Here is a 57671-nt window from a genome sequence, read left to right on the forward strand (position 1 = left end):
GTACAGCGCTCGACAATGTGCGGCTGCCGCTTGAAATCGGCAATGCAGGCGCACAGGCCAATCGGCGCGATCCCATGGAGTTGCTTGAGCTCGTGGGACTCGCCGACCGGCGCGATGCCTTGCCAGGGCAGCTTTCAGGCGGCATGCGCCAAAGGGTTTCCATCGCAAGGGCGCTCGTGAACCAGCCGAAACTGCTCCTCATGGACGAGCCTTTCGGCGCGCTCGACGAGATCACGCGCGACCACCTCAACGAGGCCCTCTTGCGTGTCTGGGAGACGACGGGCGTGACGATCATGTTCGTGACGCATTCCATCTACGAGGCAGCCTTTCTCAGCCAGAAAGTGCTGTTGCTGCAGGCCCGCCCCGGTCGGACGAAAGAGACCATCGACATACCGCTTCCGCGGCCGCGCACTTCAGCAACCAAGGACCTGCCGGAATTCGTGGAAACCTCGATCCGCCTGCGCAAAGTTCTGGAGACTTGCTGATGCTCTCTTCCCAAGCCGGCGCCGTCGCACCAGCCAACATGACCCAATCACCCCTGACCAAGCCGGGCTTTCTGGACCGCAACAAGGGGATCGTCCTGCCGCTTCTGGTCTTTGCGGGCGCGCTGCTTCTTTGGGAGTGGGCGGTGCGCTTCTTCGAGGTGAAAGCGTTCATTGCACCTGCGCCTTCGACGGTCATGAGCACGCTCGTTTCGGAATTTCCGATGCTGACGCAGAACCTCGGCGTGACGGCCTTCGAGTCCATCGCGGGTTTTGTCATAGGCAACGTCTTTGCCTGTCTGATTGCTGTCGCATTTGTCTACCGCCGCTGGATCGACCAGGCCTTCTTTCCGCTGATCGTGGTCATCAACACCATCCCGCTGGTCGCCAAGGCACCGATCCTGGTGCTTCTGCTCGGCAACGGCTTTGTGCCGAAGATCATCATCGTCGCGACGATCTGCTTCTTCCCGACACTGGTGAACATGACGCGCGGCCTGCGCGACGTGTCAGAGCAGCATCTCGAACTGATGAAAATCCTTTCTGCCTCCGAGCGCGAGGTCTTCGTAAAGCTGCGTTTCTACGGGGCGCTGCCCTATCTGTTCTCGGCGCTCAAGATCACTGCCTCGAGCGCTGTGGTGGGCGCGATCATCGGTGAGTGGATCGGGGCGACAACCGGCATCGGTGCGCTCATCATCCAGGCAACCTATCAGTACGACTCGGCGATGCTTTACGCGACTATCATCGCGGCGTCTGCCTTCTCGGCGATCTTCTTCGGACTGGTCGCTTGGCTTGAGAAACACATGCTGAAGTGGCGTTTCGACGGCGTCAACTAGCTGATCTTACACACGAAAATCTGAATATGGAGGAATATGCAATGTCCATTGCACGGGATCATATTGTCGAAAATCAGGGCTGTGTCCCCGTCGTCGCACATGCCGACGTCGTGGTGGTCGGCGGCGGGCCTGCCGGCATCAGTGCGGCGGTGGCCGCGTCGCGAAACGGCGCCAAGGTCATCCTGCTCGAACGTTACCCCTATCTGGGCGGCCTGGCCTCGGGCGGCATGGTGCTTGTCCTCGACGACATGTCTGACGGCAAGAACCAGACGGTTCGGGGTATCTGCTCTGAGGTCATCGAGCGCATGGAGAGGATGGGTCTGTGCGTTGTTCCGCCGGTGGCCGAACATGGCTCCAGCCCCGAGCTCTATCGCAAATGGGGCCGCTGGGGCGTCTATCACCTGCATTCCAAGAAAAAGCCGCCGGAGATCTGCCCGGCCGCGGCCTTCGACCCCGATGCCTTCAAGCGCGCCTCCAACGACATCGTCACGGACGCCGGCGTGCACCTGCGCACCCACTCCTGGTTTTCGAAGACCATCGTTGAGGACGGCCGGGCGGTTGGCGTCATCTGCGAAACCAAGGAAGGCCGCCAGGCCATCATGGGCTCGATCATCGTCGATGCCTCCGGCGATCTCGACGTCGCAGCCTCCGCGGGCAGTGCCTTCACCTCCGGAGCTTTCATCCTGACGACCGTGTTCCGCTTGGGCGGTATCGACACGGACGAGGCAGAACGCTTCGAACATGAATCGCTCGACGAATTCCAGAAGATCGATCGGGAGGTGAAGCGTATCCTCGGCGGCAGCTGGGAGAAGTGGTGGCTGAAGACGCCGTTGCCCGGCGTCATCTGGTGCAATTGTCCGCATATGGCAGGCTTCGACGGCCTGAAGGTCGAAGACCTGACCAGGGCCGACATCGAAGGCCGGCGCCGCATGCACGCCGCGATGGACTATGCCAAGGCCCACCTGCCCGGGTTCGCCAATGCCTACTTCATCGACGTGGCACCACAGCTCGGCGTGCGCCAGACGCGCCTGTTACAGGGCCAATACGTAGTCACCAAGCAGGACGTGCTCGAGCGCCGGTATTTCCACGACACGGTCGCCCGCGGACGCGACTACTACTATCCCTATCGCTCGTTCCTGCCGAAGGACGTCAACAACCTGCTTGTCGCCGGGCGCCATTATTCGTCCTCGTCCGACGCGCAGAAGATTTCCCGCGAAATCCCACCTTGCATGGCCATGGGCGAGGCAGTCGGCGTAGCCGCAGCCGTCGCCTTGAACGCCGGTGTCGATGTGGCCGACGTCGACATCGCCAAGGTTCGCGCCCTGCTGCGCAGTCAGGGCGCCGATCCGGGGGATGCACCGGCAGAAGCCCACACGCCGGAAATGGCACTTTGACCGCAGTTGGAGGCAAGCACATGGACAAACAGAAAATGCCCCAGCCGCTGGAAGGCGTACGCATTGTCGACTTCACCCAGGTCATGTTCGGTCCCTGCGGCACCCTGGTGCTGGCCGACTATGGCGCGGACGTCATCAAGATCGAGAAGCCTGGGTTCGGCGACCTCATCAGGCACTCATTCAAGGAGGATCCAGAAGGCATCGAGAATGCGGTCTACCGGTCGGTCAACCGTAACAAGCGCTCGATGGAGGTCGATGTCCGAAGTGAAGAGGGGCGCCAGATCATCTACGACCTAGTGAAGACCGCCGACATCGTCGTCGACAACTTCAGGGCAGGCGTGATCGAGCGTCTCGGCTTCGGCTACCACGCCCTGTCCGAAATCAACCCTCGCATCATTTGCGCCTCGGGAACCGGTTTCGGCGCGACCGGTCCGCTCGCCTACAAGGGCGGGCAGGACATTCTGCTTCAGGCGCTGTCGGGAGTGATGGCGCGAAAGCCCAATGCCGATGCGCCGCCGGCAATCTTTGCCACTGCCCTTTGCGACTACACGGCAGGCATGCATCTTGCCCAGGCGATCATGCTGGCGCTTCTGCAGCGCGAGAAGACCGGCCTTGGACAGAAGGTCTCCGTGGCCATGTTCGATTCAATGCTGGCGATGCAGATGCAGGAGGTGGCCGTCTGGTTCAAGGACCGTCGCGAGCTCAACTGGGGAGATCGCCCGCTGAGTGGTGTCTTTCCAACGACTGACGGCGCCATCGTCATCGTCGGCGCCTTCAAGGAAAACCCGCTGCAGCTCATCTGCAGGGCGCTTGACGTGGCGGACCTGTCGCAAGAGACGAAGTACGCCGACATCAACGGTCAGATCGCCCACAAGCCGGAACTACAGCACCTCTTCCGTACGACCATCGCTACCAACACGACCGCCTATTGGCTCGGACGCTTCGACGAGCAGGATATCCTCTGCGCGCCGGTCCTGGATCTTGGCGCCGCACTCGATCACCCCCAAACATCGGTCAACGGTAAGCTCGTGGCCACCCAGAATGGCGAACGTTACTTCGGCTCGCCGCTCGGCATGCAGGAGGGCGCATTCCGCCTCCGTCACGACCCTCCGCGCCTCGGCGAGCACACGGCGGAAATCCTGGCCGAGCTGGAAACGCAATCACCGCAGCCCATCGACACGGCTGGAGAGCTTCATACGGCAAAGCGCGCCTGAGGCGCGCCATCGCACAACGCAACAGCGCCCACAGCCCTTTTGGCTCCGGATCCGAAGGTGAAATGACAAAATGACAGTCCTCTACGACGTCAAGGACCATGTGGCGCGCGTCACCATCGACCGCCCCGAGGTGATGAATGCGGTCGACGCCCAAACCCAAGCCGCGCTGACCCATATCTGGAGCCGGATCGAAGCCGACCCCGACGTGCGCTGCGTGGTGCTCACCGGAAGCGGCGAACGTGCCTTCAGCGCCGGCGCCGACATGAAGAGCGGGTCGGAGAAGCGGGGCCTCGACTATTGGGCATCGATGCTCGGCGGTGGTTTCGGCGGCATCTCCTCGCGCACCACGCTCAATGTTCCCGTCATCGCGCGCGTGAACGGTCTGGCGCTCGGCGGCGGTTTCGAGATGGTGCTCGGCTGCGATATCGTGATTGCCTCGAACGGCGCATCCTTCGGGCTGCCCGAACCGCGCTTCGGCCGGCTGGCGCTTGCCGGCGGCATCACCCACCTTTCGCAACGCATACCCAGGGCGATCGCCATGGGCATGTTGCTGACTGGGGCGCGCATCGACGCCGCAGAAGCCCATCGTGTCGGCCTTGTCAACGAGATCGTCGAACCTGGACAGCTTGATGCCGCAGTCGACCGTTGGGTAGCCGGCATTCTTGCCTGCGCACCGCTGTCTCTAAAAGCGGTCAAAGAGATGGTCCGTGCGGTTGAGCAATATGGCACATTCGATGCCAGCGGCATGCGCCTGCCAGCCCTGATGGCGGCCCTCGGCAGCAGCGACCAGCATGAAGGTGTTGCAGCTTTCCGCGAGAAGCGCACGCCTGTCTGGCAGGGCAGGTAGGTGGAAGATGCCTTACGTGGTTACCACGACCTGCATCGACGTCAAGGATGGCGCCTGCCAGGTGAGTTGTCCTGTCGACTGCATCTACGAGGGCGGGGCGATGATGTACATCCAGCCTGAAGAGTGCATCAACTGCGGGCTTTGCGTCTCGGTTTGTCCGGTAAAGGCGATCTTTGCCGAGATCGATCTGCCTGACGAGCTCAAGCCGTTCGAGGAGGTCAACGCCGCCTTCTTCAGCGACCAGGTAACCGGCTGGGGCTCGCCAGGCGGTGTTTCGATGGTGCCCAAGAGCACGGCCGACCACCCATACGTTCTCAATCTGCGCAATCGCCTTTCATAGGGACGACAAACCATGAGCCATTCCGGGCCACAGACGATATACGGTAATTTCATCGACGGCGAATGGTCGACCAGTGGCGAACTGGCCGAAGATATCAATCCTTCCGACACGCGTGACATCGTCGGCCGCAGCGCACGGGCGAGCCGCAGTGAAGCCGATCATGCGATCGCCTCCGCTCGTCAGGCATTTGTTAGGTGGTCTCATTCGGGCCTTCAGCAGCGCCACGATCTGCTCAAGCAGATTGGCGACGAGATCCTTGCGCGCAAGGACGCGATTGGGCGCCTGCTTTCACGCGAGGAGGGCAAGACCCTCGCCGAGGGTATCGGCGAGGCGGCACGGGCTGGGCAGGTGTTCCTGTTCTTCGCGCAAGAAGTGCTGCGCATTGCGGGTGAAAAACTTGGGTCTGTTCGTCCTGGCATCGATATCGAGGTCACGCGGGAACCGGTTGGCGTGATCGGTATCATAACGCCATGGAACTTCCCGATTGCTCTGCCATCCTGGAAAATTGCCGCAGCACTTGCTTACGGCAATACAGTTATCTGGAAGCCGGCCGACCTCGTGCCGGCTACGGCCAATGCGCTTGCGTCGATCATCGAGCGCGCCGGGTGCCCGAAAGGCGTCTTCAATTTGGTCAACGGCCGCGGTTCGGTGGTGGGGGAGGCGATACTTGCCAACCCCGATGTCGCAGCCGTCACCTTTACGGGATCGGTGCAGACCGGCTCGCGCGTCGCAGCGGTTTGTTCGGCTTCGTTCAAGAAGATGCAGCTCGAAATGGGCGGCAAGAACCCGCTTGTCGTGCTCGACGATGCCGATCTCGAGGTCGCAGTTGAATGCGCTGCCAACGGTGCCTTCTTCTCCACAGGCCAGCGCTGCACTGCATCCTCCCGCCTGATCGTGACCGAGGCCATCCACGACCGGTTTGTCACAGCGCTGATCGCACGGATGAGGTCACTGGTGGTGGGCGATGCCCTGGATCCGGCAAGCCACATTGGCCCCGTAGTCGACGACAACCAGCTTCGACAAAACCTTAGATATGTCGACATCGGCAGCGTCGACGGTGCCAGGCTGGCGGAGGGCGGGGAACTCCTCGATGCCGGCAAGCCCGGCCACTACATGCGCCCAGCGCTGTTTACGGAAGCGGACAACTCCATGCGGATCGCCCGCGAAGAGATATTCGGGCCGGTTGCGTGCGTGATCCGGGCGAAAGACTACGAGGAAGCACTCACGATCGCCAATGACACGACGTTCGGGCTGTCGGCCGGCATCTGCACCACAAGTCTCAAGCATGCCAGCCATTTCCAGCGCAATGCCGAGGCGGGCATCGTCATGGTCAACCTGCCCACGGCCGGCATCGACTTCCATGTCCCGTTCGGGGGGCGGAAAGGCTCGAGCTACGGCCCACGCGAACAGGGCCGCTACGCAGCCGAATTCTACACCACCGTGAAGACCGCCTACGTGATGGCCGGCTGAGGGAAGGGGACATGTCAGGTACTTTGAACGAACAGGCCACGGGCGTATTTGCCATCTGCGTCACGCCTTTCACCGAAGGCGAAGCGGTGGATCTCGACAGCACGCGTTCGATGGTCAATTTCTATCTCGATAACGACTGCACCGGCCTGACCTTGCTGGGCATCATGGGCGAGGCGCCCAAGCTGACGGCCGAGGAATCTCGAAGCTTTGTCAGGACGGCGATAGAAGCCACCATGGCGCGCGCGCCGATTGTTGTCGGCGTGTCGAGCAGCGGGCTTGCCTCGCTTGCCGAGCTTGCCAACGACGTCATGTCCCTTGGTGCAGCGGGCGTCATGGTTGCTCCGCCAGGGCATCTGCGCTCCGACGACCAGATCTTCAGCTACTACGAATCCGTCGCCGAGACGCTTGGGCCCTCCATACCATTCGTGCTGCAGGACTATCCGCTTGTGACCGGCGTGCAGATTCCTGTTCACGTCATTGCCCGCATCATCGAGGCCATTCCGACCTGCGTCATGGTCAAGCATGAGGATTGGCCCGGTCTCAACAAGATCAGTGCCCTACGTAAGCGGGAGACAGAGAACGGCCTGCGGCGCGTTTCGGTGTTGGTTGGCAATGGCGGCTTGTTCCTGCCGGACGAGATGACACGTGGCGCCAATGGCGCAATGACAGGCTTTGCCTATCCGGAGATGATGGTGGATGTCGTCTCCGCACATGCCCGCGGCGAGATAGCGCGAGCCCACGACATCTTTGATGCCTATCTGCCGCTAGCCCGCTACGAGCAGCAGCCCGGCATAGGCCTCGCTGTGCGCAAACACATCCTGGCACAACGCGGCGCAATAGCATCTGCCACAATGCGCAAGCCACGACAGCTACTCAACGCGCTCGATATCAAGGACATCGCCTTCCTGATCGAGCGTCAGACACGTTATCTCGAAAGGATTGGCTGACATGGACCTCGAATTGTCCGGTAAAAGTGCGCTGGTGCTTGGGGCGAGCCGTGGCCTCGGTGCAGCCATTGCGAAATCCTTGGCGATGGAAGGCGTGCGTGTGCATGCAGCGGCACGCAATGTGGAACGGATCACCGAATGGACTGGGGCTCTGCCCCGCGATTCTAAAGCCTTGGTCGCACCGGTCCATCTGGACCTAGCGGACCTTGCCTCGGTGGATGCCTTGGCGCGACGGATCAATGCCGCAGGCGGCGTGGACATCCTCGTCAACAACAGCGGGGGCCCCGCGCCTTCAAGCGCTGAGGCGGCGCAGCGTGCCGACTGGATTGTCCAGTTTGAGGCGATGGCTGCCAACGTCATTCATCTCACGCAGGCGTTGCTGCCATCAATGAAGAAGCGAGAGTGGGGACGTGTCATCACGGTAGCATCGTCGGGTGTCGAGCAGCCAATTGCCAATCTGGCGATCTCCAACGGAGTACGGGCAGCGTTAGTCGGGTGGTCGAAAACCCTCGCCGGGGAAGTTGCGAAACACGGCATCACCGTGAACGTAGCTGCGCCAGGGCGGATCGGTACGGAACGGGTTGCCTCCCTCGATGCCAATGCAGCTCAAAAGATCGGCGCAAGTATCGATGAAGTGGCCCGCCAATCCGCGGCCAGCATTCCAGCCGGCAGATACGGGAGGCCAGAAGAATTTGCGGATGTTGTCACATTTCTTGCCAGCGAAAGAGCCTCCTACGTGACAGGTTCGCTCATAAGGATCGACGGCGGAATGATACGATCGATCTGACCAACGGTCAGAGCAGCATGTTCACTGCCAGCATAGGTCGATGGTCGTTAGCGTGCGGAACCGCATACCCGAAAACCGGGGTGCTCGTCGCAGCTGAACAGTAGCTAATTCGCCTGTTCATCATAGAAGCAGACTATCCGTTCATGGCCCCGTTCGGTCGTTACGAGAAATGGCTGGTCTGTCGCATCTTTCACGTTCGCCGGTCGGACGGTCCAACGGATCACAGCCCGAGCCCACGATTTCCCGCATAGAGCTCGACGAATACCAAGTCGGCTACCGCTGCCGACGCTAGCCAATTGCTTAAACTGGGCAAGCAGACGGGGCGATTGGGGTCGATCGTGCGGGTTATGCACGATCGACCTGCATCGATATGCGGCGGCGACCTTATTTTTCAACGGGGGAGGGATAGTTCGGTCCAATAGCGGAGACCGGGCCATCCGCGAAGTCTCCTGTTGATGCGCTTTCCGAAAAATGCACCGGCATCGTGGATTCGCCAGTCTGCTTGAGCGGGCGGTTGCCAGTCAGTCTGCGCATCACGACGTAGAAGACCGGCGTCAGGAAGATGCCGAAGGCGGTCACACCAATCATGCCGGCAAAGACCGCGATGCCCATGGCCGAGCGCATCTCGGCGCCAGCGCCGGTGGAAAGCACCAACGGCACCACGCCCATGATGAAGGCCATCGAGGTCATCAGGATCGGACGCAGTCTCAGCCTGCTTGCCTCTACTGCGGCCTCCCGTGGTGTCATCCCCGCAAATTCGAGTTCACGAGCGAACTCTACGATCAGGATAGCGTTCTTCGCCGACAGGCCGACAAGAACGATGAGGCCGATCTGGGTGAAGATATTGTTGTCGCCTTGCGTCAGCCAGACGCCGGTGAGAGCAGCCAGAATACCCATCGGGACAATCATGATGATCGCGATTGGCAGGGCTAGGCTCTCATAGAGAGCGGCCAGCACCAAAAACACCAGGACCAACGCCAATGGGAAGACGAGCACGGCCGAATTGCCGGCCAATATCTCCTGATAGGTCAGGTCGGTCCACTCGAAGCTGATGCCTTTCGGCAAAGTCTCGGCAGCGATGCGCTCGGCGGCGGCCTGCGCCTGGCCCGACGAGTAGCCGGGGGCAGGTCCACCATTGATATCGGCCGAGAGAAACCCATTGTAGCGGATCGCCCGCTCCGGCCCCGAACTCGGCTTGACGTTCAGCAAGGCCGACAGTGGGATCATCTCGCCCGACTGCGACCTGACCTCCAGCCGCCCGATGTCGTCAGCCCGGCCGCGGAAGGCGGCATCGGCCTGGACACGCACGGAATAGGTGCGGCCGAACTGGTTGAAGTCGTTGACATAGAGCGAACCGAGATAGATTTGCAGCGTATCGAAGACATCCGTCACCGCAACGCCAAGCTGATGCGCCTTGGTCCGGTCGAGGTCGGCATAGAGCTGCGGAACGTTGACCTGGAATCCTGTGAACATTCCAGTCAGCTCCGGTGCAGCGTAGGCCTTTGCCAAGAAGGCCTTGGTCGCCTCGTCCAGCGCCTGGTAGCCGAGGCCGTTACGGTCCTCGATCTGCATCTTGAAGCCTCCAACCACACCAAGACCCTGCACCGGTGGCGGCGGGAATATGGCAATGAAGGCTTCCTGAATGCCGCCGAACTGGCCGTTGAGCGCTTGCGCGATAGCGCCGCCCGAGAGATCTGGCGTCTTGCGTTCCTCGAACGGCTTCAACGACAGAAAGATGATGCCGGCGTTGGAGCTGTTGGTGAAGCCGTTGATCGACAAGCCTGGAAAGGCGATGGCGCTTTCAACGCCCGGCTGCTTCAGGGCGATGTCGCCCATGCGCCGGACCACCTCCTCCGTACGATCGAGCGTTGCGCCATCGGGTAGTTGCGCGAAGCCGATGAGATATTGCTTGTCTTGCGCCGGAACGAAGCCGCCGGGCACCGTCTTGAACATGCCGAAGGTAGCAGCCACCAGCACGATATAGAGGCCCATGATCACAGTCTTGCGCGACAGGAGCCGTCGCACGCCACCACTATAGGCCTTCGAACCACTGCCGAAACCCCGATTGAAGCCGCGGAAGAACCAGCCGAACAGCTTATCCATCGCGCGGGTCAGCCAGTCCTTGGGCGCGTCGTGCCCACGCAACAGGAGTGCTGCAAGGGCTGGTGAAAGCGTTAGCGAGTTGAAGGCCGAAATCACTGTCGAGATCGCAATCGTCAGTGCAAACTGCTTGTAGAATTGCCCGCTCAGCCCGGAAATGAAAGCAAGCGGCACGAAGACCGCGACCAGCACCATGGCAATGGCGACGATAGGGCCGGAAACCTCGCGCATAGCACGATAGGTCGCCTCGCGCGGCGACAGCCCCTCCTCAATGTTGCGCTCGACGTTTTCGACCACCACAATGGCATCGTCGACGACAATGCCAATGGCAAGCACGAGCCCGAACAGGGTGAGTGCATTTATGGAAAAGCCGAAAACATACATCACCGCGAATGTGCCGATAATCGAGACGGGCACTGCAACCAGCGGAATGATTGAGGCACGCCAAGTCTGCAGGAACAAAATGACCACGAGCACCACCAAAACGATGGCTTCAAGCAACGTGTCCACCACCGCCTCGATCGAGGCGCGGACAAACTGTGTCGTATCGTAGACGATTTGGTATTCCACGCCGTCGGGCATGGTCTGCTGAAGTTCTGCCATTACCTTTTGGACATTGTCGGAAATTTCGATGGCATTGGAACCTGGCGCCTGAAACACAGGAATGGCTACCGCCGATTTGTTGTCGAGAAGCGATCGCAGGGCATATTCGGCAGCACCGAGTTCAAGGCGAGCTACATCACGCAATCGCGTGACCTCGCCATTCGCACCGGTCTTGACGATGATGTTGCCGAAATCGTCGACACTTTGAAGCCGTCCCTGCGCGTTTACGGAAAGCTGCAGGTCAAGGCCGGGCAGGCCGGGCGAAGCACCTACGACACCAGCGGCGGCCTGGATATTCTGTTCGCGGATCGCCTGGACGACATCGCTTGCCGAAAGATCACGCTTGGCCACCTTCTGTGGATCGAGCCAGACCCGCATCGAATAGTCGCCGGAGCCAAAGACCTGCACTTGACCGACACCGTCGATGCGTGTGAGCCGGTCCTTGACGTTGATGACGGCGTAGTTGCGCAGATAGGTAATGTCGTAGCGGTCGTTCGGCGACAGAAGGTGCACGACCATCATCAGGTCGGGCGAGCTCTTGACTGTGGTAATGCCCAGTCGCCGTACCTCCTCCGGCAGACGCGGCTCAGCTTGGCTGACACGGTTCTGCACGAGTTGTTGCGCCTTGTCCGGATCAGTACCGAGCTTGAAAGTTACAGTCAGCGTCATCAGGCCATCCGTAGTGCCCTGACTCGACATGTAGAGCATGTCTTCGACGCCGTTGATGGCTTCTTCGATCGGGGTCGCCACCGTTTCGGCGATGACGGTCGGGTTGGCGCCCGGATATTGTGCCCTGACCACGACTGAAGGCGGCACGACGTCGGGGTATTCCGAAATCGGCAGGGCACGGAGGCCAAGCAGACCGGCAATAAGTATGAGGATAGAGAGCACCCCGGCAAAAACCGGTCGGTCAACGAAAAATCTGGAAATACTCATGTCAACTTCCGCCTCTCCGAGCGCAATTGGGCGGATGGCCCCAGACAAAGCCTCTCGGCGTTGGGGCCACCGGCAAATTGTTGCCTGCCGACGGAAACGAGTGGGAAGCGCCCGTTTCCACCGGCCTGTTTAGATCGCCATGCGTCCATTCGAACGCGTAAAGGACGATTTCGTGCTTTGAGTGAGCTTCGGGATATCCCGAAAACCGTTGCCTACTTTCCGATGCTCTAGCGGGTGGCTGCGTCGGCCTGGGCCACTGCCTGCTCGTTCGTCACCATGGCAACCGGCTGCGGATCGACCAGCGCACCAGGACGAACCCGCTGCAATCCATTGACGACAATGCGTTCGCCGGATTGGAGCCCGCTCTTGACGATACGCAGCCCTTCGACCGAAGCGCCAAGCGTCACTTCGCGATAAGCGACCTTGTTGTCCGGCTCGACGACCAGAACGAACTTCTTGTCCTGATCTGTCCCTACTGCCCGTTCGCTGACGGTGAGTTCAGGCGCGGGCTTCGGCTGGCCCATGCGCACCCGCACAAACTGCCCCGGAATCAGGCGGCCATCAGGATTGTCGAACACCGCCCGAACACGCATGGTGCCGCTTGCTGTGTCGACCTCGTTGTCGATCAGCTGGAGCTTGCCCCGGATAGGCGTGCCGTCGTCACTGGCCGTGCCGATTTCCACCGGAATCTGCTCAACCGCCAGCGCCCCGTTTTCCGTTACCGGAAGCTGAGCCGAGGCGCGTGCCAGAAGCTGCTCATCGATGCTGAAGCTGGCATAGATCGGGCTGACCGAAACTAGCTTTGCCAGGACTGGCGAGCCAGAACCAGCCGCGACAAGATTGCCGGCAGTGATTTCAAGCCGACCGAGACGACCCGCAATCGGCGCGCGAACCTCGGTATAGCCGAGTTCGAGCTGTGCCGACTGCAGGGCGGACTGAGCAGCCTGCAGGTTTGCTTGAGCCTCGTGCGATGCACTCAGCCGCTGATCAAGATCGCTCTGCGAAACGGCGCGATTCTCGACGAGCTTGCGACCACGTTCAAATTCGAGCTTGGTCAGTTCCACGCGTGCCTGCGCTGCGGCCACAACGGCTTCGGCCTGGGCAACCGTTGCGGCATAGGGCGCGGGATCGATCGTGGCGAGCAGATCGTCCTTCTTCACCAGTGCACCCTCGCGAAAGTGCACAGACTGGATCGCACCGGCAACGCGCGAGCGGATTTCGACGCGATCGACAGCTTCAAGGCGGCCGGAGAACTCGTCCCAGGTCGTGACTTCGCGTGGCTCAACCACGGCGACCGACACGGGCATTGCCTGCGCGGGTGCTGCTACTTCGGCCTTGGCGCGATCCGGCGAATTGACAAACAGCATCGCGCCGAAAATCGACGCAGCAAGAGGTATGCCGGCACCCCATAGGAGCCGGCCGGCGGTAGTCTTCTTCATGGTATTCTCCTTAACGGCGATCAGGCCGTGCGGGTTGGAAGCGGTCCGTCAGTGGGGCAACGCTCCGGTTTCTTGGAAAAACTCTACAAATTGGCTCCGAACAGTCTCCACCCAACCCTGCTTGGCCGCTGGGCATCTCGCATAGGTGGCTGGCCACCCGGTCTCGGCGGTGAGCACACTCTCGCGGACGCGGACGCCCGCTTCCTTTAGTCGCCTCGCATATTTCAAGCTTTCGTCGCGCATTGGATCATCGTTGGCGGTCAGAATAAGCGCTGGGGCAACTCCTGCGAGGCGAGCGCAATAGGCTGGTGCAGCGTAGGGATGGCAGGCATTGGCGCCAAAGCCGAGATACCGGTTCCAGCCGTCCGACCACTGGCAGCCCGTCGGCTTTGTCTCGGCCTTGCGGAACGATCCCGTCGCCATGAATGGGTCAAGCATCGGCGAAAGCAAAATCTGTCCATGGAGGGCGCCGAAATGCTGGTCTCGGCACATCAGCGCCAGCCCCGCGGCGAGATTGCCGCCAGCCTCCTCGCCGGCAACGAACAGCGTGGATTTCTTGTCCGCCCAATTCGCACGCTGGCCGCATACACGGCCCAGAACTTCATAAGAAAGCTGCAGCGCGCGTGGAAAAGGGTGTTCATTGGCGCAAGAGTAATCCGCCGATACAACGACAGCGCCGGCTTCGGCAAGAAGGGTCGCGATTGTCTGACCAGTTGCAGCTGACCCGCCGAGGAATGAACCGCCGTGCAAGTGCAGGACAAGCGGAGGCACCTTGACCGGCGCGTCGCTGTGATAGAGGCGCACCGGCACACTGCAGGCCCCTCCATCAAGCGTTTCCTCTGTCCACGTCGTGTTCATAATGCCCTGTCGTATCTCACAGCCCCTGACAACATGTTGTCAGGGGGATGCGTGCAGCCCTCGTCAGCTACCCCCAAGGTGGGATTGTTGTCGTTTTGGAAAAAGTATGCCTTTTGTGATTTCACTGTTTCTGATAGTGAATAATGCAGGCTGCTGAGGATATTTCGTGGACCAACTTGCCGCCATGCGGGCCTTCGTGCGTGTCGTCGAAGTCGGCAATTTCAGTCGTGCCTCAGACACCCTCGCCATACCAAAGGCTACGGTCACCAAACTCATTCAAGGGCTTGAAGCACATCTGCGCACGAAGCTCCTCAACCGAACGACGCGCCGGGTCCTCGTGACGCCTGATGGCGCACTTTACTACGAAAGAGCGCTCAGGCTTTTAGCCGACATCGATGAGCTCGACAGCAATATGGCGACCTCACAAGCCCTGCCCAGGGGCAAGTTGCGCGTGGATATGGCGGGAGCATTGGCCAAGCTGATTGTCATTCCGGCCCTGTGCGATTTCTATCAGCGCTACCCTGATATCCAAATAGATCTAGGCGTATCGGACCGGCAGATCGACATCTTGGCCGAAAACGTCGATTGCGCTCTGAGAACGGGCGAGATCACCGATCAGAGCCTTATTGCCAGGCGCATTTCAGAGATGAGCGTGATTACCTGCGCCGCACCTTTTTATCTTGAACGTTTCGGCGAGCCGCAGCATCCACTGGATCTGGAAAAGGATCATCATGTCGTAAGTTTCTTCCTGCCTCCAATGGGCCGCCAGCAACCATTCATCTTCAGCCGTGGCGAAGAGAAGCTGGAAATCCTCGGGCGTTGCTTGATGGCCACCAACGAAGCGATCACCTACGTCGCTGCGGCTGAAGCAGGAATGGGTATCATCCAGGCGCCACGTTTTCTGGTCAAGGAGGCATTCCGCAACGGCACCTTGCTGCCGGTGCTGCGAGAATGGAGCCGCGATCCCTTGCCCCTCTATGTCGTCTATCCGCCGAACCGGCATCTCAGCAACAAGTTGCGGGTTTTCGTCGACTGGGTCGCCAACCTCTTCGCCAATTCGGGTATCGACGAGCCGCAACCATTGTCCTGATGCAAGAAGCTGCGCATATCGTCCAAGGGCCACGAGGTTACGCTGGGCGCGCTTGAGCTGTGGTTCTTCGACCAGCCTTTGTGGGCCGGAAGCACTTCGTCCAGCGTCATCGAGGCAATCGGCTTGAGCAGCATCGTTGCGCCAAGAGGCGTCTTCCATTGCGATTTCCTCTCCAGGCAGGGCCGGTGATGTCAGATGGAACATGCCGCAAACATTGTGCGAGCCGGACGTTATCCTTGTGGGCGCCAAAGCTGACGGTGGCAGTTCGACTCCAACTCTGCTGTCCGGCGGGAACCGAACGAATGCGGTCTCGGCGGCGACGGAAGCGCTGCGAACAGTGAGGTCGCTTGCCGCATGGCAGCTATCCGCCGAATTCAACCTGATAGCGGTCGGTCCGCCACCGGCCCCCAAGCTGCCGGGCAGCAGTGCGCTTCCATTTCGGACGATGAGGCCGGTTTTGTCTTCTTCTGAAAGCGGACTTTGGCGATGACTACGCTTGTGGTCGCTATGCGGACAAAGCCGACCTTGCCGTGAAGGCCGTCAAGACGATGGGTGTCCTTGGGACTGTGGTGCGTCATCGCAGATTTCGTACCAAGTCGGTTTTTCGGAAATGAACTCATGAAACTGGTTCTTGAGGCCAAGGTCCGAGTCCAGTGCGTTCGCCGCAATGGGGAAACTGTCCTCTTCGGATAGAATTTCACCGAGCGACGTCCCACAAATCTTGCAGAAGCATCGACCATATTTGTAAGGGGAATTTGGCTGGTATAGGGTGAAGTGCTCCTTTCCCTGAAGCCACGTCAAGTCCTCACGCTTTACAAAAGCGATGGTGCTGGCACCAACTTTCCGGCACCTGGAGCAATGGCATGTGCCCATCATAGATGGCACCGCCAAAAGCTCAAATTTTACAGCACCGCAACAACAGCTTCCCTCAAGCACGCCTATCGTCCTCTCATATGCGAATCGTCTATCGGAACATAAGGGGAACACGGCATAACTAGCAATGCCTGCTCTGGGCCAATCCGAGACCTTGGCGCCATTGGTTTGAACGCCCGGCATTCGCTTCACAGCGGCCCAAAGCTGCCAGTCTGCTCCCGGCCCAGGAACTGCCAGGGTATCATTTCTAGTCGTGGCGTTAAGCGCAAATGCCGACGGCACCATTGGGGTGGCAAGCTGAAGGGCCGCTTCCAGATTGACAGAAGATAAAGCGGTCCTCCGTGTCACAAAAGTCGGTCGCGCATGTCTGGCTTTTGCGCCTTCTACGACAGAATTCCCCAAAAAACTTGGCCCCACCGATTTGTCGCAAAACCTAGGATTTCCGCGACGGGAACGGCAGCTATGCGGGACGAAGCTGTCATCCGTTCAATATTTCTCCCGCTCATGCTATTTCGATTGCGATTTCCCCGTCCGGTCGCGCACCAGTACGCTCATGGCGATCAGCCCGATTGCCGCGAAGGGCACACATGACGCGAAGACCCATCGGGCAACCTTCGCAGCGTCTGCGGCCGTCTCAATGGACAGCAGACCCGAGGCATTCGCCACGATCCCGACATAGGCCGCGCCGAGAGCGTAGCCGAGCCTCTGTATCGTGGGGATCGCCCCGGAAATTCGCTGGACCTCGTCGGCACCGGCGAGCCCCATCGTTCGCCTGAGAATGAATATCCATGCCATCCCAAAGCCGCCGCCCTCCATGGCCGCGAAGACGGCGATCAGCCAGACAGGGCCGTTGGGAACCGCATGGAGAAAGCCGAGGATGCTGAGGGTCACGACCGTCATGCCGAGGGCGATCATCAGCCGATCGAACCGCTCGGGCAATCCGCTGACCAAAACGGCCATGACCGTCCAGCCGATGGACGAACAGGCAACAATGTAACCGGCAGTCAGCGCGGATACGCCGTGGATGGCTGTTACCAGGAGCGGCCCGAACGCCGTGACGGCGATAGTCGCCATGGACATGGACAGGATCATGAGCAGCGCGGCACCAGCCGGCCGCCATGGATCCAACGGGCGACGCGGAAGAAGCCGGGTGTCGCCCGCGCGCGCGTCCAGCCTCAGAAAGGCGATCAGGCAGACCAGACCGGCGGCAACGGAAGGGAGCGTTCGCAGGATCGAGACCTCGACCCCACCAAAGGCGACCAGAACGACGGCGAGACACAACAAGGACAGACGCTTGACAGGGAACTCAGTAGCGTCGGCCGTGGATCGTGTCACGCCCGCGTCGCTTCGCAAGACGATCCAAAGGGCGAGTGCGAATGCCTGGCAGGCAAAGAAGGCGAAGCCCCAACGCCAGGTCGCATATTCCACGAAGAAGCCGCCGACCAGCGGCCCGGCGAATGCCGAGACGCCCCAAAGGGTCGAAACGGCCGCCATCGCGCGCGCGATATAGCGGCGCGGGAAGATCAGGCCGACCGCGACGAAGCCCATCGCCACCAGACCGCCGCCGCCGAGTCCTTGCAGGGCGCGTCCCGTCAGAAGCAACGGCATGGTCGGGCTGACGGCACTAAGGATGCAGCCGAACCCGAACAGGATGGCGGCCATGCTCATCGGCGTGCGCAGGCCGAAGCGCATTATCAGCAATGCGCTTGCCGCTCCCGCGACGATTGACCCGATTTCGTAGAGCGAGACGGACCAGCCCACCAAAGCGACCCCGCCGATCTCGGCCACGATGGAAGGAAGCATGGTGGCGACGATCAAGCTGTCGGCCGCGTGCAGCCAGACGGCCAGGCAAACCAAGGCCAGAGATGGCGCGTAAGGGCTTCCAAGAAACTCCCTCCATGAAACGAATGTCTCCGTGTCCTTCTCTGCGTCGCTGCGCGTGTCCGCCATACCCGTCTCCTCTTGACGGGTATGTTGCTACGACCTCAACAACGGTTGAGGTCAAGGAGATTGCGAATGGCGAAGACGGAATTGTCTGTCGGCGAACTCTCGCGCCGCAGCGGGTTACCGGTTTCCATGCTCCATTTCTATGAACGCAGGGGACTGATCGCATCCGAATGACTTCGGCCATTCATCGGGTCTATCGGCGTGAACTCCTGAGAGCGTGACGGTAATCAAGATCGCACAAAGCGCAGGCATCCCGCTTGCCGAGATAGCCGAAGCGCTCTCGCCAATTGGTCAGCCAGCTTTGAGCACCGGCTGGCTGACGCTGTTATCTTCGTCGAGATCGCGGCGGGCAGGCAAACCGGCCTTCGTTATGCGGTCATGGTAAAGGGCAACACCATCAGCTGGTTTTATCTCGCCGTCGGCGACGCGACGAAGCACCTCGATGAGGTCGAGCGGGGACTCGGCCTGATTGATCTTGCGCCCAAACAGCGCAAGCCGTGCGCCGTGGCGCTTGGACTGGTGAAGGAGTTCGAGGGTGTCGCGCGTGGTTCCGGCGTTGCCGCCGAGCACACCGACGATCATCTGGTCGTCATAGCCAGCTAGTTCCTCCATTGCCTTGGGGCCGTTGTAAGCAACCTTCAGGAATATGGGTGCAGCTTTCCTGTCTATGCCTGCAAGGCAGCGCACGATGCAATCGTTGACGAACTCGCCAACCTCAGCTCCAGAGAATTGACCGACATTCGGATTGAAGACCTCCAGGAAGTGTCGAAAGCCGAGGGTGTTACAGTTGGCGCGGAAGTCATTGTAGGCGGCCAACGTCCGAAGGTCAGCTTCGACGTTGTTGGTGAACGTCAGGCTGTAAAGGCCCAGATCGGTTCCGGCCACACCTTCCACCAGAGGCGGGCGGCCGCCGTGCATGACACGCAAAAGGTCGGCTGTGCGGAACGGGATTGACGGCGTGGCGCGATATGTGCCGTGGCGCGGCAGCCAGATTTCGCTTGTATCGTTGACGCGCGCGGCGCGCGCCATGCTGCTGCCGCTAAACAGCTCTTCATCGATCGCCAGCTGGTGCAGGTTGTAAGGTGACAACAACATCAGATCAACGATGTCCTGCCGCACAATGGCACGCACGGTTTCGAGGAAACCGCTGCGATCCTGCGGCCTGTCCAGGCCATCCGAACCGCGCACCAGTCCAAGGGCGTTGATGCCACGCGCCATGTCCGGATCCTTGGCGTCGCAGATCAGGAATTCGTTACTGCCTGACGGATCGCGCCGGATCGAAGCAATCTTTGCATCAAGGCGGGTGTCACGCGTCATGGCCGGGCGGCGTAAGGCGGCGTGGTCATGCATCGGTCGTCATCCAGTCGAGGTTGAGTTCGGGAGCGAAGCGAACGAGGTCGCCAAGGCCAGGAAGTCCGGCGCGACCGCCCGGGCGCGTGCACTTGAGTGCGGCCACTGCATTGGAAAAGGCTATTGCCTCCGCAATGGGACGCCCATGCGCCAGCGCCAGTGCGAAGGCGCCGTGGAATGCATCTCCTGCACCTGTCGTGTCGACCGCATCGACGCGAGGCGGCGGGGCGTTGCTAAGCCCGGCACCATCCAGCCAATAGATGCCGGCCGCGCCATCTGTCACTCCGACGAAGGCGTGACCGGCGCGCCGTGCCGCCGCAAGACCGTTTTTGATCGAGTCCGTGCCCGTGAACTGGGCAAGCCCGGGGCGCGAGAAAATGACATGATCCGCAGCTTCGACGATTGCCGCCACACTATCCCTCGGTTGGCGCGAAATGTCGGCGTCGAGCACTGAAGGTATGCCTGCGGCACGTGCCGAACCCAGGCAGTGAAGGGCGCCGGCGGGCCAGCTCAGGTCGCACAGAACCGCGTCCCCCCAGCTTTGCGGCGTGAGCCAATCCGCACCAGCCGGCATCTGGGGATCGGCATAGGCGACGATTAGCCTTTCGCCATTTGCGTCCACCAAAACGGCCGAGCCGGAGGAGCGCACCTCCGGGAAGGCGCGAACCCAGCTCGCATCCACGCCCCATGTTTCGAATTCGCGACGGATCGCAGCCCCCACATTGTCATTGCCAATCCGGGCGGCGACAAAGGCAAGGCCGCCGAGCCGCGCCACAGTCACGGCGGCGGTTGCCGCGGGCCCGCCGCCGACTTCGCGCCGGTCCCTGGCGTAGACCTTCACGGCCCGATCGGGGATACGGTCCAAAGTGAGGATCGTATCCTGGAGCGCGAGCCCGACGCAGAAGACGGAGCGCTGGCCCGGCCTAGACAAGACGCATCCCCGTTTTGGAGTGAAAAAGATGGATGGCGTCGAGATCAATTGCGAAGTGCTGCGCCTTGTCGCCGGCATGCGCGCTACCTGGGCGGACGCGGGACATCACCTCACGTTCTCCCAGCCTGACCACGGCGATGGAATCGGCTCCGTGATCCTCGACGAGCACTATGTCGGACACGAAAGTGCCAGGTCCTGCCTCGCTTGTGAGTGCGATGTGTTCGGCGCGTAAGCCAACATCGACGCTGTCCACGCCAGCGCGTCGTACGACCTGGGCCCTGTCGGCCGGCAACGGAAGGCGTTGGCCCTCGCCGAAGCTCAGGGTGCTGCCGCCAGCTTCGTCGATGATCGCCGCCGGTACCAGGCTCATGGGAGGCGATCCAATGAAGGTGGCAACGAAACTGTTGACCGGGCGCTGGTAAATCTCATTTGGTGTGCCGATCTGCTGCACCTCGCCCAGGCGAAGCACGACGATCCTGTCAGCCATGGTCATGGCTTCGATCTGGTCATGGGTCACGTAGATGCTGGTGGTGCGCAGCGTCGCCTGCAGTTTTCGTATTTCCATCCGCATTCCCACGCGCAGCTTGGCGTCGAGATTGGAAAGGGGCTCGTCAAATAAGAACACCTTGGGGTCGCGGATCAGTGCGCGCCCAAGCGCCACGCGCTGGCGCTGGCCACCGGAAAGCGCACGAGGCTTGCGCGCGAGATAGGGCTCTAGCTCGAGCATCCGCGCGACCTCTTGCACCTTGGCGTCGATCTCGCTGGCGGGCATGTCGCGCATCTTGAGGGCAAAGCCCAGGTTCTCGGCAACCGTCATGTGCGGGTACAGCGCGTAGTCCTGGAAGACCATCGCCATGTCCCGGTCACGGGGTGCGACAGCGTTCAGGCTGCGGCTGTCGAGCCTGATCTCGCCGCCGCTGATTTCTTCCAACCCCGCGATCATGCGAAGGAGCGTGCTCTTTCCACAGCCTGACGGCCCGACCAGCACGACGAATTCGCCATCGCCGACATCCAGGTCCACCGCTTTCACTGCGTCGACAGTACCGAAGCGCTTTTGCACCCCTCGCAGTGTCAACTCAGCCATTTTCTTCTCGCTCCCTGTTGACAACGGGCGTTTGTAAAGCAGAATAATTACATAGTGTAAATATGTAGGCGAGAGATGTCCGGTCGATTTGTTCCACGCAGCAGAAAGGAGACGCGAGCCAGCGTGCTCGAGAGCCTTCTGCGCTCAGGAGGCGGATTTCGTACCGATATCGCTAAGGACTGCAACCTGTCCGAGGCCAGCGTGTCACGCATTCTCAACGAGCTGCGCAAGGAAAACACAGTCGAGGAAACGCGCCAGCAGACAAGCAATTCCGGCGCGCCGACAGCTCTAGTTACACTAAGTAAGGATATTTCAGTCCTCGGTATCGAACTGTCCAACAGCCGCCTGTCATTCGGCGTCGGTGACCTCGCGGGAACGCTTGACTACGTCGAGCGCGTTCCTGCCTCGCCGCAGCTGTCTCAGCAGGAATTCGAAAAGCTGTTTGCCGACAGCGCGGCAGCCGTCAGTGAATGGACGACGACGCGCGGCATCACATTGCGTCTTGGGGCTATGTCGATCCCGGGCTTTGGGCGGGGAGCCGACAATTCAATCTATCCCTGGGGCATGAGCCGGCTGCAGACATTGCTGGGCAAAACCCTGCCGGGCGTCGCCTTGACGCTCACCAACTCCGTGATCGCCCAGGCAGCGTTCCACCGCTATGCGCGCACCGGCGGCTACAGCTTTTCTGGCGAGCATCTCTTCTTGTTTGTCGGGCACGGCGTGGCTGGCGCAATCGTCAACGACACGGCGCCAGTCGACGCCTTCCAGGCGTTCGAGATAGGCCACATGGTGATCGAACGTGACGGCCTACCCTGTCGCTGCGGCCACAAGGGCTGTGTCGAGGCGTATACCTCGCTGCGCGCGGTGTCAGCGATCATAGGGATGAGCGACGCCGACATCCTGACCAAGGGCGACCATTTCATGGAGGCTCTCGGTGTCGATCCGGCAGCCCGCGAGACGTTGCGCGAACGCCAGTTCCTGCTGGGATTGGCGCTGGGAAACGCGCTCAACCTTCATCCCGTACCCAAGGTGGTCGTCAGTGGCTGGCCATCGCTGATGCCGGAAGCCGATCGCGCAGCGATTGGGGAGGGGGTGAACCAGAGCCTGCTCGGCGGATATTCGCCGGAGCGCCTGGATCTGTCCTTCATCGAGCCCTCGATTGGAAACGATCCCAAGGCCGCACTGCATTATGCAGCTTATTGTTTTGTACGCAGTGGCGGCCTGGACGACAGGTCTGGCCAGCCAGTTGCGCAAGAGGAGATAATCTGAATGCCGACCACAAATACGCCGGAGGCCGCAGCCACCGGCCGCACAGGCATTATGTTCATTGCCTCGCCGCTGTTTTCGGAAGCGGCCGCAAGCGAACTCATCACACGCACCTCGGGGCTGGTGGACAAGGGAGCGCTGGCCGGCAGCTTTGTCGTCGCGCCACTGTTGGCGCGCGACCGTGCGAGCTGCGCAGAGGCCTTTGCCCAGCTCGACCTGGATGGTCTCGATGCTCTGGTGATCCAGCTGTCGACCTTTGCGACGGCGGAGCTTCTGCATGAGGTACTGGCGCATCTGGGTGATCGCCGTGTGCCGATCGCATTGTGGGCCCTGGAAGAAACCGACCGGATCATCACCAACTCGCTGTGCGGCGCGCAATTATGGGCCTCCACCCTTACGCGCTTTGGCCACGGCTTCACTTTGTTGTTGGGTAATCCCGACGGCGAAGGCTTGGCCGCACAGCTTGCAGCCTTCGCCGCGGCATCGCGCGCCCACAGACGGATTCGCGGCGCGCGCATCGCGCTTGTTGGCGCGCACGCGGACTGGTTCACCAACCTGGCGGTTGATCCTTGGATGATCCGCCGGCATCTGGACGTGACGATCGAGCAAACGACCCTCGTCAAGTTCCTCAACGGCTGCACCGCAGATTCCAAGGCAGAGGCCGATGCGGCCCGGCTCTGGGCGGAGGCCAGCTTTGAGGGAGGCGACGACGAAGCCAGCCGCAAGACGCTGGGGCGCACTTGCGCCCGTCTCAGCGCCGGCCTGGACAAGATCAAGGCAGATGCGATCGCTATTAGGGACTGGCCAGAAATCCTCTACGCCGAAAACTTCAAAGGTACCTGGGGCGCACTCGGCGAACTGTCCGATCGCAGCGTGCCCCTAGCCCCCGAAGGCGATGTCATGGGCGCGGTGACAGCGCTCGTGGCGCGTGCGTTTGACGCGACCTCACTGCCTTTCCTGACCGATATCTCCGGTATCGACCGTGCCAACAACCGGCTCGTACTCTGGCACTATGGCGTCAGCCCGCGCCTTGCAGATGGGCCTCGCTCGCTGGATCCAGCATTAAAGCAGGAGACCTTTCCGCTGAAAGCCGGGGCGATGACCCTGATGCGGCTGTCGCTGCGCGCGGACGGAGAGCTGCGCATCTTCGTCAGCGAGGGCGAACTGCTCGCCGCGAAGTCGCAGGCAAACCGGGCAGCGGGCTTCTTCAGGCCGTATGGGGTGGATGCAGAAACCTTGGTGCGTCACTTCATCGACGAGGGCTATGAGCACCACGTGACCGCTGTCTACGGGCGCTGGGCCGACGCGGTGCTGCATCTCGGACGTCAGCTAGGCGTGCAGGTCGACCATGTCTGAGACGCTGGAGCTGGCAATCCTTCCGGCTGGCGCTGCCTATAGCCCGGTCAGCATTGGCTGGCGCGTGCCAGGTGGCTCGTGGACCAGCACGGCATTCCCCGCGAGTAGCGAGCTGTCCATCGAGACCACGCGCGAGGGCAATAACTGGCGCATCGTGGCGTCGCACCCACGGGCCGAAGCCATCGAAATCGCCTTTGCTGTGCCAAGGGCGTTCCAGGCATTTGGCGGCGGCGAGCGCTTCGAGACACTCGACCTTCGTGGCCAGTCGGTACGGTATTACCTCGAGAACTTTGGTCTGGGCAACGGCACCTACCTGCCGTCGCCATGGATCGCCACGTCGCTCGGCTACGGGCTCTATTTGCCGGACGAGGCGGCCGCCGTCTTCCACATCGCAGCCCCCCTCGACCCCAATGTCCTGCGCATCCAGGTCGAGGGAAACAGGATCGAGATCGAGATCCATTTGGGCACCCTCGAGCAGCTTTATGCCGCACTGATCCAACGCATTGGCCCGCCTATCATGCCGGAGGATTCCTTCTTCGGCCTGTGGAAAGCCGGAGACTGGCGTATCGAAAACCAAAAGACCGTCGAGGCCGACACCGACGGCTACCGCAACCTCTCCCTGCCGATGGCTGTCAAGCTGATAGACGCCTATTGGGCAGATGAGGTCCATTCCTTCGAATTCGACACCGCTAAGTATCCAGACGCTTGGGACATGGTCTCGCGCATGGCGGCGGATGGGAGCGACATCTATCTGTGGCTGTGTCCTTGGGTGGTCGTCGGGACAAAGTCCTTCGGCTATGCGAGCGCGCAGGGCTACACGATCAAGGATGCGGATGGTGCGCTCATCACCCGCCGGCCAGGTGCCAATCCCAACATCGTCGCCGCACTCATTGATTTTTCCAACCCTGACGCCAGTGCTTGGTGGTCGCAGAACCTGCGCAACCTGCTACGGCGCGGCATCAAGGGCTTCAAGGCGGATTTCGGTGAACAGCTTCCCGAGCATGCAGTCCTGCATTCCGGCGAAACGGGGGGGAGGGCGCATAATGCCTTCGTCCGCCACTACCTGACGGCAACGATCGCAGCCTTCGAGGGCGAAGTACCGGCGATCATCAGCAGATCCGGTTCGCCATCGGTGCGCGCTCCCATCTGGAGTGGCGACCAGACGTCCGACTTCTGCCCCAAGACCGGCCTGCCCTCGGCGGTCCGCGCCGTGCAGAGTGCCGCCTTTGGCGGCTGGTCCTTCATCGGCAGCGATCTCGGAGGATATTTCGGCACGCCGACCACTCAGGTGTTTGCGCGGTGGTCGCAGTTCGCCTGCTTCACGCCGTTGATGATGCTGCATGGTCTGGGCTGTCGCGAGCCTTGGGACATGGATGCGACATCGGTCGCGGTCTATGAGGACTATGCCCGGCTGCATCTTGCCCTGATGCCGGTCTTCCATCGTTATGGCGGGGACGCTGCCTGCGGCGGCCTGCCGCTGATGCGCATGATGCCCTTGGCCTTCCCCGAGGTCGAGTGGTCGACCATCAACGACTGGGACCAGCAATACATGCTCGGCGACGACGTGCTGGTTGCGCCGGTGGCCTTTTATGGCAACACGCGTGCCGTCTACTTGCCCGCCGGAGAATGGCTGGATGTGCTCTTGGGTGACTTCGTCACCGGACCGGCGTGGCGCATTCACGACGTGCCCCTGGAAAAGATGCCGGTCTTCGTGCGCAAGGGGGCTCGTCTGGTACTCGCGCTGGACACGGCCTCGCGTCGCGCCGTCGAGATCGTTTTTGGCGACGGAGCGAGCGCCTCGCCCGGCCAGGACGGGTGGCGCGTCGAGGCGGTTGGCACTGTCAAGGGTGGCGTCAAGACAACTGGAGAGGAACCGGAGGAGCTGGCTGCCTTCTCGCGCTGGTTCGGGACCGCAATCAATTGGACGAACGAGGTCGAATGATGTGGCCTGGCCAGCTCGCCCCGGCCAATTTATCGCGCCTCAGGCGCATTACGGGAGGAAACAACATGAAGAACTTGCTGAAGAGCAGCGCCATGTCCGCTGCGATCGCCGCCGGCATGGGAACAGCCCCTGCCTGGGCGGACAATCTGGTGCTGTGGGTGAACGCCCCGCTTGCTTCAGGTGCCGATGCGCCGCTTTACGCCGAACTGAAGGCGTTCGAGGCAGAGACGGGACACACGGTGTCTGTCCAGGCCGTTCCGCATATGGAGATGGAGCGCAACCTGTTCGTCGCCCTGTCCGGGGGCGCCGGTCCTGACGTGATGGCACTCGACATCGCCTGGGTCGCAGGCCTTGCCGATGCGGGACTTCTGAAGGACATCAGCGCACAGGCCGAGCCGATCGCTTCGCAGTATCAGTCCGGACCGCTGGCGGCCGGCCGTTACAAAGGCAAGCAATACGCGCTCCCGCTCTACACCAACAACGTGGCCCTGATCGTCAATGACAAGATGTTGGCCGCCGCAGGAATCGACAAGGCCCCGACCACCTGGGAAGAGCTGCGCAAGGCCGCGGTCGCCATGACCGATGCGAGCAATGGGACCTATGGTCTGAGCTTCGGCTCAAACAGGATGGGTGCGTTCCAGCTCTATCCGTTCATCTGGCAGGCAGGGGGTGACATCATCGATGAGAACGGCAAGTCGCATGTCGGCGATCCCGAAGCGATCGCTGCTGTCGACTTCCTCGCCAAGCTCTACACCCAAGACAAGGCGATGCCAGAGTCGGTACTGACAGCAGGCAACTGGGATGAGGTCCACGCACCCTTTGTCCAGGAACGCGCTGGAATGGTGGTAAGCGGCGACTGGGCCATCGCCGCCATCAAGAAGAACGCGCCGAACATCACCTTCTCGATCCATCCACTGCCTAAAGGCAAGCAAGCCGCGACCGTCATCGGTGGCTACAACCTTGCCATCCGCGAGGGGACGGCATCACCCGACGCGGCGGTCAAGCTCGTCGAGTGGCTCACCGGCGAACGCAGCATCGAGCTGATGTCGAAGTACAATCGACTGTCGGCGACGGCGGCGGCAACCACCCCCGAGGCAATCGCCAAGTTGCCCAAGGAGATGCAGCCGTTCATGGCGCAGGCGGCCTCGGGACATCCCCGACCGGTCGTCGCATCGTGGAGCCAGATGCATGGCGACGTGTTCGGCAACATGTGGGATGCCGTGATCCGCGGCGAGCCGGCGGCCGAGGCCATGGCCAAAGCCAATACGCAAATCGAGCAACTGCTGTCCCAGTAAGATGACCAAAAGCACCCGTGACACAATGAGACTGAAGCCGCACTGGTCCTCGATCTTCGAGAACGGCACGGGTGCGCGCCTCTACCCCTACCTGATGGTGATGCCGGCGATCGTCATCGCCATCGGAGTGGTCGTTTATCCGGTTGTATCAGGCATCACCTCCGCCTTCCATGACGTGACGTTGCGCACGCTGAACAGCGGCGACATGCCGTTTGTCGGCATGCGCAACTTCGAAAAGGTTTTCGCCGACCCCAATTTCGTTCTGGCCTCGCTCAACACCTTGATCTGGGTGGTGCTCAATGTTGTCGCGCAGCTCGTCCTCGGATTGGCATTGGCGCTTCTGCTGCACCGTATCGTGCCGGGCATCGGATTCTTCCGGTCCGGCATTCTGGTACCCTGGGTGGTGCCCAGTGTCGTCGCCGTCCTGACATGGCGGTGGATGTACGACCCCAGCGTCGGCATCGTAAACGAAATCCTGGTGCGCCTCGGCATCATCGATACATATCACCCTTGGTTGGGCGACACCGCAACAGCGCTCTTCGCCGTTACGGTCGAAAGCATCTGGAAGGGTACGCCGTTCGTGATGCTGCTTCTGTTAGCTGCACTGCAATTGGTACCGAAATCCATCCTGGAGGCTGCATCGATGGACGGCGCCTCGGGTTGGCGCAAGCTGTGGCATGTGATCCTGCCGCAGATCCGCGTCTCCTTTGCCATCTCGGCTGTGCTGACTTTCATCCTCACCGTGAACAATTTCAACGCGATCTGGCTGATGACCGAGGGGGGGCCGCTCAACTCATCGGAGATCCTGTTCACTCTAGCCTACAAATACGGCTTTCAGCGCTTTGATCTCGGCATGGCCTCAGCGGTCGCGACGATGCTTTTCGTCGGGCTGGTCATCGCCACCACGATCTACCTCAAACTGATCCACGCCAAGGAAGCCGACTGAGATGTCGCCAGTCTCCGCAGAGGCCAAATCGGCCAACACACGTGCCAGCGCACCACTCAAGCGCACACGCATGCCGAAGGCGGTGCGCACGGTCCTGCTCTATACCGGCCTTTGGGCCGCATTCATCTGGTGTGTCTTTCCTTTCTACTGGATGATCGCGACGTCGCTGCGCGCCAAGGACGAGATCTTTGCGCGGCCGCCATCGATCGTGCCGCACTCCATTACGTTCCAGAACTATGTCGACCTGCTGGTGGGGGCGGAGTTCTGGCGATTTGCCCTCAACAGTCTGATCCTGACGATCAGCGTCACGGCCATCAGCGTCGTCCTTTCTGTCACGGCGGGCTACGCGATGGCGCGCCATCGGTTCAAGGGGGCAGTGCTTTTGCCGCTGTTCATGCTTTACGGGCAGATGTTTCCGCCAGTGCTGCTTTTGATCCCGTTCTACATTCAGCTACGCTACCTGGGCTGGCTGGACAGCCTGTACGGACTGATCCCGGTATATCTCAGCTACATGCTGCCGCTTTGCGTCTGGCTCATGCGGGGCTTTTTCGCCCAGGTGCCGCACTCGCTCGAGGATGCCGCGCGGCTGGATGGTTGCACGCGCTGGCAAGCGTTCTGGCGCGTGATCCTGCCTATGGCACGCCCGGGCATCGTTGCGGTGGCGACCTGGGTCATGATCCATACGTGGAACGAGTTTCTCTATGCCTCGACCTTCATTCTGTCGGACAAGAACAGGACGCTGCCGCTCGGGTTGTCCGGGCTGATCGGCCAGTACACGACCGACTGGGGTATGTTGATGGCGGGCGGCGTGATCACGGCGGCGCCCATTTTGCTCATCTTCTTCTTCCTTCAGAAACATCTGGTCGCCGGTGTTGGCGGCGGTGCGGTGAAGGGCTGACCGGAAGGTTTTTCCATGACCAAGATCAAAAGCGTTCGCGCCCACGCCCTGTCATGTCCGACACCCGGTGGCGCTACCTTCGCGGTTGGCCGCTCTGCCAAGCGCGACATGGTGCTGGTGCGGATAGAGACCGAGGACGGCATCGTCGGATATGGCGAGGCCCACCACGCCCAGACGCCGAGCACGATCGCCGCCTTCATCAACGATGCGCTGGGACCTTCCATCCTGGGCATGTGCGCCCATGAGACCGAGGCGATCTGGGACGCGAGCTATCGACGCTTTGTTGCCACCCATGGACCCGGCGCCGCTGCGGTAATCGGGCTCTCGGGCGTAGACCTCGCGCTGTGGGACATCAAGGGCAAGGATCTCGGTCAGCCTGTCTACAAGCTGCTGGGTGGCAAGCGCCGGCCCATCCCGGCCTATGCCGGTGGCATCAGTCTCGGCTTCCAGCCGGTAGACGAGCTCAAGGCTGAAATCGGACGCTACATCGCCAAGGGCTACAATTTCATGAAACTGCGCGTCGGCGATACGCTGGAGCGGGACCTGGAGCGTGTTGCAGGCGTGCGTGCGGCCTTCGGCGACGACATTGTGCTCGCCGCCGACGCTGGCACACGATACCGGACCGCCGATGTGCACCGCATCGCCGAGATCTGCGAGGCGGGCAAACTGGCCTGGCTGGAGGAACCGTTCACGCCGGACAATCTGCCCGGCTACCGCCGTTTGCGCGACGTCACTTCGACGCCGCTTGCCGCCGGCGAGAACCACTTCACCCGCCACGAGTTGCGAACGCTGATCAGCGAGCAGGTGATCCAGTTCGTGCAGGCCGACTGCTGCAAGACCGGCGGCATCACCGAGATCCTCAAGATCGCGGCGCTGGCTGGAGCATGGCACCTGCAATTCGCTCCGCATACCAGTGCATCGGTCTTGAGCACCGCAGCATCAACGCACGTCCTGTCAGTTGCGCCAAACGCGTTCATCTACGAGGCCGACGTGTCGGCGATCAATGCTTTCAGGGACGAACTGGGGACGCCGCCCGAGGTCACCGATGGGACGATCCTGGCGCCCGAAGGTCCTGGCCTCGGCGTGGAGGTCGATGAGGGGTTGATTGGGAAGTATCCATTCATCCCTGGAGCATCTTATCAATGAGCCAGGCTGGCGGCTCCTTGGTTCAAGGCCGGCGCGCCGCCACAGCCTCCACCTCGACGACGAATTCCGGTCTCGAAAAACCGGAAACGATCATCAGGGTGGACGCAGGATACGGCACCGGCATGAGGCGGTTCCGAATGTCCATGTAGGGAGCCATATGTTCGCGAGCAGTCACATAAGCGTTGATGCGTACGATGTCGCCGACGTCCATGCCGGCCGCGCGCAGTACCGCTTCAATGTTGGCAAAACACAGTTCGGCCTGTGCGGCGCAGCCTTTGGGAACCGATCCGTCGGCTGCCACGCCCAGTTGTCCGGAGCAAAACAGGATGTCGGCACCAGCGGGTACGAGCATGCCGTGGCTGTAGTTGGAGAAGGGCGGCGCAATGTCGGTTGCGAGAACGGATTTGCTCAAGTCGAAACCTCCCAGAAGACTGGCATGAACACCTATATCGGGCACCTTTACGTGTGGTTAGCGCAGCCAGGCTTTGCCACCACGACCATGGGCCTAGCCGCCTTGACAGGCGGGATGCCATCCACAAGGCTGCCTTCACCCCATGGCACAGGGTTTTTCGGGAACGGGCCGCAATTCCACTGGTCGCACAGCGATCAGTGGAGAAGCGCGATGCTCAACCAGGCCTTGGCCAATCCATCCTCCATCGACCACCCGATCATCGGCGACCTATCTCGTCTCCTTACCCGAGAGCCAACCGCCAGGGGGCCATTGGCATGACACATCGCGCTTTCCGCTGGGCAGATCTTTCGCGTCCCGATTTCGCCAATCTGGACCGGGCGCGCACCATCCTTGTCCTTCCCATAGGCGCCATCGAACAGCATGGCCCGCATTTGCCTGTGTCCGTCGACCGCGACCTGGCAGAGGCGGTGCTGGAGCGGGCGCTCCCCCATGTCCAAAACGACCTGTCCGTGCTCGCCTTACCTGGGTTCGCCTATGGCAAGAGCAACGAGCACGGTGCGATTCCAGGAACGCTCTCGCTTTCAGCCCAGACGCTTCTGGCGCTCCTTGGTGATCTCGCCGCCAGCCTTTCGGCCACGGGTTTCCGCAGGCTCGTCCTTCTCAACGCCCATGGTGGCAACGCGCCGGTTCTCGACATTGCCGCACGCGATCTGAAGATCGCGCACGGACTGAGGATTGCCACGTGCAACTGGTACAATTTCAACGAGGCCAGCCGTCATGGCGATCCGCGCGAGCATGCCTTCGGAATCCATGGCGGCCTGATCGAGACGAGCGCCATGTTGGCACTTAAGCCTGATATGGTAGCCATGGACAGGGCAGGTGACTTTGCCAACGAGGCAGAGGCATGGCAGGGGGACTATACCTACATAGGCTTGTCTGCGGGCCGCGCACGGCCGGCCTGGACCATCGAAGACATCAGCGCATTGGGCGCTTGTGGCAATGCAGCCGCCGCCACCCGCGAGATCGGCGAAGAGCTCCTTTCGACCGCCGCCTGCAACTTTGCCCGCTTTCTCGGCGAGTTCGAGCGCTTCTGCGACCTGCAAGATCAAAAAGACAGTCCGCTAGGCGCAGGAGGAAAGCATGTCCATTTCGGGAAAGAATGATATCGACTGGAAGGCCTTCGCTGCCGCGCTGGGCGAGGTCGAGACCATCGACACTCCGTCGATTGTGAAGAAGCGGTCCCGCGATTTCTTCTGGTACAGCCCCATCCTCAATCGCGATCTTTCGTTATGCTTCGGCGACCTCGTCGCGGTGCCGAAGTCGGTGGAAGAGCTGTCGGTATGCCTTGCCACAGCTGTCGAATGGAATGTGCCAGTGGTGGTGCGCGGCGGCGGCACTGGAAACTATGGCCAGGCGGTGCCGATCCAAGGCGGCCTCATCGTCGACATGACAAGCATCAATCGCATTATCGATATCGGCGAGAATACTGTACACGTTCAGGCTGGCGCGAAGATCGGCGCGATCAATGGGGCGCTAGCCGAAAAGGGCCGGGAGCTTCCACTGTTTCCCTCCACCGAGGCGATCGCGACGATCGGCGGGTTCATAGCGGGCGGTTCCGGCGGCATCGGCTCAATCCGCCACGGCATGTTGCGGGATGGCAAGAACATCGAGAGCATCGCTGTGCTGTCGGTGGAGCGCGAGCCGAAGCGGCATGAATTCACTGGCAAGGCGATATCGGCGATCCATCACGCCTGGGGCCTCAACGGGGTGATCACGGATCTCAAGCTCGGCACCGTGCCCTCGGCGCGGTGGATCAACATTATCGCGTCCTTCGACGCCTACAGGCCGGCCTTCGAGGCTGGCGTCGAACTGGGCTCGGCGCGGCATCTCGACTTGAAGCTTCTGACGACCATCGACGGACGGGTCGTTGCCTCGATCAAGCAGCTCGGCGCGATTGCGGAGCAGCGTCGCGATCTGCTGCTGGTCATGATCGCCGAGGAGCATGCAGGCGAGGGGCTGCGCATCCTGGCAAAACATGGTGGGACGAAGGAACTGGAGCTCGACAACGCGGCGCTGAAGGCGTCGGGCCTACCTGTGCTGACAGAGTTCTCCTACAACCATACGACCCTGCAGGTACTCAAGCAGGACCGCACTGTCACAAACCTGCAGGCGACCGCTCGTCCACCGCTCGACGGCTCCAAGATCGACGAGCTGCGGGCGGTAGTGGGCGATGAGGTGCTGATGCACCATGAATTTGCGTTGCTCAACGACCAGCTCGTCGCCTTCGACCTTCCGGTCGTGCGCTACACCACCGACGAGCGTCTGTTTGAGCTGGCGAAAATCTACGACGACCATGGGTTCCCCACGTCCAATCCACATGTGCCCTATGTAGAGGGAGGGTCTATGAAGCCGGATTACCGGCACCTGGCCTGGAAGAAGCGGCTTGATCCGAACGGCCTGCTGAATTCCGCGAAATCACGGCTGTGGGACGATGTGAAACACCTTCCGGCCGACGAGATCGAGAAATTGCCCAGCCATCAATCCGTCCGGAAGGCGTCATGAAACCGGGGGTGGTAATTGTCGGCGCCGGTCATGGCGGATCGCAGGCGGCGGTCTCGCTACGCCAGGAGGGCTATACGGGCGCCATCACCTTGATCGGCTCCGAACCGGAATACCCTTATCATCGCCCGCCGCTGTCCAAGGGGTTCCTGAAGCAGGACGACGAGAAGCTGCAGCCGTTGCGTGGCGATGTCGCCTACGAACGTCATGGCATCGACTATCGGCAGGGGACGCGGGTGCGTCGCATCGACCTCTCCATGCGCATCTGCGCCCTGGACGATGGCGAGGTCGCATTCGACCAACTCATCTTGGCGACCGGCGCAATCTCCAGGACGCCCAATATTGCAGGCATCGATCTTGCCGGCGTCTTTGCGCTGCGTACGGCCGCAGATGCGCGCCGTATCAGGCAACACATGAGAGGCGCAGAAAACGTCGTCGTCGTGGGGGGGCGGTTTCATCGGACTGGAAACGGCCGCGACCATGGCCGCCTTTGGCAAACGGGTCACGGTACTGGAGATTGGCGAGCGGCTGTTGACACGGGCGGTTTCGCCCGCCGTGTCCACCCATGTCCTGTCGCGGCTTGCGGCTTGCGGCTTGGGGCGTCGATGTGCGCTTTGGCATGCAGGCACGCGGCTTTGTCGGCGAGCCTTCGGTGCAAGGTGTGGTCACTCACGGACGCGAGACCATTACGGCCGACATGGTTGTCGTTGGGATCGGCGCTGATCCCGACGTCGCGCTGGCTATCGCGACGGGTCTGGAGGTCGATGCCGGCATCATCGTCGACGGCCAGCTGCGCTGTTCGGCGCGCGGCGTCTACGCCATCGGTGATTGCGCTTGCTTTCCTCATTGGCAGCTCGGCGAGCTTGTGCGCCTCGAATCTGTGCAAAACGCGACCGACCAGGCGCGGCACGTCGCGGGCGTCATCATGGGCAAGACCGATCCCTACGCTGCAGTCCCCTGGTTCTGGTCGGATATTGGCGACATGAAGCTGCAGATGGTAGGCCTGTCGGCGAAAGCCGATCGCTCTTGCGTCGCAGGCAATCCTGCCGGCGGCGCCTTTGCCGTCTACCATTTCCAACGGGAGCGGCTCGTCGGAATAGACACGATCAACCGGCCCAGGGACCACATGCTTGGCCGCAAGATGATCGCTGCCGGGTACCAGCCGGAGGAGGCAGACATTCTCACCGGTCGTGTGGATGAGGCGTTCAAGGCATGGTCCAGCCACGCTGCCTCCGACGATGCGCGAAGTGTCGCATGACGATATCTCCACCAGACATGCGCCACATGGATGCAATCTTAGGGAACGTGCGGATTCCGCGGTCACTGCTGTCCAGTCCTGACGACTTCGGCGGCAGGCAGGATCGCGATTGCATCGCAGGAAATCTGGTCGTCCGGGATGGGCGGATCGTCGGTATGAGCATCGACGGTCCGGTGGACACGGACCTCGGCGGGCGCTTGATCACGCAACCCTTCGTCGAGGCGCACTGCCACCTGGACAAGTGCTTCACTGCCGAGCGGATGAACTACTTCGGCGGCACCTTGGAACAGGCAATCGCCGCGCAGGCAAGCGATAAGCACAGGTGGAGCCATGAAGACATCGCGGCTCGGGCGACGCGCGGCCTCCAGGAGCTCACGGCATCCGGTGCCAGGCTCGTCCGCACCCATGTGGACTGGGAGGTGAAGCCGGCCTATCCAGAGCACTTGCCTCTGGCGTGGACGGCCCTGGCAGAGCTTGCCGAAACGTGGCGAGACAGCATCGTGCTGCAGCGCGCGGCACTGCTGCCCATAGATGTGCTAGCCGATGACGACTATGCCGATGGTGTCGGCCGTGCGATCGCGCGGACAAACGGTGTCTTGGGCGCATTCGTCTCCGGCCAGCCGCTAAGGCTGGCAGGTATCCGCAACATGATCCGCACTGCCACAAAACACGGATTGGCACTCGATTTTCACGTCGACGAGGGACTGGATCCTGCATTGGACGGCCTCGAGATCATCGCAGCCGAACTCATCGCTGCGCGCCACGACGGGCCGGTGCTCTGCGGGCACGTCTGCAACCTTTCTGTTGTCGATGCCGCAACGCGTGCGCGCCGCATCGAGCTGGCCGCCAGGGCAAAGCTCTCCATCGTGTCCTTGCCGAGCAGCAATCTCTACCTGCAGGATCGTGGAACGGGTGTGCCGGTGAGACGGGGCCTGACGGCGGTACGCGAGCTGCTTGGCGCCGGCGTCAACACGGTTTTCGGCACCGACAACGTCCAGGACGCCTTTTGTCCCGTCGGCATGCATAGCCCAGCATCGGCGCTCCAGATGGCAGTGCTTGCAGCGCAGCTCGAACCGCCCATTGCCAATTGGCTGCCCTGCGTCATGGGCAAAGCCTCACTTGCTGTGGGCGTGGTTATGCCGAACCTTGAAGAGGCCGCGGTTGACGATTTGCTGTTGTGGGACACCAGTCACGCAAGCGATATCGTAAGCGGCGTGTACCGGCCTCAGGCGACGCGCATCAGTGCCCTGGCGCACCCAAGCTTGCGGGTTGAGACCTGATGAAGTCGCCAAAGTGAATTCGCTGGAGTAGCCTTTTCTGCCTGACCAGCAGGGAGATTCGCCAGGACGAACTCGATACATCGAGATCACTTGCCCTGGCGGCATCAGACACAAGACGTTCGTGAACGAGTGCGTTTTGCGCTTCGCGTCCGCCCACTGTCATTCATCAGACAGTGACTGCCACCTGCTGTTGGGTGGTCACGCAAAAGTCAGCGAGCTTCATGATTTCGGCCGCCTTATCAAGCGGTGGATATATGCGTAGCCGGTTGGCTCTCTGCTTGTGCGCTTTGGCATCTCTCGCGGTCTTCTCAACAATCCGACCTCATCCAGAAGTCAGCACCGTTCCGGCGTCACCGAGATCGAGGCAGGTGGCATAGCTAGACGTCTTGAACTCCACGACGTCGTAGCCAAGCAGGCTCCCAGCGGCGTTGTATCCAGCGTACTTGCCCATTGGAATTCAAGCCGCGTCGCCACTAGAATTTGTCGACTGATGGCGACATCGTAAGGGCGTTCGCGAGCGAGGGGCGGGGATCTGTTTTTTCGACGGGAGATGGCGGATTAGTCCGAATCGCCATCGATTTGGCTCACTTTCACATCCCAGCATATCGGAAGAAGTTCCTTAGGAGCTTTTCCCGATCGCGTGGATCATCCCACGCAATTCTGCCATTGCCTTGATAAGTCCGATAGGCGTGTACCCTGGTACGAAATCCGCTCTTTCCTGATCGTAGAGGATTCGACAGGCGTGGTCTGCGCGGTAGGGAATCTCCCAGTCGGCAATGCCTTGCCTGCGCCTGCGTGCCTCCTCCGCCATTAGACGTGCGAGAATATCGTGGAGATCGAAGGCTCCTGTGCCACCCAGATGCTCTGCCTCGGTGAAGGTTCCGAATTTGTCTCGGAAGCGTATGCGCCGGGGATGAGCATAAAAGATGCGCTGACCGAGCCTGTCGATGAAATCCGTCAGTACATTGTCGCGTCTGCTGCCGAGCGATCCCGAGCAGAAGATCATGCCTGCGCGCGGAGAAGATACGCCGTCAAAAATTTTCTCGAAATCTTCCAGGGTGCTGGCGATGCGCGGCAGGCCGCATAATGGAACCGGCGGATCGTCGGGATGGATGGCGAATACCGCTCCTTCCGCCTCGCAGGTACGCGCCACCTCGCCGAGAAAATCGATCAGGTTTTGCCGATAGGCTTCCGTTCCCATTTTCTGATAGGCACCGAGCAATGAATGGAACTCGCCGCTGCCATATTGTCCGGGACCGCCTGGCAGGCCGCGCGTAAGCATGGACAACAATTTCTGCCACCGCTGCGCTGGTGTTTCGAGATGGCGCCGGTGGGCCGCCGCGGCGATTTCCGGACCAATCTCCTCCTTGGCGCCGGGCCGGTTAAGCAGATGGATGTCGAAAACCGCAAAATCGATAGCATCGAAGCCCAACGCCTCGGCTCCGCTTTCAAGCCTTATGTCCAGCCCGGTCCGAACCCAATCAAGCAGCGGCATCACCGTGAAATTGATGCGGCGCACGCCTGCTTGCGCCAGCCGCCGCACCGTTTCCTGGAAGTTTGCGGTCAGCCTAGCACTGCTCTCGCGGCCCAGCTTGATGTCGTCGTGAATGGCGATGCCGCCGAGCGTATCCCATTCGAGCGGTGTGTGGCCGGCGGGAGCGGTCTGGACAAGTCTCTTCAACTCGTCGATAGCATCTGTCTCCCACAGGCATCCAGGTGGCAGGTGGGGCAGGCCGGCTTCGATGCTGGTCGCACCCGACTGGCGTATCCAGTCGATCGTCATCGGATCCTGTGGACCGAACCACCGCCATGTTGCGCGCATCGAGTTGTTTCCTCCCTTATTGAAATGAATTTTGGACCGCTGAAAGAAAAAGTTGCACCATGGCGCGCATGCCCGAAGTATTCCCTCCCGAGGCTCCATGCTGAGCCTGCGCGAAATATTGGATTGGGAAATCCTCTCCGGTCACGCGGTCATAGCCGGCACAGGCTCTCTGGCCGTCGATGTCCGCTCGGTTACCGTCATCGACGCTCCCGATGCGGTGAACTGGGTAAAGCCTCATGAGTTCGTCGTGACCAGCACCTATCCGGTCCAGCAAAGCCCGGATGCGCTGGTCGTCCTGATCGAACAGCTCGCAGCGCGCAACGCTGCGGGTCTGGGTGTCAAGCTGACCAGGTACCTGCGCGAATTCCCCGACAACGCGCACCGCCGCGCAGAGGAGCTTGGATTTCCGATCATTTCCCTGCCGGGGCCGCTGGCGTGGAGCGATCTGATTGGCAGGGTATTTTCCCATGGCGGTCACCAACAGGGAAAGGACGCGGCCTATCTCAGCGCTATCTACCGCGCCTTTTCGCAGCATCGGACGGGCATTGGCTCGCTGCGCGAGTTGTTCGAACTGGTGGCTGGCTTCATCAATCTGCCGGTGGTCCTTGCCCTTGAAAATGAAGCGGGCTTGCAGCTCGAAAGTCGGGGTGTCACGGCGGCGGAGGCTGAAATGCTGGCAGAAGCACTCATTGAGGGTGCGGCGACGGGGGCCCAGCCGGACGACGTCCCTCTGCGCATGACGGTCGCTGGCACAAAAGTGGTGGTGGCGCGTTCGGGAATGGGGGCGAACGGCGGCGGCATGGTCGCTGTCGTCGAGCGAGAACTGAGCGCATCCGAGCCCGACCTCGAGTGCTTGCGCCTTTCCGTACACCTCCTGCAGACGCTGGTCGACGCCAACGCCGGCACACGCGCCAATCTTGCGAGCAATGCGAAACTGCTCGGCGATCTCCTTGATCCTATGCTTTCTCGCGAAGCCAGGAATGTTCTCATTGCAAAGGCTATGCCTCCGGCAAATGGATGGCATGCGGTGGTTGCCCGCATTTTTGATGCCGACACGCTCGATGGCGCACTGTTCAGGCTGCGCCTGCGCCAGTTTTCGCGGCGTCACAAGGCCTTGTTGCTCGAAGAAGAAGATGGCAGCGAGTACGTCATTGCCGTGCCGGTGCCAGGAACTGATCCCCGTTCCAGCGAAGCCGTGCTGCGCGAACTGCATCAGGTTTTCCAGCGGCAACTCGAACACGCACATGGCCTTCTCTATGGTCTTGGCCAGTCTGGACCAGCCGACCTGTCTGAGGCGGCCGTTCTGCGGCGTGAGGCCAAGGAAGCAATGACTTTCGGCATCAGGCTGAACGGCTTCAATCGCATCAGCCGGCACGAGGACATGCTGCTGCTGCGGCTGCTCGCGCATCCCTCCGTCATCGAGGAAAGCCGCCCCGGCTTCCTGCGACTTCTCGAACCGCTGCTGGTCATGGGCGAGCAGGGAGCGACGCTCATGGAAACGCTGAAAGTATGGCTGCGGGAGGATGAAAGCATGCCTCGCACCGCGGAGCTTCTGGGCCTCCATGTCAACACGGTTCGCCAGAGGCTGGAGCGATGCCGTTCGGTGCTCGGACTGACCGATTTCAGGACCGACACGCGGCTTCGCCTTTACGCGGCACTGCAGCTTCTTCCCATGCTGACGAACGCAGAGGGCTGACGCAGAAATCTTGCTGCCAGCCCCCCGCACTGTGGTTATTGGACGATGTTTTCCAGCTTCCCGATGCCCGAGATCTCGATCTCGATCCGGTCGCCGGACTGCATCGGGCTTACACCCGAAGGGGTTCCGGTAATGATGACATCGCCCGGCTCCAGCGTCATGATCGAGCTGACGAACTCGATGATGAAGGACGTCGGGAAAATCATGTCTGCCGTGGTCGAGTCCTGCCGGACTACACCGTTCTGGAGGAGGCGGATGCTCTGGGCGTCAGGGTTCAGATCCGTTTCGATCCATGGTCCCATAGGCTTGTAGGTGTCGAACGACTTGGCCCGCGTGAACTGCTTGTCCTTGAGCTGGAGGTTGCGGTTCGAAACGTCGTTGGCGCAGGTGTAGCCCAAGACGACCGATGCCGCCTCGGCTGCCGGAACATTGCGGGCGCGCTTCTTGATGACAATGGCAAGCTCGGCCTCGAACTCGACGCGCTGCTCGTGGCTGTCCAGAACGATCGCCTCGCCGGGGCCGATGATCGCCTGCGGCGAGCACATGAACAGCATCGGCTCGTCGGGCAGCGGCAGGCCTGATTCACGGGCGTGCAGGACGTAATTGAGCCCGACGCAGACCAGTTTTCCGGGCTTCGCCGGAGCAAGAAGCTTAATCGCGGAAAGCGGCAGGGCATCGGTCGACGGCACAATCTCGCCGAAAGGACCGTCTGGCAGGGTGCGCACCCTATCGTTGTCGAGCAGGCCCCAATGCTCGGCGCTGTTATGGGCAAAGCGTACGATCTTCATAACTATGTCCTGTGTGTCAGTGCTTGTCGTAATGTCCATTCAGCCAGCGGATGGACTGCGCCATCGCCGCTTCGGCGTCGGGAACCTGGAAATGCTCGGCGGTGATCCAGCCGTCGTAGCCGATCGAGTCGAGATCATTCAGCGCGGCCGCGATGTCCCAGTCTCCATGGCCAACGGCCCGTCGGTCGCTGTCGCAGACATGGTAGTGCCAGAACAGGTTGCCTGCCTCCCGCAGGCTGTCGCGGTGCACTTCCCCTTCAATGGTGATGTGGGCCAGATCGAGCATCAGGCCGATATTCGACCGCTCAAGGCCTCGCACGAAACGCACGGCTTCGGCCGTGCCCATCAGGAAGTTTGCATATTGATGGTTGACGGGCTCCAGAACGATGCGGGTATCGGGGCGCGCGTCCGCGGCCGCCTGCATCCCCTCGACGATCCACGCTTCGGTCTGGCCGCGCGCGATCCCGTCGAGATAGCGACCGCGCATGCGCCCGACATTGACCATCGCGCCGAAGCGTGCCGCCAGATCCATGGCGGCGATCATTCGCTCCAGCGTCTCGGCCCGGCGTGCTGGATCGGGGTCGGCGAGCGAGAGCTTGTCCTCGCCGTAGACTTCACCCGTGCAGATGGCCGGCATGGACAGGCCCGCATCTGCAAGCTGACGCTCGATCAAGCCATGATCGAGGGCGCGCGGATCGCGCACGAGGAGCTCGACGCCGTCATAGCCCAGTTCGCGGATTCGGGCGAAACAGGCCGAAGCGTCGCCCTGTATTGCGGTGACCTGTGCCAGCGCCACCTCCGGAGTGGCATACATGTAGGCGAGCTTCATGGCATGAAACTCAGATCGTTGCGCTTGACCATCTCCGCATGGATCACTTCCTTGCGCAGTACGCTGACATTGGGGATGGCGAACTCCTGTATCTGGAAATACTCGGCCTTGCCTTTTTCGCCGCGCGCGGTGCGCATCACGAGATCGACCAGTTCCTCCCCGACCTGGCGCAGCGATTTCGTGCCTTCCAGAATGTCGCCTGCGCTGATGTCGATATCGTCCGGCATCTCGCGGAAGACGCGGTTGTTGGAGCTTACCTTCAAAACAGGGGCGATGGCCGAACCCGAAGGTGTGCCCTTTCCAGTGGTGAAGAGCACCATGTGGGCGCCACCTATGATCTTGCCGGTCACTGACGAAATGTCGTAGCCGGGCGTATCCATGATGATGACGCCCTTCTCGTGGGGTTGCTGGCCATAGTCGACGACCTCGGTGATCGGGCGGGTGCCGGCCTTGTAGATACAGCCGAGCGATTTCTCCTCGATCGTCGTCAGCCCCCCCTCGATGTTGCCGGGCGAGATGAACACGCCGCTGTCGTCCTCGGTGGTCATCGACAGCTCAATCTCGTAGGCCTTGATTCGGCGCATGAGTTCGTCGCGGACCTCAGGCGTCTTGCCCCGACGATAGAGGACACTTTCGGCACCGACCATTTCGGTCAGTTCTGACAGGATCACGGTTCCCCCGGCGTCGACTATGATGTCGGCGGCCTCCCCCACGGCAGGGTTCGCCGTGAGCCCGGAGAAGGCATCCGAAGAGCCGCATTCAAGGGCAATGATGAGTTCGGACAGATCGCCTTCGTCCGTTGGCTGCGCCGCCAGCTCGGCCTTCATGCGTTCCACAATCTCTACCCCGGCGTCGGAGGTCGTGCGCGAGCCGCCGGCTTTCTGGACGACCAGCCGTTCGACCGGTCGTCCCGATGCCCTGATGGCATCGAACACTTTTGAGCCGGATGCTGTTTCGCAGCCGAGGCTCACCACCAGCACTGCGCCGACATTTGGGTGCACGCCATGACCGATAAAGGCCTCTTCGGTGGTCCGGTTCTCTTCCGCATCGAAGGTGCAGCCATAGGGATGCATGAATGTCGCAGCACCGGTGCGGTTGGAAATGTCCATCGTGACACGGTTGACGCAGGCCACTGTAGGGATGACCAGCACATGGTTTCGGATGCCGATGCGGCCGTCTGGCCGACGATAGCCTTGGAACTTCATAACAGCGCTCCCTTCAGCCTATGAATGGCGCCGGGCCTTAAGGCCCCAGCAGTTGTGCGTGTGAACATGACCACCCTCGGCTATGTCAGCTGTCGCTTCGCCGATGACCTCGCCGTATTTCAGGATTTGCTCGTGTTCCTGGATCGGCCGGATTGCGAGCTTGTGGCCCGCCGGCATGTCGTTGCGCGCGATGATCTCGCGGGTTTTGCCCTGTCCGGTGATCAAAACAGCATCACCGGCCGCGGCCGGCCCGGTCAGCGTAGCGACATGATCCTGCGCGCGGATAAGAATTGCCGTTACGGGCATCTCAGGACATCTCCATTGAAACTTCGTTGAAAAGGGTCGGGATCGCGGCCAAAAGCTGCTTGGTGTAATCGTGACGCGGGGAAGACAGCACCTGCGATCCTGTTCCGGTCTCGACAATCTGGCCGTGCTGCATCACCGCGATGCGATCGCACATTCGCGCTGCAACCCTGAGGTCGTGGGTGATGAAGAGCATGGCGAAATCGAGTTTCTTCTGAAGCTCCTCGAACAGGTCGAGCACCTGCGCCTGAACCGAAACGTCGAGCGCCGACACGGGTTCATCCGCCACAATGAGGACCGGGTCCATCGCCAGCGCTCTGGCGATTCCGACGCGCTGGCGTTGTCCGCCAGAAAATTCATGCGGATAGCGGCTGGCCGCATCTGGCTTGATGCCGACCAATTCCAGCAATTCGCGGGCACGGCGCCAGGCCGCATCGCGTGCTACGCCCTGCGTCATGGGACCGATGGCGATGGACTGCCCGATACTCATCTTCGGATTGAGCGATGAGAAGGGGTCCTGGAAGATCATCTGCACACGTCCGCCACGATAGCCCTTGACCGCTCGGTGACGGTTCAACTCCTCGTCGGTAAAGACGAGGGTGCCTTCGTCGGGCGCTTCCAGCCCGACCACGCATCGTCCCAGCGTGGATTTGCCGGAACCGGATTCGCCGACGATCCCGAGCGTCGAGCCCCGTTCGAGCGTGAAGCTGACACCCTTCAGGGCTTCCAACTTGCGTGGCGCTTTGAACAGGCCAGACGTCAGGAAGTAGGTTCGTTTGAGGTCTTTGACTTCAAGCAGCGGCCTGGCCGAATTCTCGGCGCGAGGCGTCGCCGTTCCCGTGGGAATGGCCTCGATGAGCTGGCGGGTATAGGCGGAGGTGGGGTTGCTCAGCAGCTCGCGCGCCGGGCCCTGTTCCTCGATGCGGCCATTGCGCATGACGATGACGTCGTCGGCGATCTCGGAGACCACGCCGAAATCATGGGTGATGAAGAGCACGCCCGTTCCGCGCCGCTCGCGCAACGAAGCGATCAGCTTGAGGATCTGCGCCTGGGTTGTGACATCCAGCGCGGTGGTCGGCTCGTCGCATATCAGCAGGCGCGGCTCGAGCATCATCGCGCAGGCGATCACCACGCGTTGGCGCTGCCCCCCCGAAAGACGAAATGGGTAGCTCTCATAGAGCTCCTCCACCCGCGGCAGTCCAACGTCACTCAAGGCAGCAAGGGCGCGGCGACGACGTTCAGCGGCGCACAGGGACAAATGGACTTCCAGCACCTCTTCCAATTGTGCCCCGATCTTCATCAGCGGGTTCAAGGCGGCCATCGGCTCCTGGAAGACCATGCCGATCTCGCGTCCGCGCAAGGCGCGCATTCCCGCCTCGTCGAGCGTGAGGAGGTCGCGCTCGCCAAACAGGATAGATCCGGCCTTCGTCTCCAGGTGCGGACGTGGCAGCAGCCCCATGATGGCATCGGCAACGGTGGATTTGCCTGAGCCGGATTCGCCCACGATGCACACCGTGCGGCCCGGCATGAGGTTGAAGGATGCACCCGAGACTGCGAGCTCGCGATCCGAGCCTTTGGGCAGCGAGATGTCGAGCCCCTGGACCCTAAGCAATGGAGTGGCGTCGGTCGACATGGCCTTCACCTGTTACGCGAATGGATGTTGAGTGCGTCATTGAGCGCTTCGCCCAATACATTCAGCGCCAGTACGGTTATGGCGATGGCAAGCCCCGGGAAGGTTGCCATCCACCATGCCTGGCGCAGAACCGTGCGCGAGGCGCCGATCATGAAACCCCAGCTCATCTGGTTGGGATCACCAAGGCCGAGGAAGCTGAGACTCGACTCCAGCAGGATTGCGGTTGCCACCATCAGGGAGCCCATGACGATGATGGGAGAGGCCACGTTGGGCAGAATCTGCCGGAACATGATGGCGAGCGCGCTTTGGCCCTGAAGCTTGGCCGCCAGCACAAAATCGCGGTTGCGAAGTGACAGGAATTCCGCCCGCACGAGGCGCGCTACCGGCGGCCAGGAGACGATGCCGATCGCCATGACGATGGAGCCTACGGAAGGTTGCAGGACGGCGACAAGAACCAGCGCCAGCGCAAAGCTTGGCACGACCTGGAATATCTCGGTGAAGCGCATCAGCGCGCTGTCGACGTGGCCGCCGCCATAGCCGGCGATTGCACCTATGACGACACCAATGAAGACCGAAACAACCGTAGAAACCAGCCCGATCAGCAGCGAGACCCGGCCGCCCCACACCAGGCCCGCGAGAATGTCGCGGCCGGTGGTATCAGTTCCGAAGGGAAAGCGCATGTCGGTCATCGGCGGTAGGAAGGGCTTGCCGCCCATTGCCCATGGGCCGCGCGGGAACAGCAGCGGCGCCAGCAACGATATGGCGACGATGCCGAAGATGACGATCAGGCCAACCCACACTTCCGTGCGGGTGAACATGCGGCGAAGGATGGAGTTCGCGATCACAGTGCAATCCTCGGATCGATCACGGTGTAGATGAGGTCCGTGATGATGTTGAAGACGATGGCCAGCGCTGCGGCGATCAAGAAGGCGCCCAGCAGCAGGTTGTAGTCGCGTTGCAGCAGCGCATCGAACATCAGCCTGCCGATGCCCGGCCAGGCGAAAACGGTTTCGGTCATGATTGCGCCACCGACCATGTTGCCAGCCTGCAGCCCGGCAAGCGTCACTACCGGCAAAAGTGCGTTGCGCAAGACGTGGCGGAACTGGATCCGTGTTTCGCCGGCACCTTTTGCGCGTGCCGTCTTGACGAAGGCCATCTGCGCCATCGCCATCATGTTGGCGCGTGTCATCCGGGTGTAGACGGCGATGTAGAACAAGGAGAGCGCAAGCGTCGGCAAGATGAGGTGCTTGGCGACATCCAGTGCGGCGGCCATGCCAGTAAGGTTGGCGCCGACGGAGCTGTAACCGAAGGCGGGCAGCCAGCCAAGCTGAATCGAAAAGACCAAAACCGCCATCAATGCCAGCCAGTACATGGGCGCAGCGTAAAAGATCAGCGCGGCAAAGCCGATCGCCCGGTCCACCCAGCCGCCGGGTCGGCGGCTGGCGAGCACGCCCAGCCCTACCCCGACAACCAGCGAAAACACAAAGGCGCAGACCGTCAGCAACAGCGTTGCAGGCAGCCGGTCGGCAATCAGTTGCGCAACCGTTTCCTGTTGGCGGTAGGAAAAGCCTAGGTCGAGCGTGCCAATGCGCGAGATGTAGGTCCACCACTGCACGAACAGCGGCTGATCGAGCCCGTACTGCACCCGCAATGCGTCCAGGAACCGCTTGTCGACTGCGCCTGCTTCGCCTGCCATCACGGCGACGGGGTCGCCCGGTGCGGCGCGGATCAACAGGAAATTCAAGGTGGCTATGACAAAGAGCGCAACCACGCCCTGCACAATGCGCCCCAACAGAAATTTCAGACGGTTCACACTCTTCGCCCCTGAACAAAACCTCATGGCAGCCCGGGAACACCGGGCTGCCAGCTGACGCTGTTTGCGCGTCCTATTCGATCCGGGCGCGCCCGAGGCTGTCGTTGAGGCCGACCGCCGACGAGATCAGGTTCTTGACGTTCGAACGGTGGATCGTCGGCCAGATCATCTCAAACAGCCAGGCGAGGGGAACTTCTTCGGCGATAAGCGCCTGGGCGTCATGATAGATTTTCGCACGCTTTTCCGGGTCGATCTCGACCGCACCCGCGTCGAACAGCTTGTCGAGCTCTGGGTTTGAGAAGGCCGAAACGTTGTTCCAGGGCGAACCCTCGATGATGTTGGAGCTCGTGTAGAGACGTGCGACACCCAAGGCCGGGTCGCCGTACTGCGACATGTACGAGAAGGCAATGTCGTAGTCCTTTTCGCCCAGGCGCTGGTTCCAGCCAGCGACGTCGGTGGCGGTTAGTTCCACCTGGATGCCGGCCTCGATGAGGTTTTCGCGCGCAATTTCGGCAAGCCGCTGCCAGGTTTCGCCATAGGGCAGGGGCAGCAGGCGGATCGGGCTGCCGTCGTATCCGGCTTCGGCGAGCAGGGCTTTGGCCTTCTCAACATCGCGCGGGTACAGCTTGATGTTTTCCGAATAGAACCTGGTCGAGCTGTTCCACGGGCTCGGTGCGACCTTGGCGTAGCCGAAGAAGGCGATGTCGCGCATGTTCTCGCGGTCGAGCGCATACATGATCGCCTGGCGGACGCGTTTGTCCTGAATCCACTTGGACCCATTATTGAGCCACAAGAAGCACTGCGACCCCTGGAATTCCCAGCCCTTGGTCGTCAGTGTGGAGTTCGGCAATTCGGCGAGGCGCTGCACGTCGAAATATTCGACAGCGCCGCCCGGCAGAACGTCCACCTTGCCGGTTTCATAGGCCGTCGCGCGGCTGGCGCCATCGGGGATGACGTGGAAGTAGACCGCGTTGATGGAGGGGACGCCGTCCTCGTGATAGGTCTCGTTTGCGACCAGCTTGAGATAGGAGCCGCGCTGCCATTCATCGAATTTCAGCGGCCCGGTCCCGATGGGAGCGTTGTTGACCGGATTGGTGTTGTAATCCGTGCCCTCGTAGAGATGCTTCGGAAGCATCGGCATCGAGCCGACTTCGAAGGACTGGATGAAGGGCGCGAAAGGGGTCTTCATCTTGAAGTCCACCTTGTAGGGCCCGTCTGCGGTGATGCTCTCCACTGCCTTCAAGAAATTGCGGACGCGCGGATGGGTCTCACGCAGCATCTTGTCGACACTGAAGACCACATCTTCCGAGGTGAAGGGCTTGCCGTCGTGCCACAGCACATTTTCCTTCAGCTTGAAGGAATAGAACATGCCATCAGGTGCTTCCTCCCAGCTTTCGGCCAGCAGCGGGTGCGGTTTCAGTTCGGCGTCGAAACGCAGCAGACCTTCGAAAATGTTACCGCCGACCATCTGCGAGGGCACGTTCTGATAGATGCCGATCATGATGCCGGGCGGCTCCGGCTGCACCACCACATTCAGCACGCCGCCCTTGGCCTGTGCCTGGGCCATGAGCGGAATGCCGCTGAGCACGCCGGCGCTGACGGTGGCAGCGGAAATCTGCAGGAATTGACGACGATCGAGTGACATTGAAACTCCTCCTGAAAAAAAATCGTTGGTCCCTCTTGGCGGGAACTTGGATGTTGGGCGCCAGCCCTGACGCTCAGGATCGGCGCGGGACGTCCCCCCCCCCCGTTATTCGGGAGAGCGCAGAAAGCGGCGGGCCATTCCCGTGTAGATGCGGCGGGCGGTGAGAAAATCCGAAAGGTCGAGGCTCTCGTCTGTCTGGTGCGCCTCTCCGGGATCGCCAGGGCCCAGTATCAGAATGTTGGCGCCGAGCGATTGCAGAACCGAGCCGTCGGTGAAATAGCTGGCGCCACCGGCTTCGTCGGTGGGCGCTCCCAGTTCATGCCTGATGTCCAAAGCCGTGCGCACGATCGCGCTGCCTGCTGGAGTGTTGAGCGCGGGCAGGGAGTTGATTGTCTCGACGGCGATCTTTCCGCCTTCATATTCGGCTTCGATTTCACGCGCGATGGATCGTATCGCCGCGAGGATATCGTCGTGGCTCTGCCCCGGAAGGGTGCGCATGTCGAATTCGGCGACTGCTCGGTCGGGAATGACGTTGACCTGCATGCCGCCCTGCAGGCGGGTGAGGCAGATGGTCGGTCGGCCCAGAAGCGGGTCGGATGCAGCAAGCGCGTCGAGCTCAAGCAGCCTTTGGCGGAACCGGACCACCATTTCCAGCGCATTGAGACCCATCTGCGGCATTGAGCCGTGGCTCGTACGTCCGGTTGCCGTGAATGCCAGCCATAGCGCCCCCTTGTGGCTGCGCACCGCCCGGTTGGACGTCGGTTCGGCAATGATCATGGCGTCGAATGCAGCGAGGCTGCCGTCGCCGGCCATCAGCTTTGCGCCTTCGGAGCCGGTTTCCTCGCCATAGGTCACGGCCAGCGAAAGCCGCCCCGACCAGTTCTCGCTAGCATGCATGTCGAGGAAGCTGGCAATGAGGGCGGCAAGGCCGCCCTTCATGTCCGAACTGCCGCGCCCATAGATGCGCCCACCCTCGATCATCCCTGCAAATGGCGATTTTTTCCATTCGCGGTCGCCGAGAGGCACGGTGTCACAATGCCCGCAAAAAACCAGATGCGGGCCTGCACGGCCGCTATCGAGGCTCGCGACCAGATTGGCGCGTCCGTCATCTCCTAGTATCGCCTTCGATGCGACGCAGCGCTCGGCCAGGTAACTGTCCAGCTCGGCCACAAAGCCTTGTTCACGGCCCTGCAATGCCGTCGTGTTGTGCTGCAACATCCACTGTAGGAGCGATATGCAATCGCCATCCGATAGGATGTCCGACCGGATAGTGGAAAGCGAACAGTCTTGTCTGGCAGGTTCTGGACGGGATTGAAGCACGTTCGTTACCTCGTTGGATAACAAACAGCGTAGTCACTCTCGTCATTTCCTGTCTATTGTGGTGTTGTACACTTTGATCGACAATGGGTGTAGAAATATACATACAAGGCTGGAATTCGCTCGAAGACTTTTGACGGGTCGCCCCGCGCGCCAGTACGCTCGTGCGAAAATTGGGCAATAGCCTCAGGGCGAAAGAGCGTAGTAGCGGTGGCGAGCGGCGGTTAAAAGTCGCCGAAGCGAGCCGGGTTTAGCGCTGCAGGCGACAACTGGAAAGGCAATGAATAGCAAATCATCGGGCTTGATCCGACCGGCGACGGGCTGAGCGCACTAGGATAGGTCCCAACGTCGGTAACGGGGCTGTCCCAGCCCCAGAAATCCCCAATTCGCCATTCATCATCGACGCGGCCTTACTTCAACCGGCGCTTCTGGAATTCATCTCCTCAGTGTTCTTCTCGTAATACCTGCTTCTCATTTCCTGTCAGTGCAAAATGTTGCGCTGTTGGGAACGCACTGGTTCGGTGGGAAGGGCACTTGCCGAAACCGCCGAGAGCCATCGACGTTATGCGGTGTCTGGCGCGATACGGAGTGTGGATGGCGTTCACCGACGCTGGCAGCAGGCTCCGTCACTCTTGCGACGGCAACAGGAACTGCCGCCACCAGAGCGGCGTCGACGAACTTCGTCATCCCTACTCTTAAAACCTAGCTCACGCAGATGGACTACTCGGGGTAGACTTCAGCGCCCTCTTGCGGCTCCTTGTTGAAAAGGATGAATGCCAAGGGGTTGCCGGGCTCGGACATTGCATCGCTGCGCTGACCCGAGATCTCTCCGGCCACTCCGGCTGTGTATTCCGCCACCACTTCGCCGAAGCTGTTGCGCTGGATGGCCACCTTTTGTCCGGGCACGACCTTGTCGTTGAGTTTGACCAGGTGCTCGACGATCCCGCCAGCGGTGGCCAGTACCGGGAACCCGCTATTGCCGATGAAGACAGTCACGTCCTTGCCTGTGCGACCCATCGGGCCGGGAACGATGCCGTGATGCTTGAGGACGTTCATCGTGCCTTCGACGAACAACGAGATCATCTCGCGATCCAGCACGCGCGCAGCGCCGATCTCCGGACAAAAGGCCGGGATTCCCGCATCTAAGAACGCATTGTGCAGCACGGTGGGATAGGCGGCTTTCGGCATGTTCAGGATCTGGCTGACGGGATAGAGATCCAGCATCGCCTTGACCTCGGGCCTGTTTATCTCGCCGATATTGAATGCAGCGACTTCGAACCCGGTTGTCCCGGTATGGAAATCGATCGCAGCGTCGGCGTTCGGCCGCAGGAGCCGGTTGAACAGCAGCCCGGCATGGCGGCTTGGCGCGGTCAGGCCATTCTCGTTGCCGGGCCATTCCCGGTTCATGTCGATCAGATCGATGCCTCTGCCCTGGTTCGGCCACCGGCGTTGCATGCTTTCCAGGGCCGGCCGGGATATGTCGGTAACTGCCATCACCGTGCCGGACATCTTCGTCGGATCAAGCTGGTTCATCACGGTCTGGACTGTGTGTATGGAACTCATCTCGTCACCATGCACACCGCTTGTCAGGACAACACGCTTGCCTGGCCTAGCCCCCTTGGCGACCGTCACGGACACATACCAGTGCTGCCCGGTGGGCGCCTTTACGCCCTGAAAATACAAGCGATGCTTCTGCCCGGCCTCCAGGTCGTTGACGTCGAGCGAAGTGATGACCTTCTTCCCGTCGATGACGTCACCTGTGTAGAAGGTCCCATTGGTTCCAGTCGTAGCCGCATTTGCTGGCGCAGAGGCCGCTTGTATCTGTGTCGACCCGGCCATCAGCGCGGCGGCGGCACCGATGGTGGTTGCCGATGCAATCATGAAGTCGCGACGGTCGAGCCGTTCTCCATTTCCATTCGCCATAGTTATAGTTCCTCGCAAAGGGTCCACGCAGATGGCTGGCCATGTGCGTCAAATCCAATCAAACCTGTCCCGTCCAATGCAGTAGTTTACCGGACACTTCGTCGAATACAGCCCGGCAGAAAAGAAATGGACACGACGTCCAAGACTGGGATGTAATGCATAGGGTGGGTCACGCAGGGCGAACCGGGCTGAAGCAATCGCGTCCGGAACCTCCCAGGCCTGACGATACTGTCCAAAGGGTACGGATGCTGGACGCGCCGAACTGGTACGCACGCAAATACAACTCCGTCCTAGCCCGCACGCGCGAGTCGGATCCCGATGCTGAGTTCCACATCCGGCAGATCGGCGCGCAGCGCCATGCATCGCGCCTGGTGACAATCGACTACCGTGACGCGTTCGTCCTGGACTTGCGGGATAAAGGTGGCATCACAATGTCTGGGGCGATCAATGACGATGCTCTGACGGCGGTGTTCCTGTGGGGCGAAGGTACCGTCTTCAACGGGAAGCGGAGTGACATTCCGCGATTGCGGGTCATCGGCCCGGGAACGGAATTCAAACTGGAGATGCCGGGTAGCTATCGCCTTATGCGGATCGGTCTGCGTGGTGCCCCTCTCGATTCGCTGCGTACGGGGTCTGCTTCACAGCTGGGCCGGCGAAGCTTGCTGATGCCCGGAGTGCACGAGCAAAGCATCGCCCCAGGAGCCGAGCTGGAGCTTCAGCGGAGGCTGCTGCGAACTGTCGGGTTCGCGGAAGCTGCCGCGCGGCGTGGCTGCGACCTTGGTGTCAGTTTGGCGGTGGCAGCCACCGAGGCGGGTGCCGCGCTCGCGCGGATGCTGTCTCACACGGAGGGATCGCCCGCCCGCAGCCTCGGATCGGGGGAGCAACGCAGTATCGTCGATGCCACGCTCGCCATCCTCGAGGCGAATCCGTACGGTCCGGTCTCGGTCAGTGCTGTCTGTGAGGTGCTGGGCGTTGGCGAGCGAACGTTGGAGCGCGCCTTCCAAGAATGCCTACGCGTCAATCCTCGCGCTTACGAGCGGGAGCGGCGGTTGCGGGCAGCGCACGGCCTCATCTTGACCGAGGGCGATCACCTCTCAATTACCGACATCGCCATGCGCTTTGGCTTCTGGCACCTGGGTCGCTTTGCCGGGGCCTACGCCGCACTCTTCGGCTGTTCGCCCAGCGAGACGCGGCGGCGCATCTGGGGGAACGCGCGGCGAGCCTTACAGATGTCGTCGAACCAACTGGCGTGAAGGAAGATGGTTCGCGCGCGTTGTCCTGCGTAGTTCTGGCGGGAAGACGAATGCCGCGTGGCGGCGAACGCTTTACCACGTTCACGGACCGGCGACTTCATCCCTTTCTCACAGCGGGTCCGCGCTGACGTCACGGACCTTGCGACAACTGTCATGTCGGAAAGTGGATAGAAACTCGCCGGCCGTAGGGCGACTCTGCCAATGCGGAATCGTTGCCACCGCTTGCTTCTGAACGAGAGAGAATGGTGTTCAATGAACCTGTTGGCGCGGCCGCCGTGCCCCGGTCGCACACATAGTTCTCTCGCGCCGGTGCGGATGCGTCGTCGGCGTGCCCGGCGACAAGGCAGAGATGCTGAGAACCTGCTGCTGCGAAACTCTTCGGGCTTTAGCGCGACGGGAATGGCTTCAGCCTATCGAAGAATGGAGAGTTCCAGTGGATGCTAAAGTTCATGCGGCCGATGGATCGCAAGCGATGCAGGGCGACGAACCCCTGAAATGCGCAATCGACATCGATACGTTCTCGGCTCTACCCGCCGAGCAGTTCGATCTCTTTCGCAGCTGGCATGAGAGTGTCGGTGAGGCACAGCCCGCTCAGGAAAAGTTCAAATCATTTCCAGCGCACGAAATGGTTTGGGATCTCGGAACGATAGCGGCACTGCGGCTTGAGTTGCTTGGTGCAGACCACCGCTATCGTTGGTGCCATTTGAAAAGGGCCACGATCGACAATTGGTTCTTGTTCTTGCCGTTGTCAAAAGACCGAAATTCCGGCGAAAAACGGAAAGCTGGAAAACTGATTGTGGGGTCCTTCGCCGAACCCTTCGAATATGTTGCGGAAGATGACGCCTTCGTGTCCCTTCTCATACCTCGCAGCCTGCCATTCATCCGATCGTCCAGAATTGAAATACGTGACGAGTCGCGCCTGCTCATGGCTGATTTCATGCTTTTGCTGGATCGTTCCTTGCCCGATCTGCGTGTCGCCGACGTTCCGCACATAGCCACGGCTACAATCAGCCTGCTCACCGCTTGTCTGTCCCAGTCGCGTGACCATGCTGTCGACGCTCAAAACGCGATCGATTCTGTGATCGTCGAACGCGCTTCCAAGATGATTGCGCGGAAGTTGAGCGACCCCGACCTGACGCCTGACAAGCTCTGCCGAAACCTCGGCGTGGCCCGTTCCCGTCTATACCGGGTTTTCGAGCCGGTCGGTGGCGTCTCGACTTTTATCCGCCGCAAACGCCTTCTCAAGACGCGCGATATACTCGCCAACAAGTCGGACGGAAGGTCGATCTCGACCATCGCCGAGGAATGGGGGTTCACGGACCCATCAGTATACAGCCGGATGTTCCGCAGAGAGTTCGGCATCACGCCCAAGGAGGCGCGTGCGGAAGGTTGGGGGGGCCGACCGCCTACCCCCGTGCAGCAGAGAGGTCTGCCGGATGACGGGGCAAATGCGCTGGGCAGCCTCCTGCTGCGGAATTGCTTTGGCCTTTAGCGCTTCCCTGATGGTGCAACCCCAGAGAAATGTTCTTGCTCTACATGGAAAGCAGCGTTCGAAAACTGGATGTCATATCAGGTTTCGAAAGACAGGGATTGTCCGTCTTGAAGGCGAGCCCTGTTATCTAGATACGTCGCCAATTAGGGGCTGAAAGAATAGACATAGGACTCGGGGCACATCACGGAACGGAAAAACTTGGCTGCCTTGTGCTGCCTACGCTTCACTTACTTGAAAACGGATATTTCTGCGATGCTCAAAAAGCGGCGTAAGAAGCTTCAATTGTTCATGATCTAAGCTGAGCGAGGTAATGCTGCTCAGAGCGAGATGTAGCTCAAGAAGGATCAGAAGCCGACGTTCTCGCTGACGTAGAAGGTGTTGAGCAGCGAGACGCGCGGGCGCTCGATGGCCGTCTTGATCTTGGGGCGGCCGTGCCAGCTCATCTTCATCAGCGAGTGGTAGGCCTTCAGCACGACGAAAGCGTAGCCGACGTTGGGGAGGAAGGGCAGGGTCTTGACTGGTTCGAGCCCATAGGAACCGACGTTCAACAGGCCCTTGAGCGAGGCCTGGTAGAGGGTCGTGCCAAGCTCGCGCTGGCTCTCGTCGGCTGGGCAGTAGAGCTGCATGGTGACGACCTTCTTGCGCGCATCGGGGTGCGGCTTGATCTGGTAGCCGTCCTTGTCGCTGTAGAGGACCGGCTTTGCCACCAGCCGGAGGTCGTCGACGTTGGCGACCTTGTCGCCACGAGCACGAATCTCGAGGCCCTCGTAAAGCTGGCGACGGATAGCGTTTTCGATTTCCTTCGAGGTCAGTGTCTCGGACACCGCCGTCCACTTGTCGCGCAGCTCGGCATCCACCTTGCCAACATTGTCGCCGTAGAGCCGCAACGCCATGCGGGTGCCGTCACCTTTGATCGGGTCGTAGCCTTTCGATGGGATCGACTTGATCAGGTCGGCGTAGAAATCGCTTGGGAAGAAATCGCGAAAGAAGATGTGCGGGAAGGGCAGCGAGAAGCGATCGGCAGCTTCGATGCTCGCCACTGCATGGTCAATGAGTTCGCGGGTCAAGCTGCTGGGAACAGTGGCAAATGTCGATGATTTTTCGTTTTCAGAAATGCGATGTCGTTGCTGCATAGACATGACGGACTCTCTGAGCTTATTTGTTTGACCGAGCGCGGGAGCGCGTTGTGAATAGGGATTGCGCGCCTACCAGCGAATGCGCCGCAAATCCGTAACGCGTCCCGTGCGTGAGCTCAGTGCAACTTCAAATCGACTGTTGCCGCGCCGTGCATGGTAGATAAAGAACCGCCCGCGGCAATCTACGCGGCGGACATCGCGAAAGCCGCGATTCTGAAGCAACCTTTGGCCCTGGCTGCATGTGATTGCCCTGCCGTGGTTGAGGCTGGACCCAACTGCTATGTTGACGTCCAGCGCCTGAGCTGGAACCGGTGCCGCAATCGGCGCTCCAAGGCCAATTGCGAGACAAAAAGCCAATAGTCCTCGTTTCATTGATTGTCCTCGCTCTCCGTCGGTATTGGCCAAGGCAAGATCGTATGCGACCGCTCGTTCGATTATCGGCGGCAGGGCGCGAGATAGGTAACGGGGCGACCGTGCCCGTCAAAGACGGGGCGTCCGCGATTGTCCAGCCGCTGGAATCTGCACTCGCCTGGAGCGGTTCCGGCCCCGATCATGGCACCTGCGACACCGCCTATAGCGGCGCCTGCCAATGTTGATCCGGTATTACGGCCAATCGCCTGCCCAACCAACGCGCCGCCGGCTGCTCCGATTGCACCGCCGCTCACGGCTCGCTCCGGAGGAGTGTTACAGCCTGTAGCTGCAATCGCAACCATCGAGAGGACTGAAAGAAAACCTACGCCTCGCATCACACCGATCTCCTCCGGCTCAAGTCGCCGACCGCCCTCATGCTGAGTTTTAGCTCCTATCGATCACGAAACAATTGGAGATACGTCCCATACCTGTACGCTGCGTCCATTTCTGAATCGGAGGTGACGGAAGTAGGCTACGTAACAATGTAACAATATAACAATATAACATTGATGCGCATGTTGGCACCTTCGCAGCAAGCGACCGTCAGTGTCGAGGTCAACTGAGGCCGGCGACGATGACGGCATACCGAGCATACCGGTCGACTTCTCGTAGAAGCGGCCACTCGAATTGAAAGCGGCGTCCTAGATCGCCTCGATGACGCCGGCTCCAGTCTCCAGACCCTCGCGGACCTCTTCGCGCGGCTCGCCTCAGCATAGGCCTTCGGTGTTAGCGCGATCGAAGCCTTGAATACACGGTGCAAGTAGCTTGGGCTGCGATCGACAGTCGCTGACAGAACACGCATGCGACAAGCGAAGCCCGCAGCCGTCATTAGCTGACGAGGTTCCATTCCGGCATGGCAGCACGTCGCGCAACAGCGCCTGCGTATACGGATGGGACGGGAATGACAGGATCGTGTCCACCTTGCCGTTTTCTACAACGTGACCTCCGTCCAAAACGACAACTCGCTGGCAGATGTCGGCGACCACGGCAAAATCATGGGTAACGAGGAGGTAGCCAATGCCAGACGTTCGATGCAATTCGAAGAGCAGCTCGATCAGCCGTGCCTGAACCGAGACATCGAGCGCCGATAGAGGTTCGCCGAGCACCAGCAACTCGGGCTCCGGCGCAAGTGCGCGCGCCATGCACACACGCTGGCACTGACCTGTGCTGAGTTCGTGCGGATGGCGGTCGAGCAGATCGGCGCTGAATGCAACGCGCTCGAGCAGGCGCCACAGGCGTTGGTTCGTATGGCGGCCGCCTCCTTGGGCAGCCAATTGACCATCGGTTCAGACAGGATTTGGCGGACGGTCCAGCGCGGGTTGGGCTGGACCTTGGATCCTGGAACACGGCCTGCATGCCGCGCCGCGCCTTTTGGCGGACCGTGCGGTCGCCGAGGGGTTTGTCATGCCAACGGACGTTTCCACTGTCCGGTCGCTCAAGTCTCAGGATGCGCCTGGCAAAGCAGGCTCGTGTGTGGCCATCCTGCTCCGTCAAGCTCAGACCAGCGCGATCAAGCGCTGATCGATTTGCACCCCGCATTGGCCATCGCCAACTGGCGAGCGGCACCGAGCGGCCTGGGGCTCAGCCGTCCAGCCAGGCGGCGAGGCCGTCCAGCGTCTGCAGCCCGTATTCCACCGCGCCGAAGCCGATGACCACCTGACGCCGTTCGCGACTGGGATGGAGCTGGCGCAGGGTCAGTACGGTCTTGCCGTCGGTCTGCTCATCGAAGGTCACCGTGGCGCGGAAACGGTCGGGGTCGTCGGGGTCGGGCGTGCCATAGTCCATCACGATCCGTTCGTTCGGCACGATCTCCAGAAAGCGCATGAGGTTCGGGAAGCGCTGTTCCCGGCCCTCGAACACGCCCACCATATCGAACCGCCAAACCCCGCCCTCGCGGATATCGGCCTCGTGGCTCTCGATGCTGAGGCCGGCCGGGCCGTACCATTCGGCCAGCGCCTTGGGGTCCATCCAGGCGGCAAAGACCTTTTCACGGGGGTGGTTGAGCAGCTTCACCACCGCGATTTCGCGATCGAGCGCCCAGGTCTCAAACAGGTTTGCCATGTCCTTCATCGTTCTATCCCTTCTTGTCCAAGTAGACCTCCAGCCGATCCATCCGCTCGGCCCAGCGCTGGCGCTCCGCTTCCATCCAGTCCGCGGCTTCGTCGAAGCGCGCCGGCACCAGCCGGCACCAGCGGCTGCGCCCGCGCTTCTCGCTGACGATCAGCCCGCAATCTTCCAGCACCTTGAGATGCTGGGCGAAGGAGGGCAGCGCCATATCGAATGGCTCGGCCAAGGCGCTGACCGGCACCTCGCCCTCGACCAACCGTGACACAACCGCGCGGCGGGTCGGGTCGCTGAGAGCGTGAAAGGCGAGGTCGAGGGGGGCCGAATGGTAAGGCATGTACCTTAGTACGGTAAATCGGTACGCCGGTCAAGGAAATTAAGGCACCTGCCTTACTATACCCCACAGGCCGCCTACGGACCGCAGCTCTAGGTGTGAGCTTTCAGGAGGTTGTCCATTC

Annotated in this window: 50 protein-coding genes and 2 pseudogenes (1 of these 52 only partly in view); 27 read left to right on the plus strand and 25 right to left on the minus strand. The window is 61.1% G+C overall.

What is annotated here, in order from left to right:
• The 9 genes from AC1RTB_RS15160 to AC1RTB_RS15200 all read left to right on the plus strand — a co-directional run.
• Positions 1-485, plus strand: the 3' portion of a protein-coding gene (locus tag AC1RTB_RS15160; RefSeq protein ID WP_492881910.1) for an ABC transporter ATP-binding protein. 319 nt of this gene lie to the left of the window's left edge; 485 of the gene's 804 nt are visible here — the last part of the coding sequence; its start codon lies beyond the left edge, outside the window; the stop codon is at positions 483-485.
• On the plus strand, positions 485-1315 hold the full coding sequence (locus tag AC1RTB_RS15165) for an ABC transporter permease (protein WP_492881911.1): 831 nt from the start codon (positions 485-487) through the stop codon (positions 1313-1315). The genes AC1RTB_RS15160 and AC1RTB_RS15165 overlap by 1 nt, the downstream gene beginning before the upstream one ends.
• Before the next feature lie 41 nt (positions 1316-1356).
• Positions 1357-2709, plus strand: a complete 1353-nt coding sequence (locus tag AC1RTB_RS15170) for an FAD-dependent oxidoreductase (protein ID WP_492881912.1) — start codon at positions 1357-1359, stop codon at positions 2707-2709.
• A gap of 20 nt (positions 2710-2729) precedes the next feature.
• Complete coding sequence (locus AC1RTB_RS15175) at positions 2730-3923, plus strand: CaiB/BaiF CoA transferase family protein (RefSeq protein WP_492881913.1); 1194 nt, start codon at positions 2730-2732, stop codon at positions 3921-3923.
• 70 nt (positions 3924-3993) lie between these two features.
• Complete coding sequence (locus AC1RTB_RS15180) at positions 3994-4770, plus strand: enoyl-CoA hydratase-related protein (protein WP_492881914.1); 777 nt, start codon at positions 3994-3996, stop codon at positions 4768-4770.
• A gap of 7 nt (positions 4771-4777) precedes the next feature.
• Positions 4778-5110: a ferredoxin gene (gene fdxA / locus AC1RTB_RS15185; RefSeq protein WP_492881915.1), complete on the plus strand. Its 333-nt coding sequence runs from the start codon at positions 4778-4780 to the stop codon at positions 5108-5110.
• 12 nt (positions 5111-5122) lie between these two features.
• Positions 5123-6580, plus strand: a complete 1458-nt coding sequence (locus AC1RTB_RS15190; protein ID WP_492881916.1) for an aldehyde dehydrogenase family protein — start codon at positions 5123-5125, stop codon at positions 6578-6580.
• An 11-nt stretch (positions 6581-6591) separates the two neighbouring features.
• Positions 6592-7527 carry a dihydrodipicolinate synthase family protein gene (locus tag AC1RTB_RS15195; RefSeq protein ID WP_492881917.1) on the plus strand — a complete coding sequence of 312 codons (936 nt, stop codon included), beginning with the start codon at positions 6592-6594 and terminating at the stop codon, positions 7525-7527.
• A gap of 1 nt (position 7528) precedes the next feature.
• Positions 7529-8314 carry an SDR family oxidoreductase gene (locus AC1RTB_RS15200; protein ID WP_492881918.1) on the plus strand — a complete coding sequence of 262 codons (786 nt, stop codon included), beginning with the start codon at positions 7529-7531 and terminating at the stop codon, positions 8312-8314.
• Between the two features lie 384 nt (positions 8315-8698).
• Here the strand turns inward: AC1RTB_RS15200 and AC1RTB_RS15205 are convergent, their stop codons facing one another.
• The 3 genes from AC1RTB_RS15205 to AC1RTB_RS15215 all read right to left on the minus strand — a co-directional run bounded on the left by AC1RTB_RS15205 (position 8699) and on the right by AC1RTB_RS15215 (position 14250).
• Positions 8699-11953 (minus strand): efflux RND transporter permease subunit, encoded by a 3255-nt coding sequence (locus AC1RTB_RS15205; RefSeq protein WP_492881919.1) that lies wholly within the window; start codon positions 11951-11953, stop codon positions 8699-8701.
• Positions 11954-12180: 227 nt separating this feature from the next.
• A complete protein-coding gene (locus AC1RTB_RS15210; protein ID WP_492881920.1) occupies positions 12181-13392 on the minus strand; it encodes an efflux RND transporter periplasmic adaptor subunit in 1212 nt (403 codons plus the stop codon).
• Between the two features lie 48 nt (positions 13393-13440).
• Positions 13441-14250 carry an alpha/beta hydrolase gene (locus AC1RTB_RS15215; protein ID WP_492881921.1) on the minus strand — a complete coding sequence of 270 codons (810 nt, stop codon included), beginning with the start codon at positions 14248-14250 and terminating at the stop codon, positions 13441-13443.
• A 166-nt stretch (positions 14251-14416) separates the two neighbouring features.
• Between AC1RTB_RS15215 and AC1RTB_RS15220 the strand changes: the two genes are divergently transcribed.
• Positions 14417-15340, plus strand: a complete 924-nt coding sequence (locus AC1RTB_RS15220; protein ID WP_492881922.1) for a LysR family transcriptional regulator — start codon at positions 14417-14419, stop codon at positions 15338-15340.
• A gap of 540 nt (positions 15341-15880) precedes the next feature.
• Here AC1RTB_RS15220 and AC1RTB_RS15225 read toward each other — a convergent pair.
• Complete coding sequence (locus tag AC1RTB_RS15225) at positions 15881-16498, minus strand: GFA family protein (RefSeq protein ID WP_492881958.1); 618 nt, start codon at positions 16496-16498, stop codon at positions 15881-15883.
• A gap of 222 nt (positions 16499-16720) precedes the next feature.
• Complete coding sequence (locus AC1RTB_RS15230) at positions 16721-18163, minus strand: MFS transporter (RefSeq protein ID WP_492881923.1); 1443 nt, start codon at positions 18161-18163, stop codon at positions 16721-16723.
• 66 nt (positions 18164-18229) lie between these two features.
• Between AC1RTB_RS15230 and AC1RTB_RS15235 the strand changes: the two genes are divergently transcribed.
• A complete protein-coding gene (locus tag AC1RTB_RS15235) occupies positions 18230-18334 on the plus strand; it encodes a MerR family DNA-binding transcriptional regulator (RefSeq protein ID WP_492881924.1) in 105 nt (34 codons plus the stop codon).
• Between the two features lie 117 nt (positions 18335-18451).
• On the opposite strand, the gene AC1RTB_RS15240 is transcribed toward AC1RTB_RS15235, so the two are convergent.
• The 3 genes from AC1RTB_RS15240 to AC1RTB_RS15250 are packed head-to-tail and all read right to left on the minus strand — an operon-like array spanning position 18452 to position 21525.
• Positions 18452-19510, minus strand: a complete 1059-nt coding sequence (locus tag AC1RTB_RS15240; RefSeq protein ID WP_492943828.1) for a hypothetical protein — start codon at positions 19508-19510, stop codon at positions 18452-18454.
• Positions 19503-20441 carry a PfkB family carbohydrate kinase gene (locus AC1RTB_RS15245; RefSeq protein ID WP_492881926.1) on the minus strand — a complete coding sequence of 313 codons (939 nt, stop codon included), beginning with the start codon at positions 20439-20441 and terminating at the stop codon, positions 19503-19505. Before AC1RTB_RS15245 ends, AC1RTB_RS15240 begins: the two co-directional genes overlap by 8 nt.
• Positions 20434-21525 (minus strand): ABC transporter ATP-binding protein, encoded by a 1092-nt coding sequence (locus AC1RTB_RS15250; protein ID WP_492881927.1) that lies wholly within the window; start codon positions 21523-21525, stop codon positions 20434-20436. The genes AC1RTB_RS15245 and AC1RTB_RS15250 overlap by 8 nt, the downstream gene beginning before the upstream one ends.
• Before the next feature lie 201 nt (positions 21526-21726).
• Here AC1RTB_RS15250 and AC1RTB_RS15255 point away from each other — a divergent pair, with 201 nt between their 5' ends.
• The 7 genes from AC1RTB_RS15255 (at position 21727) to AC1RTB_RS15285 (ending at position 30374) form a co-directional block, all read left to right on the plus strand.
• Positions 21727-22794, plus strand: coding sequence for an ROK family protein (locus AC1RTB_RS15255; protein ID WP_492881928.1), 1068 nt, complete (start codon positions 21727-21729; stop codon positions 22792-22794).
• Positions 22795-24147 (plus strand): hypothetical protein, encoded by a 1353-nt coding sequence (locus AC1RTB_RS15260; protein ID WP_492881929.1) that lies wholly within the window; start codon positions 22795-22797, stop codon positions 24145-24147.
• Positions 24140-26089 (plus strand): TIM-barrel domain-containing protein, encoded by a 1950-nt coding sequence (locus tag AC1RTB_RS15265; protein WP_492881930.1) that lies wholly within the window; start codon positions 24140-24142, stop codon positions 26087-26089. The genes AC1RTB_RS15260 and AC1RTB_RS15265 overlap by 8 nt, the downstream gene beginning before the upstream one ends.
• A 65-nt stretch (positions 26090-26154) precedes the next feature.
• Positions 26155-27384: an ABC transporter substrate-binding protein gene (locus AC1RTB_RS15270; RefSeq protein WP_492881931.1), complete on the plus strand. Its 1230-nt coding sequence runs from the start codon at positions 26155-26157 to the stop codon at positions 27382-27384.
• A 25-nt stretch (positions 27385-27409) separates the two neighbouring features.
• Positions 27410-28330 (plus strand): carbohydrate ABC transporter permease, encoded by a 921-nt coding sequence (locus AC1RTB_RS15275; protein WP_492881932.1) that lies wholly within the window; start codon positions 27410-27412, stop codon positions 28328-28330.
• Between the two features lie 70 nt (positions 28331-28400).
• Positions 28401-29228, plus strand: coding sequence for a carbohydrate ABC transporter permease (locus AC1RTB_RS15280; protein ID WP_492881933.1), 828 nt, complete (start codon positions 28401-28403; stop codon positions 29226-29228).
• A 15-nt stretch (positions 29229-29243) separates the two neighbouring features.
• Complete coding sequence (locus tag AC1RTB_RS15285; RefSeq protein ID WP_492881934.1) at positions 29244-30374, plus strand: mandelate racemase/muconate lactonizing enzyme family protein; 1131 nt, start codon at positions 29244-29246, stop codon at positions 30372-30374.
• Positions 30375-30396: 22 nt separating this feature from the next.
• Here AC1RTB_RS15285 and AC1RTB_RS15290 read toward each other — a convergent pair whose 3' ends face one another.
• Positions 30397-30786 (minus strand): RidA family protein, encoded by a 390-nt coding sequence (locus tag AC1RTB_RS15290; RefSeq protein ID WP_492881935.1) that lies wholly within the window; start codon positions 30784-30786, stop codon positions 30397-30399.
• Positions 30787-31100: 314 nt separating this feature from the next.
• Here AC1RTB_RS15290 and AC1RTB_RS15295 point away from each other — a divergent pair, with 314 nt between their 5' ends.
• From AC1RTB_RS15295 to AC1RTB_RS15320, 6 genes and pseudogenes are all read left to right on the plus strand, one after another.
• Positions 31101-31949, plus strand: a complete 849-nt coding sequence (locus tag AC1RTB_RS15295) for a creatininase family protein (protein WP_492881936.1) — start codon at positions 31101-31103, stop codon at positions 31947-31949.
• Positions 31927-33348, plus strand: coding sequence for an FAD-binding oxidoreductase (locus tag AC1RTB_RS15300; protein WP_492881937.1), 1422 nt, complete (start codon positions 31927-31929; stop codon positions 33346-33348). The genes AC1RTB_RS15295 and AC1RTB_RS15300 overlap by 23 nt, the downstream gene beginning before the upstream one ends.
• A pseudogene (locus AC1RTB_RS15305) lies at positions 33345-33728 on the plus strand (FAD-dependent oxidoreductase); the annotation flags it as partial. The gene AC1RTB_RS15300 and the pseudogene AC1RTB_RS15305, both read left to right, overlap by 4 nt.
• Before the next feature lie 97 nt (positions 33729-33825).
• Positions 33826-33870 (plus strand): annotated as a pseudogene (locus AC1RTB_RS15310) (hypothetical protein); the annotation flags it as partial.
• Positions 33871-33910: 40 nt separating this feature from the next.
• Entirely contained in the window at positions 33911-34603 is a 693-nt protein-coding gene (locus AC1RTB_RS15315) for an oxidoreductase C-terminal domain-containing protein (RefSeq protein ID WP_492881938.1), read from the plus strand.
• Complete coding sequence (locus tag AC1RTB_RS15320) at positions 34600-35883, plus strand: amidohydrolase family protein (protein WP_492881939.1); 1284 nt, start codon at positions 34600-34602, stop codon at positions 35881-35883. The genes AC1RTB_RS15315 and AC1RTB_RS15320 overlap by 4 nt, the downstream gene beginning before the upstream one ends.
• A gap of 619 nt (positions 35884-36502) precedes the next feature.
• On the opposite strand, the gene uxuA is transcribed toward AC1RTB_RS15320, so the two are convergent.
• Positions 36503-37705: a mannonate dehydratase gene (gene uxuA / locus AC1RTB_RS15325; protein WP_492881940.1), complete on the minus strand. Its 1203-nt coding sequence runs from the start codon at positions 37703-37705 to the stop codon at positions 36503-36505.
• Between the two features lie 97 nt (positions 37706-37802).
• On the opposite strand from uxuA, the gene AC1RTB_RS15330 reads away from it, so the two are divergent.
• Positions 37803-39401 (plus strand): PucR family transcriptional regulator, encoded by a 1599-nt coding sequence (locus tag AC1RTB_RS15330; protein WP_492881941.1) that lies wholly within the window; start codon positions 37803-37805, stop codon positions 39399-39401.
• 35 nt (positions 39402-39436) lie between these two features.
• Here the strand turns inward: AC1RTB_RS15330 and AC1RTB_RS15335 are convergent, their stop codons facing one another.
• The 10 genes from AC1RTB_RS15335 to AC1RTB_RS15380 all read right to left on the minus strand — a co-directional run bounded on the left by AC1RTB_RS15335 (position 39437) and on the right by AC1RTB_RS15380 (position 50857).
• Complete coding sequence (locus AC1RTB_RS15335) at positions 39437-40189, minus strand: fumarylacetoacetate hydrolase family protein (protein ID WP_492881942.1); 753 nt, start codon at positions 40187-40189, stop codon at positions 39437-39439.
• Positions 40190-40205: 16 nt separating this feature from the next.
• Positions 40206-41018, minus strand: a complete 813-nt coding sequence (locus AC1RTB_RS15340) for a sugar phosphate isomerase/epimerase family protein (RefSeq protein ID WP_492881943.1) — start codon at positions 41016-41018, stop codon at positions 40206-40208.
• Positions 41015-42223 (minus strand): UxaA family hydrolase, encoded by a 1209-nt coding sequence (locus AC1RTB_RS15345; protein ID WP_492881944.1) that lies wholly within the window; start codon positions 42221-42223, stop codon positions 41015-41017. The genes AC1RTB_RS15340 and AC1RTB_RS15345 overlap by 4 nt, the downstream gene beginning before the upstream one ends.
• Before the next feature lie 18 nt (positions 42224-42241).
• Positions 42242-42529 (minus strand): UxaA family hydrolase, encoded by a 288-nt coding sequence (locus AC1RTB_RS15350; RefSeq protein WP_492881945.1) that lies wholly within the window; start codon positions 42527-42529, stop codon positions 42242-42244.
• Position 42530: 1 nt separating this feature from the next.
• Positions 42531-44159: a dipeptide ABC transporter ATP-binding protein gene (locus tag AC1RTB_RS15355; protein WP_492881946.1), complete on the minus strand. Its 1629-nt coding sequence runs from the start codon at positions 44157-44159 to the stop codon at positions 42531-42533.
• A 5-nt stretch (positions 44160-44164) separates the two neighbouring features.
• Positions 44165-44977: an ABC transporter permease gene (locus AC1RTB_RS15360; RefSeq protein ID WP_492881959.1), complete on the minus strand. Its 813-nt coding sequence runs from the start codon at positions 44975-44977 to the stop codon at positions 44165-44167.
• 23 nt (positions 44978-45000) lie between these two features.
• Positions 45001-45972 (minus strand): ABC transporter permease, encoded by a 972-nt coding sequence (locus AC1RTB_RS15365; protein ID WP_492881947.1) that lies wholly within the window; start codon positions 45970-45972, stop codon positions 45001-45003.
• Positions 45973-46045: 73 nt separating this feature from the next.
• Complete coding sequence (locus AC1RTB_RS15370) at positions 46046-47617, minus strand: ABC transporter substrate-binding protein (protein WP_492881948.1); 1572 nt, start codon at positions 47615-47617, stop codon at positions 46046-46048.
• A 105-nt stretch (positions 47618-47722) separates the two neighbouring features.
• The gene (locus AC1RTB_RS15375) at positions 47723-48787 is read right to left on the minus strand and encodes a M20 family metallopeptidase (RefSeq protein WP_492881949.1); all 1065 of its coding nucleotides are present in this window, start codon (positions 48785-48787) and stop codon (positions 47723-47725) included.
• Between the two features lie 867 nt (positions 48788-49654).
• Positions 49655-50857: a M14 family metallopeptidase gene (locus AC1RTB_RS15380; RefSeq protein ID WP_492881950.1), complete on the minus strand. Its 1203-nt coding sequence runs from the start codon at positions 50855-50857 to the stop codon at positions 49655-49657.
• Between the two features lie 245 nt (positions 50858-51102).
• Between AC1RTB_RS15380 and AC1RTB_RS15385 the strand changes: the two genes are divergently transcribed.
• Positions 51103-52110, plus strand: a complete 1008-nt coding sequence (locus AC1RTB_RS15385; protein WP_492881951.1) for an AraC family transcriptional regulator — start codon at positions 51103-51105, stop codon at positions 52108-52110.
• Between the two features lie 433 nt (positions 52111-52543).
• Positions 52544-53602, plus strand: a complete 1059-nt coding sequence (locus AC1RTB_RS15390) for a helix-turn-helix domain-containing protein (RefSeq protein WP_492881952.1) — start codon at positions 52544-52546, stop codon at positions 53600-53602.
• A 344-nt stretch (positions 53603-53946) separates the two neighbouring features.
• Here AC1RTB_RS15390 and AC1RTB_RS15395 read toward each other — a convergent pair whose 3' ends face one another.
• The 5 genes from AC1RTB_RS15395 to AC1RTB_RS15415 form a co-directional block, all read right to left on the minus strand.
• Positions 53947-54642, minus strand: coding sequence for a hypothetical protein (locus AC1RTB_RS15395; RefSeq protein ID WP_492881953.1), 696 nt, complete (start codon positions 54640-54642; stop codon positions 53947-53949).
• A 530-nt stretch (positions 54643-55172) separates the two neighbouring features.
• The gene (locus tag AC1RTB_RS15400) at positions 55173-55484 is read right to left on the minus strand and encodes a YMGG-like glycine zipper-containing protein (protein ID WP_492881954.1); all 312 of its coding nucleotides are present in this window, start codon (positions 55482-55484) and stop codon (positions 55173-55175) included.
• A 372-nt stretch (positions 55485-55856) separates the two neighbouring features.
• Entirely contained in the window at positions 55857-56423 is a 567-nt protein-coding gene (locus AC1RTB_RS15405; RefSeq protein ID WP_492881955.1) for an ATP-binding cassette domain-containing protein, read from the minus strand.
• Between the two features lie 307 nt (positions 56424-56730).
• Positions 56731-57219, minus strand: coding sequence for an SRPBCC family protein (locus AC1RTB_RS15410; protein ID WP_492881956.1), 489 nt, complete (start codon positions 57217-57219; stop codon positions 56731-56733).
• Positions 57220-57223: 4 nt separating this feature from the next.
• Positions 57224-57550, minus strand: a complete 327-nt coding sequence (locus AC1RTB_RS15415) for an ArsR/SmtB family transcription factor (protein ID WP_492881957.1) — start codon at positions 57548-57550, stop codon at positions 57224-57226.
• Positions 57551-57671 lie beyond the last annotated feature (121 nt).

Source organism: Aminobacter sp. GW821-FHT11F06 (assembly GCF_058808215.1).

Bases quoted from the DNA above. Each gene is read 5' to 3' on its own strand.
- AC1RTB_RS15165 (WP_492881911.1), top strand. From the start codon at position 485: ATGCTCTCTTCCCAAGCCGGCGCCGTCGCACCAGCCAACATGACCCAA.
- AC1RTB_RS15170 (WP_492881912.1), top strand. From the start codon at position 1,357: ATGTCCATTGCACGGGATCATATTGTCGAAAATCAGGGCTGTGTCCCC.
- AC1RTB_RS15175 (WP_492881913.1), top strand. From the start codon at position 2,730: ATGGACAAACAGAAAATGCCCCAGCCGCTGGAAGGCGTACGCATTGTC.
- AC1RTB_RS15180 (WP_492881914.1), top strand. From the start codon at position 3,994: ATGACAGTCCTCTACGACGTCAAGGACCATGTGGCGCGCGTCACCATC.
- fdxA (WP_492881915.1), top strand. From the start codon at position 4,778: ATGCCTTACGTGGTTACCACGACCTGCATCGACGTCAAGGATGGCGCC.
- AC1RTB_RS15190 (WP_492881916.1), top strand. From the start codon at position 5,123: ATGAGCCATTCCGGGCCACAGACGATATACGGTAATTTCATCGACGGC.
- AC1RTB_RS15195 (WP_492881917.1), top strand. From the start codon at position 6,592: ATGTCAGGTACTTTGAACGAACAGGCCACGGGCGTATTTGCCATCTGC.
- AC1RTB_RS15200 (WP_492881918.1), top strand. From the start codon at position 7,529: ATGGACCTCGAATTGTCCGGTAAAAGTGCGCTGGTGCTTGGGGCGAGC.
- AC1RTB_RS15205 (WP_492881919.1), bottom strand. From the start codon at position 11,953: ATGAGTATTTCCAGATTTTTCGTTGACCGACCGGTTTTTGCCGGGGTG.
- AC1RTB_RS15210 (WP_492881920.1), bottom strand. From the start codon at position 13,392: ATGAAGAAGACTACCGCCGGCCGGCTCCTATGGGGTGCCGGCATACCT.
- AC1RTB_RS15215 (WP_492881921.1), bottom strand. From the start codon at position 14,250: ATGAACACGACGTGGACAGAGGAAACGCTTGATGGAGGGGCCTGCAGT.
- AC1RTB_RS15225 (WP_492881958.1), bottom strand. From the start codon at position 16,498: ATGGTGCCGTCGGCATTTGCGCTTAACGCCACGACTAGAAATGATACC.
- AC1RTB_RS15230 (WP_492881923.1), bottom strand. From the start codon at position 18,163: ATGGCGGACACGCGCAGCGACGCAGAGAAGGACACGGAGACATTCGTT.
- AC1RTB_RS15235 (WP_492881924.1), top strand. From the start codon at position 18,230: ATGGCGAAGACGGAATTGTCTGTCGGCGAACTCTCGCGCCGCAGCGGG.
- AC1RTB_RS15240 (WP_492943828.1), bottom strand. From the start codon at position 19,510: ATGCATGACCACGCCGCCTTACGCCGCCCGGCCATGACGCGTGACACC.
- AC1RTB_RS15250 (WP_492881927.1), bottom strand. From the start codon at position 21,525: ATGGCTGAGTTGACACTGCGAGGGGTGCAAAAGCGCTTCGGTACTGTC.
- AC1RTB_RS15260 (WP_492881929.1), top strand. From the start codon at position 22,795: ATGCCGACCACAAATACGCCGGAGGCCGCAGCCACCGGCCGCACAGGC.
- AC1RTB_RS15265 (WP_492881930.1), top strand. From the start codon at position 24,140: ATGTCTGAGACGCTGGAGCTGGCAATCCTTCCGGCTGGCGCTGCCTAT.
- AC1RTB_RS15270 (WP_492881931.1), top strand. From the start codon at position 26,155: ATGAAGAACTTGCTGAAGAGCAGCGCCATGTCCGCTGCGATCGCCGCC.
- AC1RTB_RS15275 (WP_492881932.1), top strand. From the start codon at position 27,410: ATGAGACTGAAGCCGCACTGGTCCTCGATCTTCGAGAACGGCACGGGT.
- AC1RTB_RS15280 (WP_492881933.1), top strand. From the start codon at position 28,401: ATGCCGAAGGCGGTGCGCACGGTCCTGCTCTATACCGGCCTTTGGGCC.
- AC1RTB_RS15285 (WP_492881934.1), top strand. From the start codon at position 29,244: ATGACCAAGATCAAAAGCGTTCGCGCCCACGCCCTGTCATGTCCGACA.
- AC1RTB_RS15295 (WP_492881936.1), top strand. From the start codon at position 31,101: ATGACACATCGCGCTTTCCGCTGGGCAGATCTTTCGCGTCCCGATTTC.
- AC1RTB_RS15300 (WP_492881937.1), top strand. From the start codon at position 31,927: ATGTCCATTTCGGGAAAGAATGATATCGACTGGAAGGCCTTCGCTGCC.
- AC1RTB_RS15315 (WP_492881938.1), top strand. From the start codon at position 33,911: ATGTCCTGTCGCGGCTTGCGGCTTGCGGCTTGGGGCGTCGATGTGCGC.
- AC1RTB_RS15320 (WP_492881939.1), top strand. From the start codon at position 34,600: ATGACGATATCTCCACCAGACATGCGCCACATGGATGCAATCTTAGGG.
- uxuA (WP_492881940.1), bottom strand. From the start codon at position 37,705: ATGCGCGCAACATGGCGGTGGTTCGGTCCACAGGATCCGATGACGATC.
- AC1RTB_RS15330 (WP_492881941.1), top strand. From the start codon at position 37,803: ATGCTGAGCCTGCGCGAAATATTGGATTGGGAAATCCTCTCCGGTCAC.
- AC1RTB_RS15335 (WP_492881942.1), bottom strand. From the start codon at position 40,189: ATGAAGATCGTACGCTTTGCCCATAACAGCGCCGAGCATTGGGGCCTG.
- AC1RTB_RS15340 (WP_492881943.1), bottom strand. From the start codon at position 41,018: ATGAAGCTCGCCTACATGTATGCCACTCCGGAGGTGGCGCTGGCACAG.
- AC1RTB_RS15345 (WP_492881944.1), bottom strand. From the start codon at position 42,223: ATGAAGTTCCAAGGCTATCGTCGGCCAGACGGCCGCATCGGCATCCGA.
- AC1RTB_RS15350 (WP_492881945.1), bottom strand. From the start codon at position 42,529: ATGCCCGTAACGGCAATTCTTATCCGCGCGCAGGATCATGTCGCTACG.
- AC1RTB_RS15355 (WP_492881946.1), bottom strand. From the start codon at position 44,159: ATGTCGACCGACGCCACTCCATTGCTTAGGGTCCAGGGGCTCGACATC.
- AC1RTB_RS15360 (WP_492881959.1), bottom strand. From the start codon at position 44,977: ATGTTCACCCGCACGGAAGTGTGGGTTGGCCTGATCGTCATCTTCGGC.
- AC1RTB_RS15370 (WP_492881948.1), bottom strand. From the start codon at position 47,617: ATGTCACTCGATCGTCGTCAATTCCTGCAGATTTCCGCTGCCACCGTC.
- AC1RTB_RS15380 (WP_492881950.1), bottom strand. From the start codon at position 50,857: ATGGCGAATGGAAATGGAGAACGGCTCGACCGTCGCGACTTCATGATT.
- AC1RTB_RS15385 (WP_492881951.1), top strand. From the start codon at position 51,103: ATGCTGGACGCGCCGAACTGGTACGCACGCAAATACAACTCCGTCCTA.
- AC1RTB_RS15400 (WP_492881954.1), bottom strand. From the start codon at position 55,484: ATGCGAGGCGTAGGTTTTCTTTCAGTCCTCTCGATGGTTGCGATTGCA.
- AC1RTB_RS15410 (WP_492881956.1), bottom strand. From the start codon at position 57,219: ATGAAGGACATGGCAAACCTGTTTGAGACCTGGGCGCTCGATCGCGAA.
- AC1RTB_RS15415 (WP_492881957.1), bottom strand. From the start codon at position 57,550: ATGCCTTACCATTCGGCCCCCCTCGACCTCGCCTTTCACGCTCTCAGC.